Raw genomic sequence first — 57,671 nt, forward strand, 5'->3', positions numbered from 1 at the left:
AAACCGGTCATTCAGCTTTTCGAAAAACAACCAAAGCTTGCTCCCTTAGCAGCCATTCAGATATGCTTAAGCCATGCTAGATGTGATTGTATTAGCCAAAACCCGCTGGCACTTACGCAAGGCCATAAGGACAGTCAATCAACACTTTCATCAATTAAAAGTGGAGCAAGCGCCGGATAAAACCCTTATAGGTAAAATCAGCCGGGGCTGGGATTTTCTCGGTTATCATTTTGATGGCAAACAATTAACCGTCGCAGCAAAGACGGTAGAAAAACACGTTTTACACTACAGGCAGCTTTATGAGCAACTAAGAATAAAAAAAGCCACCTCGATCGAGATGGCTTCTGTCTTAGGTCAGTATGTGAAACGTTGACAGCGGTGGGTCAAGGCTGGCATTGCAGCATGGGTTACCCCACAAAAACATAGAGCGTACCATCCTACATGATCAAATGTCCGAGATAAAGATATGTGTCTAACGTGACCGGTTAACTATTTCATCGGTTAACGTGCTACGGCACATATTATATATGCCGGAAAACCAATCACTGTATTCCATCCTTTCCATTTCGGTCCACTGCCCATCGAAAGCGCCGCCAGTCCACGGTCTCCATACACTTGCAACTTCTACTCCGTCCACAAAACCAACCCTATAGCTAATTTCAGATGTGCTGAGAGACAGCAAACCCGGTTCACCTGCTACCGGTAAAGTAGATACTTCGCCCTGGACATTCTGTAACTCCTCTGCTGTCCACATTGGGCATATGGCCGGTTCCGGTAAGGCACATCGATTACCGATTGTATTTATACTTACCGCACCAGTTGCGTATAAATTCCCACATTTGACATCGCTCGTGGCGCCATTTACCGAGCCATTCACATACGTCTCACCACTAAACGATGACCCTGCTCCAAGATTGAGCGAACCGCCCAATATCCATGTGACAGTCGCATCGCCCTCCAGCTCAATATTTGCCCCAGCCCCGATGGTCATTGCCTCGCTGGTGATGACCGTGGCGTTGCCAAGTATGGTCAGCGTGGTATTCGCCTTCAAGTTTATCGCACTGAAGCGCCACGTCGACCCACCGACCCCAGTTCCAAGAGTGGTATCCCATGTGTTCGTCAATGAGATGGCCTCGTTGACGTCAACTGGATTAGCGTCGAATTTCGCGTTAATGGTATCTATAGCGACGTTCATATCTGCGGCAATCACTATAACTCCGTCGTCGGTGTATCCACCATTCTCAGGGGATACGACCATCGAACCCGCCCCTTCGGTAACAACCGCATCTATGGGTGTGGAGTAATAAGTTGCACCGGCGCCCAACGTGATGGCTGCGCCAGCGATGATATCGCCGACGGCACCTCCGGCACCGACGACCACTGCGGCGCCCGCGTCAACGTCTTGAGCGTAGGCGTTAGCCCCAACACCTGCGGCAGCACCAGCATAGATTTGCTTAACTCTTGACGAGGCACCTGTAGTAACAGCAGCGCCAGCATAAATGTCATTGACGGTTGTAAAGGCACCGATAACAACGGCCGCCTGTCCAGCGATATGTCCGCCAACATTGGGGGCTGTCACATAATCGGGTTGCGCTGCTATATTCACCGCACCTCCTGAAATCACAGAATACGTGAGCATTTGGTCAGGGGTCATGACTGCAGTTTGTGCATTGGCTAAACCAGCGACAGACAAAGCCAAAGCGGTTAAGCATGTTTTTAACACTCTATTTTTCATTATCTACTTCCATTTAATGTTATGTGATAACCCCATTGAGGGCTGACCAAGGTGTGAGGTAATAACTACCTATTAATGAACGCCTCATGATATGAAGTGAATGAGCGTTGTTTTTCTGAATAAGCAACAGCCTATACCTTCATATTAGGTACGATATATTGATACTGAGCCTCTTGAGGCAATACGCAATAATAATACCAACAATAATTACTCATTATAATACAACGTGTTAGCTGAATGCCAACATTGCCAATATATGAAAATGTAAAAAAACCAGACTCATCCATTTGGATTAAATTGTCATGTCGATTGCGCGTGCCATCCAAGGGCACTGCCATCACTTGATTTGCCGTGGTTTGCTAATAAGGCGGTGAAAGGGTGGCGTTTGATGGGATGTCAGCAATGATGTTGACTGCCCGGTATTTGCTCGGTTGAGTCAGATATCATTTTACTGTTAGCGGCTGCAATGAGCGATCACTTGCCAGTCGCGTTTCATTCAGTCATATGGCTGCAATTCGCTCTAACAAGACATTAATTTTTTCAATTCGTTATGTCAATTAAGCGCACCAATAAGACCTAAATGACAAAAGAAAGGAACCACAACATGTAGTGGTTGGTCGGGCTAAGTCAGGGCAATCGCATTAAAATATTTGTAGCAGTTTCAGCAAGTAATCATTATCCCAACCTGCCATTTGCCGCTTAATCTTAATACCTACCTTATTATCATTATCTGACGTTAATAAATTCAAAGATATGTGGCGTAATATTGCCATGTTTTGATCTGCATATCCTTGACGAATTCGACAATGATCTTCGTCAAATGCCATATCTAATCTCCAGTGAAGATTATTCTCTACACCCCAATGAGCACGTACATAGTGAGCAAATTTCTCTGCATCGTTATGCTTAACGCTACTAATAAAGTATCGCGTTTCTTCTGACCATTCGTTCGCAAGAAATCTTCTTGATTTGACGCTAACAATACTGGCAAGGTGTGGGTGAGTATGATGCTCAGTAAGCCAGTCAATTCGGTTGCAGGAAGTCACTGTTCTTTCTTCAATACGGCCATGCCCTGAATCAATACTCTTATAAGTATTTAACGTGCCCTCATAACTTTTAGGGGTATTTTCAAAGAATAAAATCACATCATCATGTAGGGTGCTTTGATTTCCTTTCAGTGCGGTTAAATAATCAGCGCCTTTACTCACGATCAGTTCAGCCGATTTCTTTTGTGTGTTTAATGCATCGGTTGTGATGATACTGCCTGTGATGTCTAAGTTTTTGAGTAGGGAAGGTAAGGCGGTTATTTCATTCGATTTTTCATCAACTTTCACTTGTCCAAGTGCCAGCTGATTATCATGTGACCATGCGCTAACCATATAAATAGCTGATTTATTAGATGACTTATCATGAGTGCGTCGAAGGCATTTACCGTCAATAGCGATCACATCGCCCGTGACATTTTTTACTATCTCTTTGATCCAGCTAGAAAAACAGGTTTGAAATTGCTCAGGATCAATTAAGGAAAAAATACGTCCCAAAGTATCATGAGACGGAATACCATTTTCTAGGGATAAATATTGTTCAAACCAAGTGCGTTTAATGTTGGCAAATTTTTCAATGGCAACCCAGCCATCACAGCCACAGATAACGGCACATAGGGTAATAAAAAAGATGTCATCTAATTTATGTAATTGTTTTCTTAGAAGACGAGGATCTTCAATGTCTTTGAAATGTTCGATAAGTGTGGGCTTGTATTTGGTCATATTACGTCGCGTAAAGCGAAGTAATAGATCAAATTAGGGGATCTGTGTCAAGCCATTTTTAATGCGATTGCCCTGGGTGATAACCCAGGGCAATCGCATTAAAATATTTGTAGCAGTTTCAGCAAGTAATCATTATCCCAACCTGCCATTTGCCGCTTAATCTTAATACCTACCTTATTATCATTATCTGACGTTAATAAATTCAAAGATATGTGGCGTAATATTGCCATGTTTTGATCTGCATATCCTTGACGAATTCGACAATGATCTTCGTCAAATGCCATATCTAATCTCCAGTGAAGATTATTCTCTACACCCCAATGAGCACGTACATAGTGAGCAAATTTCTCTGCATCGTTATGCTTAACGCTACTAATAAAGTATCGCGTTTCTTCTGACCATTCGTTCGCAAGAAATCTTCTTGATTTGACGCTAACAATACTGGCAAGGTGTGGGTGAGTATGATGCTCAGTAAGCCAGTCAATTCGGTTGCAGGAAGTCACTGTTCTTTCTTCAATACGGCCATGCCCTGAATCAATACTCTTATAAGTATTTAACGTGCCCTCATAACTTTTAGGGGTATTTTCAAAGAATAAAATCACATCATCATGTAGGGTGCTTTGATTTCCTTTCAGTGCGGTTAAATAATCAGCGCCTTTACTCACGATCAGTTCAGCCGATTTCTTTTGTGTGTTTAATGCATCGGTTGTGATGATACTGCCTGTGATGTCTAAGTTTTTGAGTAGGGAAGGTAAGGCGGTTATTTCATTCGATTTTTCATCAACTTTCACTTGTCCAAGTGCCAGCTGATTATCATGTGACCATGCGCTAACCATATAAATAGCTGATTTATTAGATGACTTATCATGAGTGCGTCGAAGGCATTTACCGTCAATAGCGATCACATCGCCCGTGACATTTTTTACTATCTCTTTGATCCAGCTAGAAAAACAGGTTTGAAATTGCTCAGGATCAATTAAGGAAAAAATACGTCCCAAAGTATCATGAGACGGAATACCATTTTCTAGGGATAAATATTGTTCAAACCAAGTGCGTTTAATGTTGGCAAATTTTTCAATGGCAACCCAGCCATCACAGCCACAGATAACGGCACATAGGGTAATAAAAAAGATGTCATCTAATTTATGTAATTGTTTTCTTAGAAGACGAGGATCTTCAATGTCTTTGAAATGTTCGATAAGTGTGGGCTTGTATTTGGTCATATTACGTCGCGTAAAGCGAAGTAATAGATCAAATTAGGGGATCTGTGTCAAGCCATTTTTAATGCGATTGCCCTGCGGGCTAAGTGGATAGCCCTTGTATTTATATAGTTATTTAGTTATATTTCACAAGGAAGTGAGTGATGAACTCTGCTTTTCTAACATACATTTCAGAATTAATGACTGAATTAACAAGGCAGACATTGTAAGAGGACAAAAGAATCGGCATCGCCGATAACTGCTTTGGTGGCTCCGCCACTGCTTTACCCGCCTTTAAAGTTTCAGCAAAAAATGGCTTATTCTTGGGTAAAATGACATGGGTGAAACTGGTTTTTTTAGAAGCACGGCTTCGCCCAGTTGAACAGCTCGACAAGGAAGTCGAGATTGGGTGCCTATTATCATGGACGTATGATTGACTAATTTAAAGCGTTTGCATCGGGTAGAAAAAGAGCATTCGAAACAACCCTAAGAATAAGCCATTTTTTGCGGTTAAAAACTTTAGAAGCGAGCGGCGTTTTACAAAGTACATCCTTATACTTTGCCCTTCGGGCCATCTTGCAGATGTTCAAAATGGTTCCCTACCATTTTGTCTGGATACTCTTTTTTGCTGTTGACCATATTTACGGGATAAATATGGAACAGCCTTAGCTGGCCTGAAAGGTAAAGTGCATGGATTCACTTTATAAAAAGAGTATCTGGCTCGAAGGGATTCGAGACAAAACCATCAAGCGGACGCCGCGCGGGACGATGGCGCGAAGCGTGCTTTTGTTTTTTATTAGCCAGTGTGCGAAGCACATGCTCTAAAAGGCAAAAAACTATGCTATATAGACAAAAAACTTCGTAACTCATCCTGCCTAGCCAACCCATCCTGCATCCCTAAATCAATTAACTCTCGGCAAAACTCTTTTTCAAACAATAAATAACTCAACAAACTAGAGTCAGCCTTATCGTGTAGCCCCATCAAACGTAACAAAATCTTAATCCCCGACGGCATGCGGTGAAAATGTTTGGCAGCCATGTCGTTAAAATTACGAGTGGGGCTGATCACCAAGGTATCGATGGTTTTTAGCTTGGTTTGTTGCTGTTGTTTGTGGGTCATATGGGCGATGGTTTCGTTTATTCGCGTAAGACGCTCAAGATCGGATTTTAAGGTGTCAGAAAAAATAGTGTCAAGTAAATGACCCGCTATAGCGATGCTACTGGGGTATCGATTCATGTCGGCAAATCGAGATTTTTTCTCTGGTTGCTCCACACCAATGATCAGTATTTTTTCTGCCCCTAAATGAATGGCCGGACTCAGTGGCGATAATTGGTGAATAGAGCCATCACCAAGAAACTCCCCCATCATTTTTACTGGGGGAAAGAGCATTGGGATCGCTGATGATGCAATCAAATGTTCTGAATTTAAAGTACAAGGTATACCTCGCCTTTGTTCACGTTGCCAAGGCTTTATATCGCTTTGCCCTTGGTAGAAACTGATGGAGTCATGGCTTGTATAGCTAGAGGCATTAATGGTGATAGCGCGTAAATGGCCGCTGGAAATATTTCTATCAATACGATGAAAGTCCAAGTGACTTCTGATCAAACGCCTCAAAGGCTGGTTGTTTAATAAACTAGAGGGGTGTCTTTGATTTTGCTCGGATTGGAAGCTACTCAGATAATTACCGACTAAATGTTTAAAGACGTCTCGAATTCCACTGTCGTAGACTTGGCGGGTATGAAAATTTTTCCATACCCATTCTAATTTCCTTAGACCAAGGTGGTAACAAGATGCATAGCAGGCTAATCCTGTTGCATTAATTGCACCGGCTGAATTGCCGCAGACTATGGGGAAAGGTAAACCTTGGTTGCGGGGTAAGAAGGTGGCAATCGCTTTAAGTACGCCTAATTGATAAGCCGCTCTTGCGCCACCCCCTGATAACAACAACGCATATTGATTACGTTCTGACAAAAAGATGTTTCCCTATAATGTAAAGGTCAAACCTTCGGCGGCGGCAAAAAGTTCTAGGTCTGCGCCGCCAATTTCGATTATCTCTTTGCAATGACTCTCAATTTTGGCGATTTCAATATCTGTGCGAATGTGGTCGTGGCTATATAATGCCATACGTTTTGCTCGACTGCCCATGGCCAGTTTTACAGCTTCTTCTGCTACTGAGTGTCCCCAGCCTAACTTGGCGGGCATATCTGCAATCATGTATTGTGCATCATGAATAATCAAATCTGCATCACGGCTAAACTCTACCCAGTCTAAATAGTCGGTATTTTTTTTGTACGGAGGATAGAGTTCGTTGTCGGTGATGTAGGCAACTTTTTTGCCATCGGCTTCTATGCAAAACGAGCTACCGCTGCCAGGGTGGTTCATCGCTAATCGACTGATTTTAGCTTCTCCAATTTTCCAATGGGAGACATCTTTTGGCTGAGGCATAATTTGAATGTTCGATGGTAATGTTTTGTAATCTACCGGGAAGTAGCTGCCACTCATTTGTTCTAGAATGGCATGGTCTGCGTCGAAAGTTATCTGACCTGGTGTAATAAAGATATTACGTTGGGGTTGATAAATGGGGGCAAAAAAAGGAAAACCTTGGATATGATCCCAGTGATTGTGGGTGAGTAACAAATGAATATCGTTAGTTTGTTTAATCAGCTTTTGACCAAGATTTTTTATGCCTGTGCCTGCATCTAAAATAATATCAGTGCCGTCTTCTAAACAAACGTGCACACAAGCGGTATTGCCACCATATTTGATAAACTCAGGGCCAGGAGCAGGGCAGGAGCCTCGTACACCAAAAAAGGTCACTTGCATTTATGATCTCATTAATAAGCTGTTTGCGTCCATGGGCTGCAACATTACCACTAAAGCTAAACTGAATTAAGTATAAACTTATTAATAAAGGTATGTATGTAAGTTTATAAGGATTTGTTTTATATAATAAAAAAGCGCCTTTAGGCGCTTTTTTGAAGGTGTTAGTCACTTATAAGTTAGCAACAAACTGTGCCAATTGATCGATCTCAATTAATTGCTTTTCACCACTGCGACGATTTTTATACTCTACTTTATTTTCATCAAGGTTACGCTCACCTATGACAATAGTGTGTGGTATACCGATAAGCTCCATATCGTTGAACATCACGCCAGGGCGTTCTTTTCTGTCATCAAATAACACTTCAACGTCGGCATCTTTTAATTGTGTATACAAAGACTCGGCAATGTCCTTAATGCGTTGTGATTTGTGCATATTCATCGGGATAAGGGCGATTTTAAATGGTGCGATGGCTTCTGGCCAGATGATCCCATATTTATCATGGTTTTGTTCAATTGCCGCAGCGACTATGCGTGATACACCTATGCCGTAACAACCCATGCTAAGTATTTTGTGTTTGCCGTTTTCGTCGAGCACACCGCAGTTCATCGCTTGTGAGTATTTATCGCCGAGTTGGAAAATGTGGCCTACTTCGATACCACGCTTTATCTCTAGAGTGCCTTTGCCGTCGGGCGAAACATCACCTGCTATCACATTGCGAATATCCGCGACTTCAAACTCGCCTGCGTCTGTTGACCAGTTTACGCCTGTATAATGGAAGTCAGTCTCGTTAGCACCACAAACAAAGTCTGCTAAATGGGCAGCACTCTCATCCACTATCACTGGAATGGTTAGGCCTACTGGCCCAAGTGAACCTATGGTGCAGTTCAGTGTGTCTTCTATTTGTTGTTCACTGGCCATGGTAAGGGGAGCAAATACGCCCGCTAGTTTTTCTGCTTTGACTTTGTTAAATTGGTGATCACCCCTTAACACCAAGGCAACTAATCCATGTTTGCTTTTTTTGTCTGGCTCAGCCAATACAATTAATGTTTTAACTGATTGCTCAGCAGGCACTTTTAAAAATGCTGAAACAGCCTCGATGGTCTTTTTCCCTGGCGTAGCCACTTTTTCTAAGTTTTGTGTACCTTGAGGGCAGTTGCCTGTGGGCGCTAAAGCACTGGCCATTTCAATGTTCGCCGCATAATCGGAGCCATTACTAAAGGCGATATCATCTTCGCCTGATTCTGCTAACACATGAAATTCATGTGACGCACTGCCCCCAATGGAGCCATTGTCGGCTATTACCGGACGGTAATCTAAACCAATACGTTCAAAAATGTTGCAGTAGGCTTGGTACATATTTTGGTAGGTTGTTTCTAAGCAGCTTTGATCAAGGTGAAATGAATAGGCGTCTTTCATGGTGAATTCTCGGCTACGCATAATGCCAAATCTAGGGCGAATTTCGTCTCTGAATTTGGTTTGTACCTGATATAAGTTAATGGGTAGTTGTTTGTAGCTGTTGACTTCGTTTTTGACCAATGAGGTGATCACTTCTTCATGAGTGGGGCCCAGTACAAAGTCACGAGACTGTCGGTCTTTTATGCGCAGTAATTCAGGTCCGTACTCTTCCCATCGGCCTGATTCTTGCCATAAATCAGCAGGTTGAACCACAGGCATTAATATTTCTATGGAGCCCGCTTTGTTCATTTCGTCACGCACTATCGCGGCTACTTTATTTAATACACGTAAACCTGTGGGTAGCCAAGTATATAAACCTGCAGCTAACTTTCTGACCATGCCTGCACGTAACATTAACTGGTGACTAATGACTTCTGCGTCGGCTGGGGTTTCTTTTTGCGTGGATAATAAATATTGGCTAGTGCGCATGAAGGATAAAATCTCTGGTTTTGAAGGAAAAAACGGCGCTTATTCTAACAGTAATCTTGGTTAAAGCCATTATTGTGTATGGGTATAAAATTAAATTATTTGGATTGCCAAGACTACATTTTGCTGATTAATCACTTGCCATTGAATGTTGAAGTCATACAAGGTCATGGCATAGGTTTTATCTGGATGAGTCACTTTGTGGTAGGCGGGACGAGGATCTTGGCTGAGCACTTCTCGAATAAGTGAACCTAGTGCAGGATAACGGGGTTCAAGTTGCTTCAATTGCGAATTGGCTTGTTCGGTAAAAGTGACGGTCATCAATTCAGGACTATGTTGCGCTATGCCTCCTGATGCTTGGGGAATACTATCTGCGTAAGGTACATAAGGTTTTATATCTACAATAGGCGTGCCGTCTAATAAATCCATACCCTTAACGGTAAGGATAAGCTGGTTGTTTTGATAACTCACTGCCCCAAACTCAACCACAGACATGCCTATACCGTTGGGTCTAAAAGTACTGCGTGTGGCAAATACGCCTAGCTTCTGGTTACCGCCTAGGCGGGGAGGGCGTACTAAGGGAGAATGGCCTTTATCCGCAGTTTGGTGAAAATGAAACAGAAGCCATAGATGACTAAATTGCTCAATGCCTCGAAGATAGTTGGGATCGTTAAACCCCTCAAAAAAAGTAATGTTCCCTTCGGCACTTTTAGCTAAGCCAGGTTGACGAGGTATGGCAAATTTTTCTTTGTAAGGTGTACTAATTTTACCAATAGGCTGGGTATCAATGGTCATAAACGAATAGTGCGTTGCTGCGAAAGAAGATTGAGTGATTGCATGGTTGCTGAAAATTACGGGTTATTCAACCGATAATTTATAACCAAACTAAAACAAGCATAAGGGCCTAATAGCATTCTGTTATGTCATTGGATACCATGCCTTTATATTGATTGATACGGTTACCCAATAGTGTTTGAAATAAAAATTACTGATAAAAATTTGATGTCCCATTTGTTTTTAAGTGACTTGGTTTGCCAACAGGGATTAAGAGACTTTACTTTGACTGATGGTACATTGTGCAGTGTGACTGCTTTGGCGGGTGCTCAAACACCAGCCTCTGTCTCCACTTCATTTACGGATCAAACAAACCTCAGTAAATTAGTGGTATTTACAGAAGGCCTTGAGTTGCAACAATTAACGCAAGTGACTCAAGCGTTAGCCGATTACCTAGACATAGTCTTTTATCGAGTGATTAAAGTTGAAGGTGTCAGTGGGTTTGCTATTTGTGGGTACGTTGCCCTGAAGACCCAATGTCTTTTAAATAAACAATTAGAAAATGTAGCTACCCGTTTTAGTGTGGAGTTATGTTTGGTGGATAAAACCCCCTCATTGTCCGAACCGGGTTTGTTATTGATGGATATGGACAGCACTGTTATCGCCGTTGAATGTATTGATGAACTGGCTGAACTGGCGGGTGTTGGTGAACAAGTATCGGCAGTTACTGTACTTGCCATGCAAGGTAAATTGGACTTTGCACAGAGCTTACGTACCCGAGTTGCTTGTTTAGCGGACGCTAATGAATCCATTTTACAACAAGTGCGAGACGCTTTACCTCTTATGCCCGGTGTGGCGAATTTGGTTAAGATATTAAAATCCTATGATTGGAAAGTTGCAATTGCCTCAGGTGGATTTAGTTACTTTGCTGATTATCTGCAAGTCAGGCTCAACCTTGATGCTGCCGTGGCCAATGATTTGACGATACAGGACAAAAAACTGACGGGCACAGTGCAAGGGGATATTGTGGATGCCAATGTCAAAGCGCAAACCCTTAAAAGCCTAGCCGAACAATGGTCTATTTCACCTAGTCAAACTATTGCTATGGGCGATGGGGCGAATGACTTGGTCATGATGAACGCCGCAGCTTTGGGCGTAGCATTACATGCAAAACCTATAGTGCGTCAACAAGCGGATATTGCTATTCGCCGAGGTGATTTAGACACTTTGTTATGGGTGTTGGAAGCGGGCAGACCTAACTAAAGATATTATTAGTGATTATCCGCTGTGTTTAAAGCCTAGCCTCTGGCTATATTTACATTAGGCTTTAAGCAGTTGCTCAATCCCTACTTGTTTTATTTTATGGGTCGGGGGAGATTTGTGGTTCAGCTGTATTGCACTTTCAGCAAACTCAAAACGTCTTAATACTTCGTCAGTCACATCAATAATATCGCCCATTGCCGATACATTCCAAAGTTGTTCTTCCAATACTTTGGCTTTGTGCACAGCGTACACACTCACGTAGTTGAGCTCTGATTGCATGGTCTCAAAGTCGGGTCTGCCGGTGCGTGCTAGAAACACTTTTACAGCAATAAATTGTCCATTTTGTAAAGCCTGAGTAATAAACTGCCTGCGTTGTTCTGGTTGCGTGAACTGTTCGGTAAAGTAGCTGTAGATCGCGTCGCCGATCACTTCTTTGCTGGGATCAAAGGCAATCAACAATTCGCGCATTTCGGGGCGATCATTCGGTTTTATTTTTGCTAAAGTGTGGCTAATAAAATCGTGATGTATCTTGGCATTTCGATAAAGGGGGTATAAGTTGAATTGGCCAGGCTTAGCTTGGAAATGTAATAGCTGAGATAACCTGTTGTTGTCTGAAGAGGTTGCCACCGCATCGGGTACATAATCAACACCGTCTTTGCGTAAGAAGTATGCCACGTTAACCACGTTCTGAGCATATATGTTGCGTAGAGCTTCACCTATGCCTGCGACTTCTTCTTCGTCACGGTAGGCTCTGAGTTTTGAACGGTTTGATTTGATCAATGCTTCAAAAAAACGTCTGGCGGTATTGCTTTGTTCGGTGACAAAGTTTTGTAAATGCACCACATGACCGACTTTAGATACATTTCTAACCACATAAGGTAAGTCTGACAACTCGAACTTTGAAGTGACCGATTGCAGTTGTGGAAAACTCAGAGTGATTTTGGCTGTATCGTTTTGATGAAAAAATTTATCTAATTCTATTCTCAATCCTTGAGTTGAAATATCTTCAGTGTGCCCTTCAAGTACTACATCATCAATGCTGACTTGCACTGCAGTGCGCAGTAAAAAACGCGTCTCTCTGCGCTGATTAAAATACTTGAAACGATAAACAGTCACTAAAGCGGGTGGCTTATTTCGTGGATGACCAAATACTTTGAGTTCTGACAACTGCTCACGCTTTATTTTTAATGATTGATAATGCTCAGTACTGACATCGTCAGTTACATTGGTGAGTAAGGCGATATGGTTAATATTTTTCAATCGCGACATCAAACGTGGAGAGGGCTTTTGGTTTTGTCTTTTGACTTTGTCGTTAATCGAGTTGCCAATAGACAATGGGCGATAACTTTGTTCAGGGTCTACAGGGGTAAGCTGTAACTTGTAAATTCGCCAACTGGCTTTTCGCGACCCATAACCTAAAAATAAATGTTTCAAGTCAGGTTTGGCATCTAATTCAGCATGAGTGGCCGAGTAAAAATAGACCTTTTCATTCTTAATATGATTAAACACAAAAATGAACATTTCTTGCTGGCCTTTCGCAAGTGCAAGCCCCTTTTTTATACGTTCCTCAGTTAACAAATAACCAATTTTCAAGTCTTGAAATTCATTAGCCCAATACTGAATTTCTTCCCTGTTACAGTCGTTGGCTAAGGCATACTTGGGAATATATTGATTTTCTACTTGTTCAATAAATACCGGGATTGAAGCAAAATTAGGAATGTAATACTGCTCGTAAGTTTTGTTTTGAATAGCGGTGATTGTATTGTCTAAATTGACTTTGTAGCGACGTTTATTACCATGAATAAAACGTTCAAAAAATTTATCAAAAGAAGGGAAAGGAATATCAAACTGACGTTTAAGATTTAGCCTTTGGTCGTCTTTTGTGCGTTCAATGCTGCTAATAATATAGGCTACGCCTTGACGCTTATCGAGCAGATATTCTTTCTCTAAACCACGAAATTGCACAGTAAGACGTTCTTCAGGTTTGAACAAGTGTTCTTTGCTGGCTTTCACTTTTAGCCCCTTTACGGAGACATCGATAGTGGTGGCTTGAATACTTTTATTCATTTCGGAAAACATTTCTATGTTTACCGAAAAATTCATTCTTTCTTCATCTCTCTGGGCAAAGGTTCCAAATTTAATCAGTGGAGCTTGGAAACTTTCAGCTTTAGGTTTGACTTCTACTGTTTTGTTTTGTTTGGTTTTCGACTCTTTTTGTTCTTTTTTATACCTAACCCGAAAGTTATTTTCAGTATTCGTAACCGCTTCATAAACACCAATGGTGTATTCGCCAAAAATACGGACTTGGCGTTCAAAGGTTTCGATGGCAAGTTCATCTAAATAATGCTGTTTGCCTTGATGCTCATACAGCCTGCATTTACCATCCACTAAACCCCGTAAGTCAATCAAACGGATACATGGGCGAGCTAGGCGCATCAATTCCATTTTTAACAAAAAACGTTTTTGCTTTGAAATTGCTGAAGCAACCTGATTCAATATCTGATTAAACTCAGGCTCGTTGATCATAGGCTTAAGTTCTTCAATGATGTCGTGGTATTCTTCTAAATCTTGGCTCATGAATTCAGGGTAAACTCATTATTAATGTTATGGGGCTTAGCAATTGATGTAATACTTATCGGCAATATCGCTAAAACTATGATTTTAAGGACATATTGCCCTGACATAACATACGACAATCACCTAGTGAATATCAATTCAAAATTCAAAACAATAAAAGATAATTATCGATATGGCTAAACGCAAAACTGCTTATGTATGCTCTGATTGTGGGGCTGAATATCCTCGTTGGCAAGGACAATGTAACGATTGTAACACTTGGAACACTATCACAGAATTTGTAGTCTCTTCTGCTATCAGCCCAAGTGGCCGGAATACAGGTGGCTATTCAGGTCAAACTAAAGCCAAAATTGAGTCCTTAGCAAGCATCGATTTGCAAGCACTACCTAGATTTGAATCTGGTTATAAAGAGCTGGATCGGGTTTTGGGTGGAGGCATTGTACCGGGGTCAGCTATATTGATAGGCGGCTCCCCGGGTGCAGGTAAAAGTACATTGTTATTGCAGGTCATGTGTCAAATGGCCAGTAACAAAAACGCACTATATGTTACGGGTGAAGAATCTTTGCAACAAGTTGCTATGCGGGCACAACGCCTTGGCTTGGCCAAAGACAAACTAAAATTGCTGGCCGAAACCAATATTGAAGTGATTTGTGATCTCGCTTTACAGCATAAGCCTGAACTCATGGTGATTGACTCCATTCAAGTGATGCAAGTACCTGATGTGCACTCGGCTCCAGGCAGTGTTTCACAAGTGCGCGAAAGTGCCGCTTATTTAACACGGTTTGCTAAACAGCATCATATCGCTATGTTTTTAGTCGGTCATGTGACCAAAGATGGCAGTTTGGCAGGCCCCAAAGTGTTAGAACATTGTATTGATTGTTCAATGATGCTTGAAGGTGAAAGTGATAGCAGATACCGCACTCTAAGGAGTCAAAAAAACCGGTTTGGCGCTGTGAATGAGCTAGGTGTTTTTGCCATGACCGAAAAAGGTTTAAGAGAAGTGAAGAATCCCTCAGCTATTTTTCTGAGTCGAGACGATCAGCAATCTCCCGGTAGCATCGTCATGGTGGTGTGGGAGGGGACTCGGCCACTGTTAGTGGAAATTCAAGCTTTAGTGGATTATTCACAAATGGCTAACCCAAGACGGGTTGCCATAGGGCTGGACCAAAACCGTTTGGCAATGTTATTGGCGGTGTTACACCGACATGGCAATGTACAAATGAACGATCAAGATGTGTTTGCGAATGTCGTAGGTGGGGTAAAAGTGAATGAAACCAGCGCTGATTTAGCCTTGTTGTTATCCATAGTATCTAGTTTTCAAAATAAAGTCTTAGACAAAGAACTGATCGCATTTGGGGAAGTCGGCCTCGCGGGTGAAATTAGACCTGTACCTAACGGCTCAGAAAGAATTAGCGAAGCGGTTAAACATGGATTTAAACGCGCTATCGTCCCTAAAGCTAATGTGCCGAAACAGCCTGTGGCAGGTATCGATATTGTTGGGGTGTCGAGATTATCAGAAGCTCTTGAAGCTATATGATTATTTATTGAAGCTCATTATAGGTCGTAATATAACCACACCATTGTCTGGCATTGACTCTGGGCTTGTGGCTTTCAAAAGGGGGCGTTTCAAATCAAAAATCTTATTGCAACTTCATCATATTGGTTTACCCGATCCCAAGTTCGGCGAATGGCTCGCTACACCGGTGGGGTTATTAATACAGGTCGCCCCTTTTCCTATTATCGTAAAGTCTTTTTTAATAATCATAGCAAAAGTTCTATCTTGGCAAATTTGCAAGGCAAGAAATTGCTAGATATTGGGTGTGGATATACCCCTTATTCTGCGGATTCTATGTTTAGGGCTTGTTTTGATGGGGGTATTGAGTTTTATGGCATTGATCCCATTATTGAAGAAAATATCACGTTCAAAGCGCGTGACTCGATTTTTACACGCTTAACGGGTGGCTCTGGACGATTTGACTCCAATGCGCCGGGAGTGGAACGGGCGATTTCTGCCATGGCAGATGACCTGCCATTTGGCGATAATGAAGTTGACACGATCTTGAGCTGTTGGTTGATCTTTATTTGGATTAACAAAGAACAGGAGTTGTTAAAAATATTTACAGAGTTTCATCGAATTCTTAAAGTCGGCGGTAATATAAATCTTTACCCCTTACCAGATTGGAATAGTTTTCGATTCAAAAACCGAGAGTTGAAATCGTTACTAAATAAGTTTGACTTCACCCAGCAGTTTATCTTTGAGCCTTTTAATTTCCAGTACCCGCCTACAAACCGATTAACATTCACAAAAAATTGTTAGTCGATAAATATATACCCTAATCTGTGAGGGAAACTAAAGACGTCACGCCTATACGTTTTTCCTTATTGCGCAGAAAACAGCCGGCTAAATTAGGATAATTCCGTAGATAATCCATGCTATTCAATCAAATATTTAGAATTATTTGACAACATTTACAATGGGTATACATGTCAATGCTTCCTAACTGGATACAAGGTGTCATTAAAAAAAAGCCAGTTAGAATTAAATTCTATCTGGCTTTGGTTTTTTCGAAGTAAATCAACTCATGGTAAAACTATGAGTTGAACTTAGTCTTTCTATTGCGAATATGTAACATTGATAACAGCAATAAGCTTAACCAAGCCATTGAACCACCACTTTCGTTATTTTCCACTACAACATTGTAAGTTGTGGTCACCGTAGATAAACCGTCAGATACAGTCAACTGGAATCTAATCGGTATGTCATCACTTACCTGAGGAGCTCGAAAACTCAAGGTGGCTGCTGAAGTGTCAAAAGAGATCAACTCAGATGTCAACTGCACCCATTGGTAGGTTAATTGATCGTTGTCAAAATCACTAGATCCAGACGCATCAATAGTCACCATAGCACCTTCACTCACAACGGCATCACCTGTGATATTAATTTCAGGTGGGGTATTTGGCATACAGATTGAGCCAAATATGGTATCTACCCACTCAGGATAATCGATAAACGGATTTCGATTGCCTTGATACTCGTAGACTACATCATTGCGTTGAGTTTCTGCTGCAGAGACTACATCAATTAAATGCCAATCATACAAAGTACATAATTTACCAAATTCAGGTGAGCCGGTATCTGTGCCAATATTGTCAACTAAGATTAAATCAGGGGTATCTTCGGTTGAAGCACCTGCATAACGTACGTCCATATAGAACATCATACGCGCTACGTCACCTTTTACCTCATCACGAGGTTCAAACGTACGATTGGCTGAATCTACAGAGTTAAGTGGAGATTCCGCTACTGGGATACCACCTGCCTCAAAGTCATAGTTACTGCGGGTAGAATTCACTGATGCATCTGCAGGACGTAAATGGTGAGCATCGGTATAGCCAAGTTGAGATTGATTTGGGAAACCATGACTTTTTGACCAAACATGTTCACGGTTCCACGCATCAGGATCTGAAGATTGGGCACCACTGCCATTTGAAAACTTAGGCAGGGAATCACCTCTATAAAGCGTGATAATATTATCTGAATTATCTGGATCTTCATCTGAAAAGGTCAATACACTCCATACTTCACCATAACTAAGTTGTGTGTGATTAGTAGAGATAATAGTATTCACTTCATTTCTAAGATCAGCGGGGTCAGCGGCAAGCGCGACTGCATAATAATCAGAAGCGATAAAGGTTGTCGCATCGGCTATTTTAGTTATATCTGGGCAATTCAAGCAAAGACCTGTTTGTGGCACGATTCCTTCGCCTTCAAGTGGAAGAGGTTCGTTACCAGTACAAGCCGTTTCACCAGGGCAACCTAAGCCGTCAGACGTATCTTTATCAAACACTACCCATTCGTTAGGTGTGTTAGGAAAGACATCGTCAACGATAATATCACCAGTAGTAACCGTACTTAGGCGCCGAAGAGTCTTATTCGCCGTGCTAAAATTCGCATCATTAGGATCAGTCCACTCACTTCCTGGATCTTCACCAATGCGGCCTAAACTATCAACAATGGTGCCATTGACCGTTAATACCAAAGCATCATCACCATTAATGAAAGTGACATTTGAGGCAATTCCTTGAGGCGCTAATTTTTTAAATACTTCGTCTGCACCGCTGTTGAAGATAACGATACTAGAATTAGGTACCAAAATGCCGATCAAGTTTTCGCTATTACTAGCATCGGTATTGCCATTATTAAAGGCTTCTAGTCGATAACCTGCGGTAAATAAATCTACGCTTTCAGTACCAAGGTTAGATATTTCAAACGCTTTATTGTTGCTACCACCTTCAATATATTCAGTAATTAATACGTTTGCGTTAACCGGGTTGCCGCCGCCAGTATTATCATTTGTACATACACCTTCACCAGGACAACCTAAGCCATCAGAGGTGTCTTGATCAAATGTTAGCCATTCGTTGCTTGCGCCACCAGGAAAACCATCGTCAATAACAGTATCACCAGTCGTTACCGAACTTAGACGGCGAAGTGTTTTATTCGCTGTGCTGAAATCAGCATCATTTGCATCAGTCCAAGCACTACCTGGATCTTCGCCAACACGACCAAAACTATCTACTACAATGCCTGCTTTAGTGAGTACAAGTGCATCATCACCGTTGAAAAAAGTAACCTGTGAAGAAATCCCATTAGGGGCATCAAAAACAAATTCTGGATCTGCACTAGCGTTGTATATGACTAAAGAAGCATTCGGCGCTAACGTGCCAATTAATAACTCGGTATTGCCTTCATCAACACTGCCATTGCTATAAAGTGCAAGTTTGTACTCGCCAGCACCCAGGTCAACATCTGTTGAACCTAAGTTAGTGATTTCAACTGCTTTATTGCTACTGCCTCCTTCAATATATTCGGTAATTAATACTATTTGGGCAACAGGGTCTCCGCCGCCAGTATTATCATCTGAACAGGCAACTTCACCTGCGCAACCTAAGCCATCAGCTGTGTCTCGATCAAACGTTAACCATTCGTTGCTTGCACCAGGAAAAGCATCGTCAACAACAGTATCACCAGTCGTTACAGAACTTAGACGGCGCAGTGTTTTATTTGCTGTGCTGAAATCAGCGTCATTTGCATCAGTCCAAGCACTGCCTGGATCTTCGCCAACGCGGCCAAAACTATCCACCACTACGTCTGCTTTTGTGAGAACAATTGCATCATCACCATTAAAGAAAGTCACGGTTGAGGCAACCCCATTAGGGGCATCAAAAATAAATTCAGGATCAGCACCTGAGTTGTAAATCACCAAAGAAGCATTTGGCGCTAACGTGCCAGTCAACAACTCTGTATTGCCTTCATCAACACTACCATTACTATAAAGTGCAAGTTTGTATGCGCCAGCACCCAAATCAACGTCTGTTGAACTTATGTTGGTGATTTCAATTGCTTTATTACTACCGCCACCTTCAATATATTCAGTAATTAAGATGGATGCTGCAGCAGGGTCGCCGCCAGTATTATCATTTGAACACAGCGTTTCACCGCTACAACCCAAACCATCTGCGGTGTTTGAATCAAACGTCAGCCATTCGATGCTGGTGCCAGGAAAAGCATCGTCAGAAATAGCATCACCAGTTGTTACAGAGCTTAAACGACGTAGTGTTTTATTCGCTGTGCTGAAATCAGCATCATTTGCATCAGTCCACGCACTGCCTGGGTCTTCACCAACGCGGCCAAAACTATCCACCACAACGTCTGCTTTAGTGAGTAGAATTGCATCATCACCGTTAAAGAAAGTTACGGTTGAGGCAATCCCATTAGGGGCATCAAAAATAAATTCAGGATCAGCTCCTGAGTTGTAAATAACCAAAGAGGCGTTAGGCGATAATGTGCCAGTCAACAATTCGGTATTACCTTCATCAACACTGCCATTGCTATACAGAGCAAGTTTGTACTCGTCAGCAGCCAAGTCAACCGCAGCAGACCCCAGGTTGGAAATTTCAATCGCTTTGTTACTACTACTGCCTTCAACATATTCAGTTATAACAACATTTGCCATTGCCGTTGCAGACAAGAGGCAAGACAATGCTGTGGTCAACATGGCCTTTTTAAATATTTGTTTCATTTTATATATCCGTTATTCGTATTTGAATTTTATTATCAATCACATTGCTACAACGCAAAAAAATGCGCCTGTAGCAATTAAAAAGAATGATTTGGAATGAATGACTTAGAATGAGTAGCGTACGCCCATCTTGATGCGCCAAGCTGAGGCAAAATCAACCTGGGAATAATTACGCGTATCATAGCCTCTAAAAACCTCGTCAATTTGATATTGACCTTCGCTAGACAGTCCACCTAAGTCGTACAAATTAACCGAAGAAAAGCTAAGTCGACGCTCAAGGCCCCAGTCTTTATTAAGCAAATTACCTAAATTAGAAATGGTAAAATAGAGGGTGCCTTTGTGGCCTTTAGCAAAACCAGGGATCTCCTGCTGAATACTTAAATCGGCAGTCGTTACCCAAGGTTGACGACCTGTATTACGATCTAAAATACAACCACAAGCATTAACACCAGCACGGTCTAGTACGGTAGATAATTCATCCCAGCTAATTGAGTTATCCCAATCAATATTGGGATCATCGGCACCACTTGGAATATAAGGGAGGTAAGCTGAATTGGTATAGAATTCTTCTGTGTCGCCAAAGTCTTCATCTCTAAACATGCCCATAGCCCAACTAAATGGACGACCTGAACGACGTTCTAAGAATAAGTTAATGCGTGTGGTATAACCTTCAAACACTTCAGTGTTGTAACCAAGATTTAACTTAAAGCTATGTTCAATTTGGTAATGGCCAGTATCTGCAAATGCTTGATTGCGGTTAACGCCCACAAGGTGTTTGTAGTTACTTTGGTTTCGAGAAGAAGAGCCAACTTGGTTTTCCGTCACATCTTGATTGGCATAGTTCATGCTGACACTCATGCCATTATCCCAATCTTTTGCCAACGAAGTAGTAAAGATAATGCTGCGACCATCGTCATCTGAATTCGTCATCATAATGTCGAAATTTTCGGCCGCATCACCTTCATAAATACTTTGTTGGATCAGGCGAATACCATCAGCCGCGTAATTTAGACTACCATTCTCGTCTAGTGGGTTTAGCGCTGTATTGTACCAAACCGCTTCATTTTGCTTTTTGATGTATAGCAGTTCAGTGGTCCAAGAGAAGTTTTCGCCTAACATCGGAATATCAAAGATATAGTCAATCGCTAACTGGGCGCGCCAATCAGAAGGCAGTTTGAAGTTGGGATCGGTGTAATTTGTGCTACCTGAACCAGCCTCAAGGGAGTCTTGTATTGCTTGTGGTACGGAGGTGAAATCGGCTGGGGCCGTAGTATTAGCAAAATAATTGTTGATAACACTTTCGTTTGCTTCCACTAATGTTATGCCATCTTTAGTGAATGGTCCGTTGTACCAAACATTAGGCACTTTGTTTGAGAAACGCCCTAAACCACCACGTACCTTAACGTCCTCGTTTACAAACCATTTGAAGCTAATTCTGGGCAAGATAATACTTAAACCATCAAGATTCTCTTGATTTCTAAAACCATAGGTTTCAAGGAAATTAGCGTTAAGGGTGGGTTTATCTTCTGAACTTAAACTTTCATAACGAAGACCTGCGGTAACCTCGACGTTATCGAACAGTTCAAAGTTATCTTCAATATAAAAAGCCGACGTATAACGAACTGTGTCGTAAGCAGTATCCTGAGCATTATTAGTATAAGCATTGGCATAGCTAAAATCATAATTGCCTCGGAAATTTCCTACTTCCCGATTTTCAAATCCTACAAGGCTATCAAACTCCCAAGAACCCAAAGAATTTTCTGCAAACAAGTTATATAAACGTAAACGCTGGAGTTCGAAACCAAAACTTATGTCATGCTCTCCATAGAGATAGTTAGCATCTAAATGAATGGTTAGATTTTCATTTTCAGACGCGTTGGCGTGACGGAAGACGTCAGTACCAAATTCATAAGATGGGCCACGAAAAAACTCTTCTACTATTACACTACCAAAATCGCTATTGGTAATGGAATTAGCTTTAACATCTTTAAAGGAAATACCAAATTCAGTACTGAATTCATCTGACCAACTAGAATAAAATTTTGCAGCAACATTATTCATTTGAGTATCATAAACATAACGGCTAGAGGCTAGACTAACGGTATTACCACCTAGCCCAAAATTGCGCTCATCTTTATCGTCTTGCCATTGATAAGTAAGATCCATACGATGTAAATCGCTTATATTCCAGCTTATCTTTAGCAAACCACGATCATTAGTATCTTCTGGATCACCGCCAAGAGAGTCGCTTAAACCATAAACAGTATCGAGTATTCTTAAGACCTCGTTGTAATTGTCTTCTGAGGTATTATATTCATTTGCTGCTCCACTGCCTTCAAATCCGTAATCTAAATCAAGGTCACTTTTCCATTGATCATAATCAAGAAAGAAGAATAATTTATCTTTAATTATCGGTCCGCCGATAGAAAGACCTATTGTACTTTGGCTGTTAGAAGAATCGACAGAATTCAATTCATAGGTTCTAAACCCATCATCATCAAGGACAGGATTACTACCATCAAAAATCTGTGAAGGTCTTTCAACTTTGCCGGAAAGGTCAGGATCAGTAAATTCATAAAAAGCACTGCCTTTAAATTCATTGGTTCCTGATTTTGTTACCGCATTAATGGCTCCGCCTGAGAAACCCGTTTTTCGTACCGAAAATGGTGCGGCTGCTACCGAAATTTGCGCTATGGAACTTAAACTAATAGGTGAACGTTCTGTAGGATAACCACCAAAATTCAAACCAAAATCATCATTTTGACCGATACCGTCAACAGTAATGTTGTTAGTGCGTGGGTTGCCTCCAGCGATTGTCATGTCACCGCTGCCATTGATATTAACCAAGGGATTTAGACGAGCGATATCTTTAATATCGTTGTCAAAGCTAGGAAGTCGGTTAATCATATCTTCGCCAAATACGCTAGCCGCACCGTTGGTTTCGAATATTCGGCCGGCAGTTACTTGAATACGTTCAAGGTTGCTGTCTTCTAACTGGACACTAAAACGGTAAGTATCACCGAGTTGTAAAAAAATATTGTCTGAGTCAGTATCACGATAAACATCGGAATCAATGGACACCATATAAGGACCACCAACTCGCAAGCCTGTTGCTAAAAAAGTACCCGCTTCATTAGTACGAAACTCTCTGGTAGTACCAGATGGTTGGTGAATAATTACAACTTTGGTGTTTGTGGCGGCCTGCCCCTCTGGAGTGATAATTTTGCCGCGCATCGCTGAGGATGTTTCGTTAGCCGAAGCAATATTACTGGCACCTAGTGCTGCAGTCATTGCCAAGCATAACGCAGTGCGTTTCAACATGGTTTTCATGTGTGTTTCCCTAATTGTTATCAAATCAGGTGAGATAAAAACAAGTCCGTTTATTTAATTATTCACCCGTTAATTATTATGTTTGTAGGTAAAAATGGATCATCTAGTGAGCATTCACGAATAAAAATCTGAGATAGTATAAGGAGGTGAAAATAAACATACAATGTGCATTTTCGTTAAGATTTTGTGCGTAAATTCAGTTGGTTATAAAGTGAGCGTTAGTGGCTTGAAAACCCGCATGTTGTATTTTTATTGAGCAAAACCTGACCATTTGGTCTATGCAAATAATTTATTGATATATAAGCTTTTTGATCCGGTAAAATAATGAGTCGGTATTGTTGAAAAAGCAGCGGAACAGTGTTTTTTGACGTGTTTACTCTGAATGCTATAAAGAAATTTCGTTTGAATTACTGACTGCGAACATTCGAAAATGGCATATAAGCACCCAAAAATATAAGTACCTAAGTAACAATACCTAAATAATTTCCGCTTTTGTTTAACCATATTCTAAGAGTTGTTAAGCGTTGTAAGAAAATAAAAAGGCGCTGAATGCGCCTTTTTATTAGTGGTTAATATTAGTGGTTAATCGTTATTTACTAATTTTTTTATACTTCAACCTATGAGGTTCAACCACATCTGTTCCATAGGTCGCTTTTAACCATGCGGCATATTCGGTGTAGTTACCTTCATAGAAATTGATTTTTCCTTCGTCACGATAGTCCATTATGTGAGTGGCTATTCTGTCTAAAAACCACCTATCATGAGAAATAACCATCACACAGCCCGGGAACTCCAAAATGGCGTTTTCCAGGGCGCGTAACGTTTCAACATCCAAGTCATTGGTGGGCTCATCCAGAAGCAAAACGTTGCCGCCGGCTTTTAATAATTTAGCGAGATGCACACGGTTGCGTTCACCACCCGACAAGTTTTTCATAAACTTTTGTTGGTCTGAACCTTTAAAATTAAAACGTCCACAGTATGCGCGACTGTTTAGTTCAAAGTTTCCAATGCGGATAATCTCTGAATCATCAGAGATTTCTTTATAAACCGTATTGTCACCGTTCGTTTGGTCGCGGAACTGATCGACGCTGGCTAAGTGTACTGATTCACCCACATCAATTTTACCGGCATCGGGTTGCTCGTCACCACTGAGCATTTTGAATAAGGTGGATTTACCCGCTCCGTTAGGGCCGACTATGCCAACAATGGCACCTTTGGGTATTTTGAAAGTGAGGTCATCAATTAATAATCGATCACCATAGGATTTTTTGAGGCCCGTTACTTCAATGACTTTGTCCCCTAAACGTTCACCGGGTGGGATAAATAACTCGTTGGTTTCATTGCGTTTTTGGTAATCGCCGGTATTGAGTTCTTCAAACCTAGCCATACGCGATTTGCTTTTTGATTGGCGACCTTTTGCGTTTGATCGCACCCACTCTAGCTCAGTTTTGATGGATTTTTGTCTGGCGCTCTCGGTTTTTTCTTCTTTCTCAAGACGTGCATCTTTTTGTTCTAACCAAGATGAATAGTTACCTTCCCAAGGTATACCTTGGCCACGGTCAAGCTCGAGTATCCACCCAGCTACATTATCAAGGAAGTACCTATCATGAGTAATCGCGACCACTGTGCCTTCATAATCATGTAAGAAACGTTCTAACCAAGCCACTGACTCTGCATCCAAGTGGTTAGTAGGTTCGTCGAGTAATAACATTTCAGGTTTTTCGAGTAGCAATTTACACAGTGCAACGCGGCGTCGCTCACCCCCTGACAGTTTGCTAACGTCGGCATCCCAAGGTGGTAGGCGTAAGGCATCGGCTGCGCGTTCTAAGGCGTTTTCGAGATTATGCCCATCTTTACTTTGGATGATGGCTTCTAGCTCACCTTGTTCTTTCGCTAAGGCATCAAAGTCCGCGTTTTCTTCTGCATAGGCTGCATAAACTTCATCGATACGTTTTAGAGCATGTGCTACATCTGCCACTGCTTCTTCTACGTTACCGCGCACATCTTTGCTTTCGTCCAATTGAGGTTCTTGGGGTAGATAGCCAATTTTTAATCCGGTTTGAGGGATCGCCTCACCTTCAATTTCAGTGTCTATGCCAGCCATGATTTTTAGTAAAGTGGATTTACCTGAACCGTTTAAACCCAATACACCGATTTTTGCACCGGGGAAAAAACTAAGGGAAATATTCTTTAAGATATGTTTGCCGGGTGGAACCACTTTACCGACACGAAGCATGCTGTAAACGTATTGAGCCATAACTGTCTTTATTGAGTTAATTTGTGAGTAGTGTAAGTCAGTGCAAGGGCAGGGTAAAAGGTATTGTGATTTTTAGTGTGGCTTTTTATGAATAATGGATGTGATTTAGCGTCAGCTATCGTAGTATTTTATTCTCTTTGACTGTTAATAAGGTAAAACATGCGTGGCTTTAATTGGGGCGTCATAGGTCCTGGAAATATTGCTAATACATTTGCAAAAGCAATCAAGTCGTCTAAAAAAGGTAAAATTTTGGCAGTAGCCAGTCGTTCAACAGAGCGAGCAGCCGAGTTTGCGAACACCTATCAAATTGAAAAAACCTACTCAGATTACGGGAAAATGCTGGCTGATCCCGAGATCGATATTATTTATATTGCTACCCCTCACAACTTTCACTATCAACAAGCAAAAATGTGCTTAGAAGCGGGTAAACACGTGTTAGTCGAGAAACCTTGCACCGTAAATGCCAAACAAATGCAAACGTTAGTTGAATTAGCTCAACGCAAAAATTTACTGTTGCAGGAGGCCTTGTGGAGCCGTTTTATGCCTTGTTTATCAAAACTTAGGCAGCTATTAAATGAAGGCATAATAGGGGATATTCAATATATTCAGTCAGAAATTGGTTTTGCATTTCAAAATAGAGAAAAAAGTCGTTTGCTAAAGGCTGAGCTTGCTGGTGGGTCACTACTGGATTTAGGTATTTATAGTATTACCGTCAGTCAGTTTTTACTTCAGGAACACCCTGATAAAGTTGACGCTATGGGGCAATTAACTGATCAAAACGTAGACGGACATGTATTAGCAAATATGCATTATGCATCTGGCCGTTATGCGCAATTTACTTGTTCTATGTTATCTCAAACCAGCAATACGATGCGGATAGTGGGAACAGAAGGTTACGTAAATTTACCCGCCTGTTTTTGGGATACTGATACTGCTTCTATTTATCGCGATAACAAGTTAATTCAAAGTATTGACATTCCTCATCCGGTTAACGGGTTTGAATATCAAATTGAAAAAAGCATGGAGTGCATCGAACAAAATAGGCAGTGCAGTGATTTGATGTCACATCGCGACAGCATAGGAGTACTTAATGTGATGGATAATATCCGCAAGCAAATTGGGGTGCACTTTCCGGGTTCGATTGAAGCGCTGTAATTAATAGGATCATTGTGTATAAAAAAGCGTGCAAAAAGCGTTACAACTTTTGGTTGTTTGTCATACCACATTGCCACTATACAAATTGTTTAAAATAACTAAACTATGCGCTGTTTATTTAGGGTGTGTTAACCCTAATTTTAATTACCCCATAGTTGAGGAAAAGTGATGCTAACACGTGATATGAATATTGCTGATTTTGACCCGGAATTGTTCCAAGCAATTCAAGATGAAAACCAACGTCAGGAGCATCACATTGAGCTGATCGCTTCTGAAAACTATTGCAGCCCACGTGTTTTAGAAGCTCAAGGTTCCCAGTTAACTAATAAATATGCAGAAGGCTATCCACATAAACGTTATTACGGTGGTTGTGAATATGTAGATATTGCTGAAGATTTAGCCATTGAACGGGCTAAACAATTGTTTGGTTGCGATTATGCCAATGTACAGCCACATGCAGGTTCACAAGCTAACGCTGCTGTATTTATGGCATTGATCAATGCCGGAGATACAGTATTAGGAATGAGTTTGGCCCACGGTGGTCATTTGACTCACGGTTCACACGTTAATTTCTCGGGTAAAACCTATAACGCGGTGCAGTATGGTTTGCATCCTGATACCGGCGAAATTGATATGGCGGAAGTGGAAGCATTGGCGATTGAACACAAACCTAAAATGATTATCGCTGGTTTCTCTGCTTATTCAGGCATAGTTGATTGGCAGAAATTCCGTGAAATTGCAGATAAAGTAGGGGCATATTTGTTAGTGGATATGGCTCACGTTGCTGGTTTGGTTGCGGCAGGTGTTTATCCTAGTCCTCTTCCTCATGCTCATGTTGTCACCACTACTACCCATAAAACTTTGGCTGGTCCTCGCGGCGGGTTGATTTTATCGGCTTGTGGTGATGAAGCTATTTATAAAAAGCTCAACAGTTCGGTATTCCCTGGCAATCAAGGTGGGCCTTTGTGTCATGTCATCGCTGCTAAAGCGGTTGCCTTTAAAGAAGCGCTACAACCTGAGTTTAAAGTTTATCAGCAGCAAGTGGTTCTGAACGCTAAAGCTATGGTTGCTGTGATACAAGAGCGTGGGCACAAAGTTGTTTCAGGTGGCACCGAAAACCATTTGTTCTTATTAGACTTAATTGGCAAAGAATACACAGGTAAAGATGCGGATGCTGCGTTAGGTAACGCTAATATCACTGTTAATAAAAACTCAGTGCCAAATGATCCTCGTTCACCTTTTGTCACCAGTGGATTACGTCTTGGCTCACCCGCTATTACACGCCGTGGTTTTAAAGAACAGCAAGCCAAACAAGTCGCCAATTGGATTTGTGATGTATTAGATAACATCAATGATGAATCTGTGATTGCACGTGTTAAAGGTGAAGTAGTTACATTGTGTGAGCAATTCCCTGTTTATGCCTAAGCGATTGCTAGATTGATATAAAAAAGCCGACGAAAGTCGGCTTTTTTATTGCTTTTTATTGCTTATAGTATGACTGGCCGTGGAATTTTGTTAATTTAGTCTTATTCACTATCCAAATTTGAAATCATTTATGTTTTGCCCATTTTGTTCTGTACAAGAAACTAAAGTCATCGATTCCCGTCTTGTGGCTGATGGCAGCCAAGTGAGACGCAGAAGAGAGTGCACGGTATGTAAAGAACGTTTTACGACATTTGAGATGGCAGAATTGGTGATGCCTCGGATAGTCAAGCGTGATGGCTCTCGTGAGCCTTTTAATGAAGACAAGTTGCGGGCTGGTTTGCAGCGCGCCTTAGAAAAACGCCCAGTCAGTACCGAACAAGTAGAGCAGTGTATTAGTCGTCTGAAATCTTCGCTGCGAGCCACAGGTGAGCGCGAGGTCAGTAGTGAATTTCTCGGTAATTTGATAATGGATGCATTGAAAGAACTCGATAAAATTGCTTATGTGCGTTTTGCGTCTGTGTATCGTTCGTTTGAAGATATTCGAGAATTTGGAGAAGAGATCGCGCGGTTGGGCGACTGAATTCTGCTCTGGTAATTGTCTTCTTTACACTCTTGTATGTGTATGTATGTATTTATTTATTGGTAACCCATGACTCAATTTTCTAAAACAGATCATCAGATGATGGCTCGTGCTATTCAATTAGCTAAACGCGGCGAATATACTACTGCTCCTAATCCTAATGTGGGTTGTGTTATCAGTAATAGCCAAGGTGTCATTCTGGGGGAAGGCTGGCACAAAAAGGCGGGAACGCCCCATGCAGAAGTACATGCATTAGAACAAGCGGGTATTTCTTCAAAAGGAGCCTCAGCCAAAGGAGCAACTGCCTATGTGACGCTAGAGCCTTGCAGTCATTATGGCAGAACACCACCTTGCGCAGATGCATTAATCGAGGCAGGTGTTACTAGGGTAGTGGCGGCTATGGTTGATCCTAATCCACTGGTATCTGGGAATGGTTTAATAAAGCTACAAGAAGCTGGGATAAAAACTGAGCATGGTTTATTACAAGCCTCAGCTGAACAGCTTAACCGTGGCTTTATAAAACGTATGCGTACTGGTAAACCTTGGGTCACAGTTAAACTGGCGGCAAGTTTGGATGGTAAAACTGCGTTAGCAAACGGTTTAAGTCAATGGATCACTGGCCCACTGGCAAGGCAGGATGTGCAAAGGCATCGCGCCAGAAGCTGCGCTATTTTATCGGGTTCTGGCACAGTAATAGCCGATAACCCTATGTTAAACGTGCGTTATGCTGAACTTAACTTAGCTGCTGATGTGTTAGCGCAAACAGACTTACGTCAACCTTTGCGGGTGCTATTGGATGGGCGTAATCAGTTGCCGCCATCGTTAAGTTGCCTGCAGTCTTTTGAAAACAACCTTGCGGGTAATGTTTTGCTTGTTAATGGTCAGCCCAGTGATCATCAATTTGCACCCCATGTGAGTCAATGGCAAGCACCTTTTAACGGCAATAAGTTAGACTTAGTTAAAGTGATTGCCAAGTTAGGTGAGATGCAGCTAAATCACATTTGGGTTGAAGCGGGTGCTAAACTTGCGGGTGCATTACTGCAAAATAAACTGATTGATGAATTGATTTTGTATCAAGCGCCCAAGTTAATAGGGAACGCAGGGCAAAACCTGTTTGATACTATGACAATTGAAGTTATGGATGAGGTGGCTGACCTCACTTGGGCCGATATTCGGCAAGTGGGCGACGATATAAAAATGACTGCGCTTTTTAATCATTAAACCATCGGACTCATCATTAAAGTATTATCTTACCCATGAATCACGTTATTGAGAGATTATGTTTACTGGAATTATAGAAGACGTGGGACTGATTGAAGCTTTGATACCTTCAGGTGCAGACATAAGGTTGTCGATTAAAACTGACAAACTGGATATGAGTGATGTGTCCTTTGGTGATAGTATTGCAAATAACGGTGTGTGTTTAACCGTCGTCGCCATGTCGAAACATGGCTTTAGCGCTGACGTTTCACACGAGACTATTAAACGCACCGGCTTTGCCAACTATCAAGCGGGTAGTAAGGTTAATCTTGAAAAAGCATTACAAGCTACTAGTCGTTTAGGTGGGCATATTGTCAGTGGTCATGTGGACGGTGTGGGTGACGTATTATCTATTACACCTGTTGGCCGTTACATAGAAATATGGGTCAAAGCGCCTGACGAGTTAGCCAAATATTTAGCTGAGAAAGGCTCGATTACGGTTGATGGTGTAAGCCTAACTGTCAATCAAGTGAATGGCGCTAAATTTTTATTAACTCTTATTCCACATAGCTTGAAGGAAACCATTATTGGGCTTTATCAAGTCGGTACTAAGGTTAATTTAGAAGTAGATATTATCGCCCGTTATCTTGAAAGATTGATGTTAGGTGACAAAGCATCAGATGATTCAAGTGATAATCATAAAAAAGATATCAGCATGGCGTTTTTAGCAGAAAACGGCTATTTGAAGTAAAGTAGGGTCACCCAAATGTGTTGGTCCCAAGGGCGAGAATGATGCCCTCAATAAAATTTAAAAGAAGACAATAAACTATGGCATTAAATAGCAGTGAAGAGATAATCGAAGATATCCGCCAAGGTAAAATGGTTATCTTAATGGACGATGAAGATAGGGAAAACGAAGGCGACATCATTATGGCCGCCGAACATGTTACCCCCGAAGCTATTAATTTTATGGTAACCCACGCTCGCGGTTTAGTGTGTTTGCCTATGACTGCCGAGCGCTGCCGAGCGCTTAAATTGCCCTTGATGGTAGATGATAATAGCGCCCAATTTTCAACTAATTTTACTGTGTCTATTGAAGCCGCAGACGGTGTTACCACAGGTATATCGGCTTCAGACAGAGCCAAAACTGTTTTGGCGGCAGTAGCAAAAAATGCCCAGCCTAGCAACATAGTGCAACCGGGGCATATATTCCCATTAATTGGTAAAGAGGGTGGTGTATTAAACCGCGCAGGGCATACTGAAGCGGGTATCGACTTGGCACGATTAGCAGGTTGCGAACCTGCATCGGTCATTGTTGAAATACTCAACGAAGACGGCAGTATGGCCAGACGCCCAGAGCTAGAAATCTTCGCCGCCAAACATGATATGAAAATTGGCACTATTGCCGATTTAATCGAATACCGAAATTTGAACGAAACTACTATTCAACAAGTCGCTAAGTGTAAACTTCCCACTGAGTATGGAGAGTTTGATTTAATTACCTACAAAGATGTGATTGATAACCAAGTACATTTTGCTATGTGTAAAGGTGAAATTAACAGCGAAATCCCTGCTTTGGTAAGAGTTCACTTACTCAATAGTTTTAGTGATTTATTAGGTTCTCAGCGGGCTATTTCCAGAAGCATGGGTCTGCCGCAAGCCATTAAATATATTGCTGATAATGGTGGTATTTTAGTGTTACTAGGTAAAGATGAAGACTTGCTGACTCAGGTCAAACAATTTGAAGCCGAAGATAAGGGCGAGAAACCCGCGAATGCCCCATGGACTGGCTCATCTAGAACGATTGGTATAGGCAGTCAAATCTTAGCCAGTTTAGGTGTTAAAAAAATGCGTTTGATGAGCAAACCCAAAAAGTACCATGCCTTGTCTGGTTATGGTTTAGAAGTGGTTGAATACGTCGAAATATAAGAAATAAAATTCACAATATTTCCCATTAAGGATGTGCTAAACTGCGCGCCGATTTTTCCAGTAAGGTTTATAGATGAATATTATTGAAGGTAACATTCGCGCGACAGGCAAAAAGTTTGCACTCGTGGTTTCTCGGTTCAACAGTTTTGTAGTTGAAAGCTTAGTAGACGGTGCGCTAGATGCCCTAGAAAGACATGGTGAAGTCAACGAACAAGATATTACTTTGGTTCGCGTGCCTGGTGCTTACGAGCTTCCCATTGCAGCTAAAAAACTGGCTGAACAAAACAAGTACGATGCCATTATTGCTTTGGGCGCAGTTATCCGTGGAGGCACACCTCACTTTGAGTTTGTCGCTGGAGAATGTAATAAAGGCCTTGCACAGGTATCTCTAGAATACGGTATTCCCATTTCTTTTGGCGTGATCACCACTGATAGCATAGAACAAGCTATCGAACGTTCTGGTACTAAAGCCGGTAACAAAGGCGCAGAAGCAGCCATTAGCGCGCTAGAAATGGTCAATGTGTTAGCAAATATTGAAGAGGCTAAATAGGTGAAACCTAAAGCCCGACGTCTAGCCAGAGAGCTTGCGGTACAAGCTGTTTATTCTTGGCAAATGAGTAAAAACCCGGTTGAGCAAATCGAGCTAAGTATAGTCACCAGTAATGAAATGCAGAAAGTCGATACTGAATACTTTTTGGAATTATTGCGAGCAGTGGTAAAAGACTGTGCTGACTTAGATAAAAAAATCAAACCTTACCTTGGGCGCCTGCCTGAAGAGCTAGATCCAGTAGAAAAAGCCATTCTCAGAATCGCCACTTACGAACTAGTTGGCAGAATTGATGTCCCTTATAAGGTTGTTATCAATGAAGCCATAGAGTTGGCTAAATCTTTTGGCGCAGAAGAAAGCCATAAATTCGTTAATGGCGTGCTGGATAAAGCGATTAAAACTCTGCGTAAAGACGAGTTGTCTTAACTTTTTCAAATAGGCTTAACCTTGAAAATAGGCTTAACCATGAAAATAGTTTAAGTCCAACTTTTCTGTCACCTCATGTAACTAAAATTAGTATTAATGAAAGAATTTAATGTAATTGAAGACTTTTTCAAAGCAAAAAGTATTCAACGTAAAGACGTGATAATTGGTATTGGTGATGATGGCGCTGTTACGCGTATCCCACAAGGTCAAGCCTTAGTCACTACTACCGACACTTTGCTAAGTGGTGTGCATTTCTTAGCAGACACGCCTGCCCATGCTATAGCGCAAAAAGCCATGGCTGTTAATCTAAGCGATTTGGCGGCCATGGGCGCAGAACCTGCCTGGATAAGTTTATCTTTGAGTCTGCCTACAGTTGATGTCAATTGGTTGCAGGCTTTTTCTAATGGTTTGCAAGAACATGCTGAATATTACAACGTGCAACTTATTGGCGGCGATACAGTTCAGGGGCCTTTAGCGATAACTATTACGGCACAAGGGTTTGTGCCTTTTGATCAAGCTTTGACCAGAAGTAAGGCTAAACCAGGTGATTCAGTATACGTTACTGGCAGTCTAGGGGATGCTGGATTAGGTTTACATATAGCGCAAAAAAAGTGTGTGGTAAACAATCAGTTTCACCAAGAATTTTTGCTTAATCGTTTAAATTATCCCACACCTAGGTTATTGGTCGGCACTAGTCTTAGGCGTATTGCCAGTGCTTGTATTGATATCTCCGATGGTTTGGTGTCTGATATCAAACATATTCTCAATGCGTCGCAGTGTGGTGCAACAATACATGTTGATAAATTGCCAATGTCACAAGCCTTAATAGAATCGGTCTCTAGTAGTGAAGCTATTGATTATGCCTTAAGTGCAGGCGATGATTACGAGTTATTATTCACTGTGAGTGAAGAACAAAAAGGCCAATTGGAGACAACCTTAGCCAATGCTAACGTGCATGCGACCTACATTGGTCAATTGAACGGCAATGCAGGTAAGTTAGATTTGCGCCAAGCAGATAAGCCATTCGAATATAACACCAAAGGTTACGAACACTTCTAATCGCTACATCCTAAGGGAGACGCTGTAATGGACAAACAAATACGTAGTCGTGTTAGTTTACTTAATCCTGTGCACTTTTTGGCGTTTGGGTTTGGTAGTGGTTTAGCGGCAAAAATGCCTGGTACATTTGGTACCTTGGCAGCACTGCCTTTAGTTGTGCTGTTATCTCATTATGCTAGTTTTTCTGTTTACTTGATTGTCACGATACTGGTCAGTATTGTGGGGATCTGGATCTGCGGGAAAACCGCCCAAGACATGGGCGTGCATGACGATTCTTCTATTGTGTGGGATGAGGTCGCGGGGATGCTGATTACTATGCTCGCCGTTCCTTTAAGCTGGCAAACATTGCTGGTTGGTTTTGTGCTATTTCGCTTTTTTGATATTCTTAAACCTTGGCCAATTAGTTATTTAGATAAACACGTACATGGCGGTTTTGGCATTATGATTGATGATGTGTTGGCAGGGGTATTCGCCTTAGGTGTTTTACATCTCGGTTTGTTTTTAATTTAATTGTTTATCACTATCCGCTAATTTCTAGGCTTTTTAGCCTTTGCTCACTAAACAGATTGCCTAAATAAACTTCCTGCCCATAAAATTATTACAAGAGACAAGTATAATACTCAGCCAGCTTTATAATGTATGTTGAGCAAGATAGATATGTACCTATAGAAAATTTTTGTTTGATTGGGATCTAGATGCTGGAAATAATGACAACAACTGGATTTATTTGGCGTTTCGTACTAGGCAACCGCTGCAGCAAATTAAATTTGATGCAGCAGAAATGTTACGACACGGCATGGCACAAAACTTTATTACATCCGATCTATATATCGCTGATATTCAGCTCGGAACAGAAATTATGAGTGGTACTGGTCAAGTTTGGCTCAATCATAACCAAGTAGATGTGGTTTCGAGTAACCATTAGGCACTAGGATAAACGCAGATGATTAGGTTTTTATTATGTATGTATTTGAGCATAATGTCCTCACAGAGTTTTGCTTTTGAGCAAGATGTACAACGTTTTGCTCTAGTGATAGGCAATAAAAATTATGAGACTGCACCCTTAAAAAATTCGGCTAATGACGCAAACGCAATAGCAGATAGTTTAACGGATATGGGGTTTCGGGTCAGTTTGCTTACAGATAGTAACTTGTCAGATTTAACGACTCAGGTGCAACAGTTTTATGCACAAGTAAAAACAGATGAGCATGCCAATAAACTCGCGCTGATTTATTACGCAGGACATGCCATTCAGGTTAATCATCACAACTACATTGTTCCGCTAGGCATGCAGTTTGAAAGTTACCCAGAATTTATTTCTGGTCTCTACAAAATCGATAGATTGTTTATTGAAATTAACAAATCAAAGAATTTGCAGAATATTATTATTTTGGATGCTTGTCGTAATAACCCTTTTGAAAATAATGCAGTTGCAGATGGCGGCAAGATGTCGAGTGGCTTGGCACCGATTAAAGCGCCGTCTAATACTATGATTGCCTTTGCTACAGAGCCTGGTGGTGTCGCCGCTGATGGTAAACGTAAAAATGGGGTGTATACCAAACATTTACTAAGACATATCGCTAAACAAATTAGTGTTGAAGAAGTATTTAAGAAAGTCAGAACAGGGGTGGCGAAAGAAACACGAAATAAACAGATACCTTGGGAGCATTCCTCTTTGCTTAATGAAGTGTTTTTTAGCCCGCCGAAAAATCGGGATATACCCGATTTGCTGGTTTTTTAAAAAACGTAAGCAAGGCCAACGTGCAAGGTGGTGAATGTTTCGTCAATATTCTTAAACCGTTCACCATCAACAACAATATCTTGTTGGTAATCATTGATCTTAAAACGCGTTTGAAATAACAGATTGCTAGACAGTGGCATGGTCCAACTTAACCCATAACTGAAACCTTTAGTCTCTCCCTTAACCTGTCCGGTTAAATCGTCAAACTCTGTTAATTCTTCTTCCTCTTCCTCATCAGTATTGGCAGAAAAACTGTTAGTGGCATCTAGAGATGCGTAAGCCAAAGACACACTTAAGCTACCGGCTTTTTCAAATTGCCAACTGTAACTTGCCCCAATAAATGGGCCTTTTTGGGAGTAGCTTTCATTAGTCAGCTCTAGAGTGCCTGCCTCGTCTTCGTCTCCCCCTACTTCGTCTTCGTCGATTTCTTCATTAAAGTCCCGTGGAACAAATGACATTTCAGTTTTGCCATATTTGAATCCAGCAAATAGTGACCAGTTTTTAGTCACTCTGTAACCCAAGGTTAAATCCAAGTCTTTTCGTGATGCTTCTCCTATATCTTCTTCCTCAGCAATATCCGCATTAGCTAATGTGCTACTGGCGTTCAATGCAAGTTGCCAGTTGCCCATAGTTAGAGCAATAGGGATATTAGCACTGGGAAATGAAATATCATGGTCGAGTTTTTCTGGAAATGAAAAATCGCTATAACCAAGGGATAAACCGGTTACAACCCGAATGTTGTCAAAATCTTCTTGGGCAATGGTAGTGTGTGAAGTTAATAACAATGGAAGACATTGAATAGCGCAGGTTGTTTTTATAGACATAATTATCCTTAATTTTTATCTGTATGTTATTACATCAATTAAATATAATTACTAGTATAGTACTAAAATAAATCACAACGATTGCAGAGACTTATGGAAAAATCATCAATAAATAGAGCGGGTCGAATATTTGTTTTATTCACTTTTTGTCTGTTATTTTTCAATGGGTGCAAAAGCACAACAGACGAAGACGTTGCCGCCAATTGTAGAACACAAGCCAATGAAAGCTGTGGATCTGAAGAGGATAATGGTGATGATCGTGGTTATAACCCTTGCCTAGTCAACAAAAATTTGCCCGTTTGTAAAAAATGACTGATCAAGAAATAAGGCTTCAGCTAGCAGAAATAGCCGGAACCTGGGTGGCGGCGTTGGCTGTGGTGATCGGTGGCTTGTTTGGTATTTATCAGTATTTGGAACATAAGTCTGCTGTACGTGTTGACCGTTCGATGGCATTTGTAGAGAGGTATCATGGTAATAGTATGTTGGTAGATGCTAGGTTAAAAATTACCCAATCTATGGCCAATCGCACTGCTCAACTTAATGAAATTTTGCAAGACCCTTCTTTAAAAGCCAAAGACTTACAAGCAAAATACGATAATGAAATACTAACTTTGATTGCTGAAGACAAGTTAAACGGTGCGTTGGAGCAACTTTTTACTTTTTATGAGCAAATAATTTTGTGCCGAGAATTGGATTTATGTGAAGAAAAAGTTGCGGGCCAATTTTTTGATACCGATGCACAAGGCTTTGTAAACACCTACTACCCTTATATTTGTAACGTTCGTAAAGAATGGCATAACCCAGAGCAATATAAAAAGGTTACGCAATTTTATAGCCCTAAACTGAGCTGCGAATTTTAGTCTCCTCCTAGTTATTTAACATGTGTGTCCTGATAATTATGAGGCCTGTTAATATTGATATTTAAAGCATGTGCCTTGCGGCACACTGGCATCCATGCCATTTTTCAAACGAATCCCTTCGTTCAACCTACTTTTTTGCTGCAGCTAAAAAAAGTAGGCAAAAAAAGCCGCTCGATGGCAATGCTCTTCTTCCAATTATTAGGCAAATTTCGCAGGTCGTTTGCACTTGCTCCCGGCAATGGCAAACTCAATTTGCGTCCCTGCAAATTGCCCTACTAAATTCACCTAATCATTGGCGAGCTTTGAGTCGAGGGTAAATCAAGAGCATCGGCGTTGCCGACTAATAAGGTAAATGGCTGCGCCATTGATTTATGTCACAGGAAATTATGATGGGTGTCCCCATGAAATTCAGCCAGGCTCTGTTGCTTACTTGGTAAGCGCTTAATAAACCGACGTACTTTCCAAGTATAAATATCCTTGTCATAATCTAACAGTTCACAGTAAGCGCTATTGAACGTGCGGGGGTAGCCAACTGGGTTTTGAATTTTTGAAATTCCATGGCAGGAGGTCTTCGATCTTTTCAACCGTGTCAGCATAGGGTAACGCCTTGAACACGGCATTGAGATAAGCGTAAGGTTCAAGCTCATGAATTTTGGCTGACTCAATCAGGCTATAATGGATTGCACTGGCATTAGCGCCTGCTGGGGTATCGGCAAATAACCAGGCGCGCCTACCAACAGCAAAGGGACGAATGGCATTTTCAGCCAGAATATTGCTGAGCCTCAGCCGACCATCCGTACTGTAAACCATTAGCTTTTCCCACTGATTATGTAAATAGGTCATCGCCTTGCCCGTCAATCCTCCTTTGTCGACTCTGGGGCGATTGAGCTCCAGCCATGTTTTCAGCTCGCTGAGTATGGGCACACTTCTTTGTTGCCTGGCCTGATAAATTTCATCCGCGCTTAGCAATTTGATTTGACGCTCTACCACGTACAACTTATTGATAAGGCTCAGTGCCATATCCGCTTTGGTTACCTTGCCTTTCATTGCCCTGGGTTGCCCATCTTTGGCTTCACGGAATTTTCGTCGTGCATGATCCCAGCAACCCACCGAGATTAACTGATTTTGTCTGCATACCTCGTTATAACTGGCACAGCCATCGGTTTGCAGGTAGCCATGGGTAAACCCATCAAGCAGGCGCAAGGGTACCTCCCTGCCACGGGAGGGATCGTATTCAAACAAGACACTTCGTTGCTGCGGTAACCCGCCCAGGGTTACCCACATCCATTTATGTGAAGTGGGCGAACGATCTGGCTCTTTCAATACTTGAATGCGGGTTTCATCCGCACAAATCAGTGGGCCCGAATGTTGATGCTCCCTGAGTAGGTTAATTAAAGGTTGGGCTTGTTTCGACAGGGCAATCACCCAGTTGGCCAGTGTGGCCCTTGATATTTCACCGCCATAACGTTTGATGATGTTTTCAAGTCGATAAAGCGGCATGCCATCGGCGTATTTTGAAATAATGATATAGGTCATCAGGTTGACGCTCCCCATGGCCTTGGGGACAGGATGTTTGATAAGCTGGGCGGCTTTCACCGTGCGGCCATCATCTTGTGTTTTGAAGGTCGCTTTTTCCTGCATGTATTCCAATACACGTACCTGAGCGGGAATGATATCCAGCTCTTCCCTGACTTTGACAAAGAAGGTGTCAATGGCACCCACTTTTTCTTCATCACTCAAATAAGCGAACACCTGAAGGCGGGGCAATTTGTCGGACAGTGGCTTGCGACCGGTTTTGGCCTTTGGCTCGTTGCCTGTAGGTAAAGGTGAGTCGACAGGCTCAGGCTCAGCCACCGCTTCTACTTCATTAAACAGGTGACCTTGCTGTGGTGGTGTTTGCTCAGAGCTGGCGCCAAAACGTTTTGAGTTGGCCAACCGCAAGTACTCTTCAAGCATCGCTATTCGTTTCTTTTGCTCGGCAATGACATCCGTTTTCTGTTCGATGACATCGTCTTTTTCAGACAGCAATGCGGTCATCTGGCTCATCGCATCCAGATGTAATTTTGCTTTATTTTCAGTGTCTTGCGGCGCTAATTTCATGCCGTAAAGTATACCAAATTAGCGCATTGATTACCTTAAAAAACGGCCTCATAATGCAACTTTTTATGACCTTTCATGGCACTGATATCATAGCCATCAAGCAGCCAATTAATTTGCTGCCCGGTCAGTGTTATCACCTTATCATCACGCTTTGGCCACTTGAACTTTTCCTCTGACAGGCTTTTGTAATACAACACAAAACCATTATCTTCCCAGAACAGACACTTGATTTTATTACGCCGTTTATTGGTGAATGCATAAAGGTGACCGGCAAAGGGGTCGTGCCCCAACTCACATTCAATGATGGCAGATAATCCCAAGTGTGCCTTGCGAAAATCAATCGGCTGTTGGTAAAGAAAAACCTGAGTGAGCTCCACACCTGGACGCATCACTTTGCTCACGACAACAACTCGGCTAATTGTTTAACCACTGACACGTTACTTGCCGTGATACCTATCAGACGAACACCATTGGTAAAGTGCAATGAGAGTGGATCATGATGTTGCGGCTCAGGTAATCGCTGCACACTGACAAAACCGGAGGGTTTGTGGTTAATGGGTACCAGTGCGGTTGAGTATTTGCGTTTGTGGTAGCTGAAGTTGTGTGGACACAGGTCGTGATCTCGACAATAGGCAGCTTGGGTTAAACCTGAGTCACGCCACTGAGTCACATGCTCACGCCACAGCGGAGCTTCCTGCTTTAAATTTGATGTTGCGGTCACTTTGTTTTCCTCATACGTTTGTAATGAGGAAATTATGCAGCAGATTGCCCGTCGGAATAAGGACGTAGGTTTATTAAGCGCTTACCTTACTTGCGCATTTCTTTCGTTAATTTGGGGCTAATAACAACGTTTTATGAATGAGCAGGCATATGGATATGAGCATCGTCTGATACTCGGATTTAGATTTGCTTGATGGGGTAATTTACGCTTGTTTGAGTAAAACTCTTGCCTTACCCATCCCTCGAAGTCGTTTATGAGAGGTGTGGATTTTGAATGCTTGCATCATTAACTCTGCCCCTGCGGCATAACAGAAGTGTTTTTCAAATTCGGTGCTGAGCGTGAGCCATTGTTCGGCGGACAAACCGAGTCGCTGCAAAATTGGACATTGGCTGTTCTCAATATACCCCGTCTTGTCTTCACGAATGCAACGGCCGGTGAGGTCCACAAGCTCACAGTAGTCTTTGAGATGGTAGGCAATGCCTTTGGGCATATTTTGCCTGTGACCACCCACAAATGGCAGCAGTGACTTGGGCTGGCGTTGTTTGTTCTTCACTGCTAGTGTACGTTTTTTGATGCTGGTATGGGCCGAAGTTTCCGGGGTTTTCTCCATTTTCGCACGAATGGGATTTAAGTCCACATAGGCCATGCAGGCCAATACCGCACTTTCATCTAGTAAGGCTTGAGACTTAAACCGCCCTTCCCAGAATCGGCCTGTACAGTTATCTTCTTTATTCGCTTCCCGGGCAATGTATTCATTTAAGTCCCGCATCAGCCAACTGATGTCATAAAGCCGCAGCCGATACTGAGCAACGGTTTCATTGAAACTAATCGACTCACTGGGGCTTAATTCATCACCCCGTACATATTTTTGGGTCAGTAAGGTGCCGTTGTGCAACTTGTGATACCGCCTTAACACCTCATCAACATCCCAGCTAAGAGCCTCATCTTTATCCACATGGACCACTACATGTACGTGGTTACTCATCACCGCATAGGAGCAGATATCAATGGCAAACAGGGTCGACAAGAACAACAATCGCTTCTCCACCCAACCACGGCGGTGCTCATAACTTTGCCCCGAATAACTGTCCACACCGCACAAGAAGGAACGGCGCACACAGCGCGTAACGCAATGGTAATAGGGAGTATCAACTAAACTGACTTGGTTTCTGCGGGGCTGGGGCATAGCACACCTACCTGATTAGAAAATGAACGAGCTAAACAAAGTGTAGTTCAGCTTATATCAAAAAGTTAGGACCTAGCGTTAATGTAATTTTGGATGTCTATGTAAGTATATCTATGTAAGTATAATACGACCAATAATTTTTATGATAGCAAAGTGGGACGCTACACTAAATTGCAGATTGCCTTTTAAAGAGCCAACTTGTTACTTTAAGCATAATCAAAGAAAGTAAAGAAATGCCTAAACAGAGAACTGCAAAAAAGAAATAAACTGCCCCTGTATTTTTTTTCTTGTCTATGAATTTATCATAAGTCCCAAATTGATATTCTTTTAACTTTAGAAAAACCGTTTCGATTGGCTCGCCACAAACTTGATCAACAAACATGATTTCTGCATCTATTGACTTTGTAAATTTTAGAGCTTCTTCAGTTTGAATGAAATCCTCTATATCAACTTCATATTCAAATTGACAATTTGAATCTCTAGAACTAAAAATCAACTTACTATCCAAAAGTTTTAATCCATGAATAGCCTCTTGCTTCTTATTAAAATTCAATAAATCACTTGCATAAAAGTTTTTTCCAGCCCAAAAAAGGCTGACTGTACCAAGGATCAATGTAAGTAAAATTAAAACTCTCCAAAACCATAGATATTCTTTATACACTATAATTTATCCTCCAATTCTTTTTTAGCCCCAACTACACTAACTCCAAAGGCATCAGCCACTAATTTTTTAGCAGGCGAAAGTGTTAATATAGAACCTGGACTCGCAGCCAGAAAACCATCAACAGCTCCTGCACCTGTTTTTAATGCTACTTTATTCATATCAATATCTACTTTTTCTCCCTTACTTACATCGGTTAAGGAATCTCCTATTGCTTGACCAGAACCTGACGAAATGGCCCCTGTCACAGTACCAGCAGCTAACTTACCAGCAGTAGCCAATGAACTACTTACGGTTGTTTTTACTACTGTGAGTGCTAATGCTTTAGTTGCAAGTGCGGTAGTACCGCCTGTAAATAACCCAGTCAAAGCTCCCCCAAGCCCAGCCACTATCTGTGTGTTACCAGAAGCGCCCATGTCACCAGCCGCTTGATATGCTGTATATCCCCCTGATAAAAAACCAATTAATGGTAAAAGAAATAAGAATTCACCATTAGGGTCTGTATATTTATACGGATTGTTATTCACATACAAATAACGGTTAAACGACATTACAGGATTTTTAGCAGTGTACCCAACAGGATCATTCGAATAAAACCGCCCAATCACTGGATCATAGTATCGTGCCTGCATATAGGTCAGACCAATATCATTATCGTGTTTATGGCCGGTATAACCAATCTCATTGTCACCACTTTCAGCATTGGTCTTGCCCCATTCCAAACCAAAAGGAGCATAGCGTAGGCGTTTCGTAACTGCTCCACTGCTGTTTGATTTAGCGGCTGTAGTCCCCATTAAGTCAGGGTGAATAAAGGTTTGGGGGCCTGCGCCTTGATGTGCCACTAACTGGCTACCCATGTAATAGTTTGCGCGGTTTGCCCCATTGATCCTTTCATACACTAACTTACCTGCCAAGCTGTACATAGAGTAACGGGTTCCTGCACCGTCAACAGTTTTTACTCGTTTGTTGCGACCATCATATAAATACGAGTTGTCATCGGCCTCTTCCATTTGGTTAGCGAGATTATAACTAAACGTATGATAACCACTATCAGTGACATTACCACGGCCGTCATAGCTAAAATCATAACTGCGCATACCGCTGGTTGATTGTAAACGCTTAGCAGGATCATAGTCATAGTGGATGGTACCGACTATGGAATCAAACTTTGTGATATTGCCCATGGTGTCATAATTCATATCACCAATCAGTGTTTGGTTGGCTTTACGGACATTATCTATTCTATCAAGACCGTCATAGGTAAAACGTAAATCATAGGTATTTGATTGTTTATCATCCCAAAACTTGACATTGCCGTTGGCATCAAAGGTGTATTGGTTGTATACAGCATTGGCACTGCCACACACACTGCGCTGGGTATCAGGTAATCCTGATGTGCGCAGACTCATGGTGTTAACACAGCCATTTCGCTGCTGATAAGAATTGTATTGACCGTTGGGATGAAAACTTATGTTACTGGCAAATACCCCTATATGTTTGGGCTGGCCGAATGCATTAGGTATGTACGATAAATTTCCGCCAGTGGGATAGATCAAATTTGCCTCATTGCCAAGAGCATCATAAGTATGACTAATCATCCAATCTAGGCTATCAACGCGTAAGCGCTCAGTTTCTGGCATATTCAAGTCATTATAGGTGTAATTTTGTGTTACACCGCCAAAGATTAATTGAGTGAGATTGTTATTTTTATCGTACCCAAACTCCTTACTCGCGGTGCCATCACCAAAGTCAATGCGTTTGAGATTACCTAAATTGTCATAGGCAGAGGTGACTTTATCCTGTGCGTCTACGTTAATGTCGCAGGCCGTGTTAGAGGTGCTGACTGAACTACCGGTTGCCTGCCATGATAATTTCCCTAGCGCGTCATACTGGTAAGCCGTTCTGCCCACATCATTTCTGTTGACTTTACACAATTGCTGATAGCTATCATAAACACGGTATTCGGTCTGACCCCCCTGGCTTACCGATGTGAGATTGCCATAAATATTATACGCTAAGGTGCTGGTGACGTTTTGTGGTGAGGCAACTGTTGTAGCCATGTTTTGCTCAGGGGTGCCATAAGCAAGAAAAGTAGTGGTGGTAACCTGGCCTCTATTATTATTAACCTGCACTCGGTTGTTAGCTAAGTAGCTATAACTGATATTACCAGAAGTAGTGTTGTCGTCTACAACCTTTGGTCTACCTAAGCCATCATAAGTGATTGTATTGCCATAAGGGGTATTGTTTAAACTATGGGGTTTACTTTGATAAACAGGCCGATTAAACGCATCAAACTTCATTCTGGTATAACGCTTGGTGGTACCTTCATTGGCCGTATCCCATTCTTTAGTCATGCGAGCTCTAAGCAAGCTATCATGGTAAGTAACCTTACGATAATTGCCTTTACTGATGGTCTGTTTGAGCATTCCTGCTTCAACGTAGGTGTACCCTTCAGCTCCAGAGGTTGTCGTATAACTAACATTCGTATTGTGCCAATAAGGATCGCATGGATCAATCAATGTCATACGACCTAATTCATCATAATCATAGTTAATACAATTACCCATAAAATCAGTCTGCTTGGTCACCCTGCCATTATTGTCGACCACTTTATAGGCATATTGACTGTTTACGCTCAGACTCTTAGGCGTTCGAATAGTCTGGGCGATACCGCGTTTATAATTTGAATATTCTGCCCAGCGGCTTGTGCCGTTATAACGAATAATCCTTGGCAAACCTGCACTGGCACCACTTGTGTGATAATACTGAAAATATTTAAACCACCGCCCAAAGGTGTATTGATATTTTGGTAACGATTTATAACTGCCCGTGGCACTGTAGTAGCTTGTTCTGCTCGTTTCAGTATACGCACTCCCGTTACTTGATACTTGCCTATAACTGGGCTGACCAATTAACCAATTAGTCGTATCGTTATAGTAATACTGTTTGGTGTAACGTTTTTTATTCGAAAAATTGTTAGTTTCTACTGTAATTTGCGGGAATCCGTATGAATCATAGTTACAGTTAACATCACAGGTTGAAGTGAAATAATTTATTGTATAAACATCACTTTTTCTGGCGTCTTTTTTTGATTTTAAAAACATCCTATATTCTGTTTGATTACTATTGATAGGATCATCATTGGGATATTCATGATGACGTGTTCTACTCCAATCATTGCCCACGTAATCACCTTTTTGATATTCAAACTCTTTTCTGTCTAACAACTCAGTCGGGGCCTGCCCAATGATATCTTGTACTAACACGACACCTTGGTTGTGTGAACCAAATTTTCGATATGTATAAAAAATGGATTTTTTTGTCCCATCATCTATCGTTGTAGTTCGAAAATCTTTTGGACTTGTTGCAACAATGGATGGAAATCCAGTCGATGGTTGTGACGGTGCATTTTCTGTTGGGTAACGAGTTTGGAGAAGGTGGCCATTAAAAAAACCACCTATATTTTGTGAGTATGCATACGTGTATGCTCTATCCTCAATGCCAGGTCCAGCGACACTCTTTTCAACTAAAGCATAAGAAGCTGAACAGGGTACGTTTCCTACCAAACCATCGTTAGTATTACGGTCACGAAAGGCACCAGGCTTGACCTGACTATCATAAAAATAAGTTTTTCTAGCCTTATATGCTACGGCTATGTCTGTTGGGGCGGTAACATTGTATGTTAAGTCAGCGCTATTAGCATTGAAAGAACATCCAGGTTTACTAAATGTTGGTATTTGTGTATTAGGATCTATTTTTTCGTAGAAAAAATGATAACCAAAATTTTGCGCTTGGCTGTCAGGGTTGAATTTCATCCAATTAAAACCTGAATAAGTCCATTTTTTGCCTTCTGGTAAATCAACTTCTGACAAACTATTACTATTGTAGTAATAGTGCCATTCTCGATTGTTTGCCGTTACTTTAGAAACTCTATATTTGGTACCTGAAGAGCTACTATAAGTAATATTGATTGTTCTACCGTCGCTGGAAACAATGCTTTTAAGACCTTTTGAGTCGTAATTATAGACAACATTGTTTCCAAATCGATCGTGAATTTTCGTGACATATATAAGTTTAGTTTTTGCCTCTAAAGTACTGCCGGGTATAATTTTTCCATTACTATACGACTTAACATAGTTAAACTCATAGGTTAAGCCATCAGGACCAGCCACTTTGAACCCTTCTTCACCATTAGGGTTGGTAATACATTGAGTAACTTTGTAGTTACTTTTAGTGATTTGGTTAGCGCCATTAGTCAAAAACCTTTCATGTGTTTTACCAGGAATGTGCAGTAATTTTGTAAGCGCTTAATAAACCTACGTCCTTATTCCGACGGGCAATCTGCTGCATAATTTCCTCATTACAAACGTATGAGGAAAACAAAGTGACCGCAACATCAAATTTAAAGCAGGAAGCTCCGCTGTGGCGTGAGCATGTGACTCAGTGGCGTGACTCAGGTTTAACCCAAGCTGCCTATTGTCGAGATCACGACCTGTGTCCACACAACTTCAGCTACCACAAACGCAAATACTCAACCGCACTGGTACCCATTAACCACAAACCCTCCGGTTTTGTCAGTGTGCAGCGATTACCTGAGCCGCAACATCATGATCCACTCTCATTGCACTTTACCAATGGTGTTCGTCTGATAGGTATCACGGCAAGTAACGTGTCAGTGGTTAAACAATTAGCCGAGTTGTTGTCGTGAGCAAAGTGATGCGTCCAGGTGTGGAGCTCACTCAGGTTTTTCTTTACCAACAGCCGATTGATTTTCGCAAGGCACACTTGGGATTATCTGCCATCATTGAATGTGAGTTGGGGCACGACCCCTTTGCCGGTCACCTTTATGCATTCACCAATAAACGGCGTAATAAAATCAAGTGTCTGTTCTGGGAAGATAATGGTTTTGTGTTGTATTACAAAAGCCTGTCAGAGGAAAAGTTCAAGTGGCCAAAGCGTGATGATAAGGTGATAACACTGACCGGGCAGCAAATTAATTGGCTGCTTGATGGCTATGATATCAGTGCCATGAAAGGTCATAAAAAGTTGCATTATGAGGCCGTTTTTTAAGGTAATCAATGCGCTAATTTGGTATACTTTACGGCATGAAATTAGCGCCGCAAGACACTGAAAATAAAGCAAAATTACATCTGGATGCGATGAGCCAGATGACCGCATTGCTGTCTGAAAAAGACGATGTCATCGAACAGAAAACGGATGTCATTGCCGAGCAAAAGAAACGAATAGCGATGCTTGAAGAGTACTTGCGGTTGGCCAACTCAAAACGTTTTGGCGCCAGCTCTGAGCAAACACCACCACAGCAAGGTCACCTGTTTAATGAAGTAGAAGCGGTGGCTGAGCCTGAGCCTGTCGACTCACCTTTACCTACAGGCAACGAGCCAAAGGCCAAAACCGGTCGCAAGCCACTGTCCGACAAATTGCCCCGCCTTCAGGTGTTCGCTTATTTGAGTGATGAAGAAAAAGTGGGTGCCATTGACACCTTCTTTGTCAAAGTCAGGGAAGAGCTGGATATCATTCCCGCTCAGGTACGTGTATTGGAATACATGCAGGAAAAAGCGACCTTCAAAACACAAGATGATGGCCGCACGGTGAAAGCCGCCCAGCTTATCAAACATCCTGTCCCCAAGGCCATGGGGAGCGTCAACCTGATGACCTATATCATTATTTCAAAATACGCCGATGGCATGCCGCTTTATCGACTTGAAAACATCATCAAACGTTATGGCGGTGAAATATCAAGGGCCACACTGGCCAACTGGGTGATTGCCCTGTCGAAACAAGCCCAACCTTTAATTAACCTACTCAGGGAGCATCAACATTCGGGCCCACTGATTTGTGCGGATGAAACCCGCATTCAAGTATTGAAAGAGCCAGATCGTTCGCCCACTTCACATAAATGGATGTGGGTAACCCTGGGCGGGTTACCGCAGCAACGAAGTGTCTTGTTTGAATACGATCCCTCCCGTGGCAGGGAGGTACCCTTGCGCCTGCTTGATGGGTTTACCCATGGCTACCTGCAAACCGATGGCTGTGCCAGTTATAACGAGGTATGCAGACAAAATCAGTTAATCTCGGTGGGTTGCTGGGATCATGCACGACGAAAATTCCGTGAAGCCAAAGATGGGCAACCCAGGGCAATGAAAGGCAAGGTAACCAAAGCGGATATGGCACTGAGCCTTATCAATAAGTTGTACGTGGTAGAGCGTCAAATCAAATTGCTAAGCGCGGATGAAATTTATCAGGCCAGGCAACAAAGAAGTGTGCCCATACTCAGCGAGCTGAAAACATGGCTGGAGCTCAATCGCCCCAGAGTCGACAAAGGAGGATTGACGGGCAAGGCGATGACCTATTTACATAATCAGTGGGAAAAGCTAATGGTTTACAGTACGGATGGTCGGCTGAGGCTCAGCAATATTCTGGCTGAAAATGCCATTCGTCCCTTTGCTGTTGGTAGGCGCGCCTGGTTATTTGCCGATACCCCAGCAGGCGCTAATGCCAGTGCAATCCATTATAGCCTGATTGAGTCAGCCAAAATTCATGAGCTTGAACCTTACGCTTATCTCAATGCCGTGTTCAAGGCGTTACCCTATGCTGACACGGTTGAAAAGATCGAAGACCTCCTGCCATGGAATTTCAAAAATTCAAAACCCAGTTGGCTACCCCCGCACGTTCAATAGCGCTTACTGTGAACTGTTAGATTATGACAAGGATATTTATACTTGGAAAGTACGTCGGTTTATTAAGCGCTTACGTAATTTTCCAGTCCAATAGGTACTTGAATAAACGAGGTCTTCTCTGTCATCAACTACCGTCTCTGCGCTGCCTGAACAATTGAAGCCACCATGCCAATCATGAATACCCCATTGTATTTTCGGTGATTCAGAAATACTGCCTCTAACAGACATAAACTTACCTTGGATGAAAGGAATATTTATATCCCAATCACCTAGTGCTTGGGCATGATAATCACCGTCTGGTACCCATCGTGAGAATTGGACAGGTATATTAAAGTTGCCAGGGATACTTACATCGGTATTATTTAAACTGATTTGGCCTGTACTAGGCACATATCTATCACCTTCAGGTGAACTAATATCTAAAACAGCATTCGCATAACTTGACTGAGCAGAAATCAATTCGGAATCCAAGGTTAAATAACTACTAGGATTATTAGGATCATCATCCATGTAGACTGAGTGAGAATATTGAATACAAGACATACAAGTCAACAAAATCAGTATAATGTTCTTGTAAATTCGACGAATATTATTCAAATATGTGTTTTTTAAAAGTTGAACGCTAAGAAAGATGAAAGATGAAAGATGAAAGATGAAAGATGAAAGATGAAAGATGAAAGATGAAAGGGATTTAGGTTGAAAGGACATGTTAATTCCATTTTATTTGGGTGAATCCTATCCGCACGACTGTACTTATACTTTGCGGAAACATCAAATTTATTTTATCGAAACGTTTTAAGCGTTGATTTTATTTGATGTGCCGGGTGACTAAAATAGTTCGATGCAATCCAAGATACTGTCTTGAGGATCAAGCCCAAATCTGATTAATGTTGATAATTTACATCAAACGGCTTTCCTGATTTCAATACGCCGAAAGCCAGTACCAGTAATTTTCGCATCACCGCGATTAAAGCTACTTTTTTAGGCTTACCTTTGGTTAAAAGTTTATTATAAAAAGCGAGCATTAATGGGTTATATCTGACGGCAACCATGGCTGGCATATACAATGATTTTCGTAATCTAGTACTGCCCGTCTTTGACAAGCTGGAACGGTTAAGACTGGTCCCAGATTGATCAATGCTTGGGTTGAGCCCGGCATAACTACTTATCTGTTTTGAGTTTTCAAATAAAGAAATATCACCTATGTACGCTAGCAATGCCCACGCTGTTTTGTCCCCAATACCATTAATACTAACGAGTAACTTAAGCTGAACTGTTAGCTGCTCATCCTGCTTAATAATCATGGTTATTTCTTTTTTAATGACTACTATTTGTTTATCAATAAAAGTCAGCATGGACCCAATGGAGCGTGCTGCGGCCTTATCTAAACTGACACCCGAACGATTGTTCTCCTGGCTTTTCATCTTACTTAACTGATCTAGGCGTGTGACAAGAAACTGTACCCGTTCAAATGCTGCAGACCTTGGTATGAAAAGGCTCTTGACAATCCCTCCTCTATTAAATAAGTACTGACAATAACGAGCAATGCTCATCGCATCGGCTTTATCTGTCTTATTTCTCGCCATTTCCATCTTAGCAAACGCATGGGTTTGGAGTGGATTGGCAACGATAACCTTTTGGTTGGTTTGATATAAATGCTTAGCTAATGCCAAACCATAAATCCCCGTTGCTTCTAAACAGAAATAGGCGGTTTTTTTAAATGACTTTATCCATTGTGAGAGTTTTAAAAAACCTGACTGCTTGTTCTCAAATTGACGACTCTGGTACTTGCCATCAATTAACACGGCCACATCAAAACTTAATTTAGAAATATCAATACCCACAAATATCATGAAGAAGTCCTTACGTTGAGATACACTGATTTCGATTTGATAGTTAACGTCAACTGCATTCTTGTCGCTATACTTGCTACAGCTTCAGACTGTGCACAAGATACTGTTCGCATTTTAAGACGTTAATGGTGAGGGGTAGGCACTAATCTGACCCACAGAATGGTAAGCACTAAGAGCAATTGCAGTGTCTCTACCCCTCTATCCAATCACCTTGGATAGTGTAAAACATAGCTTATGTTTTGCACGGGTTTAAGATACAAGGTCTTGTATTTTGCATATGTGACGTGGTCAACCTAATACGACGTGGTCTAATATATACGACCACCCTAGTTAAGACATAATAGCTTTAACTGGAGGTAGATAATGTGATGTAGCAAAACTTGATTAGTTTACTTTGAATGAATTGATATCGCTCCTTTTTATCACCTAAAACGGTAAAAACTGCGGTTTGGTTACCTTGAATAAAACTATCAAGGGCTTCAACTTTTTCAACAGTAAAAGAGTAACCAGAAAATGCCGCACGCTACTAAAGTTTTTAACCGCACAAAAAGGCTTATTTTAGGGTCGCTACAAATGTGTCCATTCAACTTTCGCTCAAATGGCATCCCGCGCGGCGTCCGCTTGCCATTTGCCCCTAAAACAAGCCTTTTTGTGCAGAAACATTGTAAGCGGCTAATCAACCCACGTATCAAACAGTCGTAATACTGCGCTTATAGTTCCACGGCAATAACGCTTCAAAATCTTCCACCGTTTCCGCATAGGGTATCGCTTTGAATATAGTATTGAGATATGCGTATGGCTCAATGCCATGTAACCGAGCGGTTTCAATCAAGCTGTAATGTGCGGCACTGGCGTTTGCGCCAGCAGGTGTGTCGGCGAATAACCATGCACGCCTCCCAACGGCAAAAGGGCGAATGGCGTTTTCAGCCATAATGTTACTGATGCGAAGCTGCCCATCTGTGCAATACACAGTGAGTTTATCCCACTGATTATGCAAGTAGGTCATGGCCTTGCCAGTTAAACTGTCGGTGGCCACGCGCGGTTTGTTTGCCGTGAGCCATGCCTGCAGTGTGTTTAATATCGGCATGCTCTTAGCTTGGCGAACGGCCAGTCTTTTCTCATTGCTAGCATGTTTGATGGTGCGCTCAATCCCATAGAGCTTGTTAATCAGGCTCAAGGCCATGTCGGCTTTGCTGGCTTTTATTTTTTTCCCTTTAGGTTGTGATTGCTGTGCCTCGATGAATTTGCGGCGAGCGTGATCCATACAGCCTAATTGAATGAGCTGGTTTTTGCGGCACACTTCGTTGTAACCTGCATAACCGTCGGTTTGCAGGTAGCCATGAGTAAATCCATGTAGCAAGCGCATAGGCACATGGCGAGCACGCGATGGGTCATAGTCAAACAGCACGCTTTGTTGGTCGGCTTTACCGCCGAGTGTCACCCACATAAATTTATCGCCCGTGGGCGCAAGCCCTGGCTCTTTTAATACCTGAATGCGGGTTTCATCCGCCATAATGAGTGAGCCGGCATGCTGAGTCTCCCTTAATAAGTTAATTAAGGGTTGGATTTGTTTGCCTAGCGCAATGACATAGTTGGCGAGTGTTGTTCTTGATATGCTGCCCCCGTATCGTTCGATAATCCCCTCTAATCGATAAAGCGGCATGCCATCGGCGTATTTAGCAATAATGATGTAGGTCATTAAGTTGATACTGCCCATGGCTTTGGGTACAGGGTGTTTAATGACCTCAGCCGCTTTCATGGTGGTTGTGCCTTGTTCGTCTTTAAACACCGCCTTTTCCTGCATGTACTCTAGTACCTGTACTTTGGCAGGGATAATATCTAGCTCTTCTCTGACTTTCACAAAGAAGGTATTGATTGCGCCTTCTTTTTCAGTATCTGACAAATACGCAAACACTTGGGTGCGTGGTAGGTTTTTAGCAAAGGGTTTGCGACCGGTTTTGGCTTTAGGCTCGCTTGTGGTCGGTAACTCAGGCTCAGTTTGTTCTGGCTCACTGGTCGCTTCGGCTTCGTTGAACAAGTTACCTTGCTCTGGCGGGGTTTGTTCAGAGCTGCTGCCAAAGCGTTTGCTATTAGATAAGCGTAAATACTCTTCGAGTAACTCAACGCGCTTTTTAAGTGAATCGATGACATCAGACTTCTTTTCGATGATGTCACTTTGCTCTGCAATCAGTGTTTCTTTTTCCCCAATCACCCCGTCTTTTTCAGACAGCATAGCTTGCAACCTTGACATGGTATCGGTGTCGCTAAAAGCCTTGTTTTTATGGGTGTTGGGCGGTAATTTCATGCCCGATATTATACTAAACTTGAGGCTAAAAAGCCCTAAAAAACACTGTCGAAATGCAACTTTTTATGGCCCTTCATGGCACTAATATCAAGACCATCAAGTAGCCAGTTTATTTGCTGGCCGTTGAGTGTTATCACCTCCTTTTCACACCTCGGCCAAATGAATCTATCTTCCTCTAGGCTTTTGTAATACAGCACGAAACCATTGTTTTCCCAGAACAGACATTTGATTTTAGTGCGCCGTTTATTGGTGAACACATACAAGTGACCCGAAAAAGGGTTGTGACCCAACTCACATTCGACAATGGCGCTAATGCCTCGAAATGACTTACGGAAGTCAATTGCCTGCGGATATAGATAAATATGCGTAAGCGACATGCACGGGCGCATCGCACTTGTCATGACAATGCCGCCGTTAGCTGTTTCACCACATCGATATTATTGGGCGCAATACCCGATAACGACAGGCCATTGGCGAAGTGCAGCGTTAATAATTCTGGCTTGGGTAAATACTCTGGAATAGGCAATGCAATGAAACCCGTTTTGACCGGTGCTGTTTCTTGCGTTTCTAATCTACGCTTATGGTGACTTAGTCGCTGCGGGTTTAGTTGATGCTTTTTACAATACTGCGTTTGTGTTAATGCTGAATCCTTCCATTGGCTTACGTGTTGCTGCCAAAAGATGATGGGTTGTTTTGACATGTCATTTCCTCACTTGATTTCAGTGACGAAATTATGCACCAGCGGTAATGGTAAAATAAGACCGTGGGTTTATTTGGCGCTTACGAAACATTAAATGCGGTAACTATGGCGGCGACTTGCGATATTGGAGTTAATAGGGAAAATAGTTTTTTAATTGTGCCTGTCCCAATAGAGTTCAGTCCCAATAGAGTTCACTACTAAATTGAAGTAATAGTTGGCGAGATTTGAGTCTAGGGTAAGTCAAAAGCATTGGCGTTGCCGACTAATAAGGTAAATGGCTACGCCATTAATTTATGCATCAGGAAATTACGTTGGGTGTCCCATTAGAGTGTTCCTATAGCTTGATTATTTAAAATCCGAAGGGCTTTATTCATTACGTGAAGGTTGGATTGTCCCTGTGCGGATCTACATGCAGGGTGTTGTGGGCTGAGGTTAGAGACCTCCGGCTACCCGATTAGGTGAGCTAAGTGACTCTATAGCAACAGATTCCGACTCCTTCATAACCAGCCTAAGGGAATCCGCAATTTCTTTCGCCCCTAAAGTGTACTCTTGGAGCTTCTCCTTTCTAATTACCTTGATACAACAAGCTACTTCAGATGGCATATGTGCAGAGAACAGAAAGTCACTCTCTTGAACCTCCACTAGATCTATTTCACCATCAGAATTTAAAGTACATTCAAAAATAGGGGTGTCCACTACAATTACAGGCAATGCAAACGCAAATCTTTTCAATTGTGAAGCTGTCCTTTCACGTGTCAAACCCGCACATGCCTTTAATACTGAGATAGCTGCTGAATAGGCGCGATCCGTTTTTCCGCCTAGAGCTTGGCGAAAACTATAACCACATCTTCCGGGCTTGTTTAATAGACCTTTAAAAACTTCATTATTTCGCCATTTTGAAAAAATCTCTGACTTTGCATCTTCAGAGGAAACAGCAAAAGAATGAATTCTATTAAAATTTGAAAGCGTATCATTTGCCATAAGCACAACCCATGGCTTATCGGATGATTTACATTCGACTACGAAATAGATATCAACTACTCCTAACCAATCAGGGTCTTGAGCTAACACATCAATTTCACGCCCTTTTTGTTCTTCTGGGTCAAGATGAGTGGCTGATTGGCGCACGTCAAAACCTGCACTACGAAAAGCTTTAGCTGTCTCCATTTCGAGCGGAAAGCCAGTTTTATTTATCCATGAAAGTACTTTCTCTTGCACGATATTCTACCTTTCACCTAACAGTATATTTACTAGACCAAATGTTAAATCTGCTTTTGGAATAATCGGAATAATTGTTCTGACTCTTAATTTTATTTATCTTTTCATATAGTTAATGATTTGCAAAGAGGTAAATTTATTGGCTTAACTTGGAGCCATCACGACACTGGATAAACACAGGATATTATATTTCCTCTATTTGTAATTACTTCTATTAAAACAATAAGATAAAGAAATTAATTTGCTTTAAGTAACTTCATAATCGGGGTTGTCGACTAACAAAGCTAAATGGTTACGCCATTAATTTATTCCATTGGAAATTACGATAGGTGTGCCCATGAAATTTTTTGTACGCTTTTCCTCGGTGCTCTCTGTGGTAAGTAGCTTTTATCTTTTACTTTTGGCTACCCGCTATCCACTGCCTTTTTATTTATAAAAACCTTCGATTCTACCCAATATTCCCGCTGCATCTAAACCTAGTTCAACATACATTTCTTGTTGTGTACCTTGCATGATAAATTCGTCAGGTAGGCCTAGTTGCAACAACTTACTGGTGTGTTTAGAAGACATTAAGTATTCAGCGACTGCACTGCCTGCGCCGCCTATGATAGCGCCATCTTCAATGCTTACAAACAAATCGTGGGTTGCTGCGAGTTGGTTAATTATTTCGGTATCTAAGGGTTTAACAAAACGCATATCAATGATGGTTGCATTGATTTTTTCTGCCGCTTCTTGGGCGTAGGGCAATAAAATACCAAAGTTAAGAATAGCGACTTTTTCACCGGTTCTTATGGTGCGACTTTTACCTAATTCTAAGGCTATCATTTCTTTTTCAGGTGATACGCCTGTTGAAGAACCCCGTGGGTATCTTACGGCTGCTGGTTTTTGCAGTTTATGGCCAGTATACAACATCTGACGACATTCGTTTTCATCGGCCGGTACCATGATCACCATATTGGGGATACAGCGCAAAAATGGAATATCAAAAGCACCTTGGTGAGTAGGGCCATCAGCTCCTACTAGCCCAGCACGGTCTATGGCAAATAAAACCGGTAGGTTTTGGATTGCCACATCATGAATAAGCTGGTCATAGGCACGTTGCAAGAATGTGGAATAAATAGCCACTACCGCATTCAGCCCTTCTTTGGCTAGACCAGCAGCAAAGGTGACTGCGTGTTGTTCAGCAATCGCCACATCAAAATATTGTGATGGATATTGCTGGGAAAATTTGACCATACCAGAACCCTCACGCATAGCGGGTGTGACGGCCATTAATTTAGGATCTTGTGCGGCCATATCACATAACCAATCACCAAATATGGCTGAAAAAGTTGGGTTGCTGGGCGCTGCTTTAGGGAGTGCTTGATCTTTTGGATTGAACTTAGGTACGGCATGAAACTTAATGGGGTCTTGTTCGGCTGACTCGTACCCTTTGCCTTTTTTGGTCACAACATGGAGTATTTGAGGACCTTTGATGTTGCGCATATTACGTAGCGTATCTACTACGCCATTCACATCATGGCCGTCTATTGGCCCTATATATTTAAAGCCCAATTCTTCAAAAATAGTACCGGGAACCACCATGCCTTTGATATGTTCTTCAGCACGGCTGGCAAATTCCTTTATAGGCGGGACATTGCTGAGTAATTTTTTACCACCATCACGGATAGAATTAAAAAAGTTACCCGTTAGTAATCTGGCTAAGTGACTATTTAGCGCGCCGACATTTTCGGATATGGACATTTCATTGTCATTTAACACCACTAACAAGTCTTTGCTGATATCACCGCCATGGTTCAGCGCTTCAAAGGCCATGCCTGCGGTCATCGCACCATCACCAATTACCGCCACAACTTTACGGCCTAAGGCTTCTTTTTCTGCAGCAACGGCCATGCCCAATGCAGCGCTGATTGAGGTAGAAGAATGGCCTACAGCAAAGGTGTCATACTCACTTTCTGGTGGCCATGGGAAAGGATGTAAGCCACCTTTCTTACGTATGGTTGGCATGCGCTCACGGCGCCCGGTCAAGATTTTGTGGGCATAGGCTTGATGGCCCACATCCCATAACAGGCGGTCAAAAGGGGTGTTGTACACATAATGCAAAGCAACTGTCAGCTCCACCGTGCCTAATCCCGATGCAAAATGTCCACTGCTTTGGCTCACGCTAGTCAATAAATATTGACGTAATTCAACACTTAGCTGTTGCAGTTTATCTTGTGATAATTCTCTTAACTGTTCTGGTGTGTCAGCTTGAGCGAGGATAGGGTAGTGAGCAATATCTAGGGTCATTAAATGGGTATCAACTATTTAAATTTCATTTTATTCAAGCACACTTACCATTTCATTTAGTAAGCACGATGGATAACAAAGTTAGTAAAAGATACCAACATATGGGTATTGTAAGGCAAAGCGTGCAAAGCTTGAAGCGCTTGTTGATGTAGATCATCGAGATAAGTTTGTGCTTGCTCTAATCCTAACATAGCTGGGTAGGTGCTTTTGTTCTGTGCCTGGTCAGAACCTTGTGGCTTGCCAAGCACTGCTGAGTCACTGATTACATCTAAAATATCGTCCTGAACTTGAAAGGCTAACCCTATAATTTTGGCAAAATTCATTAAATATTGCTGACTTGTTGGGGTAATATCAGCAGCTAATGCTATGACCATTTCAACACAAGCACTCAGTAGCGCACCGGTTTTTTTGCTATGTAGGTCTTCTAATCTCTGTTGAGTGATAGATTGATCAGTCGCTTCCAAGTCCATCGCTTGACCACCACACATGCCATTATAACCAGCC

46 protein-coding genes (1 of these 46 running past the window's edge) are annotated in these 57,671 nt (G+C 41.9%); 20 read left to right on the forward strand and 26 right to left on the reverse strand.

Features of this window, described 5'->3' with window-relative positions; genetic code table 11:
- Positions 1-73: 73 nt before the first annotated feature.
- Positions 74-373, forward strand: a complete 300-nt coding sequence (locus CXF95_RS25425; protein WP_101201286.1) for a hypothetical protein — start codon at positions 74-76, stop codon at positions 371-373.
- A 99-nt stretch (positions 374-472) separates the two neighbouring features.
- Here the strand turns inward: CXF95_RS25425 and CXF95_RS25430 are convergent, their stop codons facing one another.
- The 7 genes from CXF95_RS25430 to tsaA all read right to left on the reverse strand — a co-directional run bounded on the left by CXF95_RS25430 (position 473) and on the right by tsaA (position 10,201).
- Entirely contained in the window at positions 473-1,735 is a 1,263-nt protein-coding gene (locus tag CXF95_RS25430; RefSeq protein ID WP_101201287.1) for a hypothetical protein, read from the reverse strand.
- A gap of 641 nt (positions 1,736-2,376) precedes the next feature.
- Positions 2,377-3,501 carry an ISAs1 family transposase gene (locus CXF95_RS25440; RefSeq protein WP_101197148.1) on the reverse strand — a complete coding sequence of 375 codons (1,125 nt, stop codon included), beginning with the start codon at positions 3,499-3,501 and terminating at the stop codon, positions 2,377-2,379.
- Between the two features lie 98 nt (positions 3,502-3,599).
- On the reverse strand, positions 3,600-4,724 hold the full coding sequence (locus tag CXF95_RS25445; RefSeq protein WP_101197148.1) for an ISAs1 family transposase: 1,125 nt from the start codon (positions 4,722-4,724) through the stop codon (positions 3,600-3,602).
- Positions 4,725-5,541: 817 nt separating this feature from the next.
- Complete coding sequence (locus CXF95_RS25450) at positions 5,542-6,672, reverse strand: patatin-like phospholipase family protein (RefSeq protein ID WP_101201289.1); 1,131 nt, start codon at positions 6,670-6,672, stop codon at positions 5,542-5,544.
- A 12-nt stretch (positions 6,673-6,684) separates the two neighbouring features.
- Positions 6,685-7,524, reverse strand: coding sequence for an MBL fold metallo-hydrolase (locus CXF95_RS25455; RefSeq protein ID WP_101201290.1), 840 nt, complete (start codon positions 7,522-7,524; stop codon positions 6,685-6,687).
- A 169-nt stretch (positions 7,525-7,693) separates the two neighbouring features.
- Positions 7,694-9,409, reverse strand: coding sequence for a proline--tRNA ligase (locus tag CXF95_RS25460; protein WP_101201291.1), 1,716 nt, complete (start codon positions 9,407-9,409; stop codon positions 7,694-7,696).
- Between the two features lie 90 nt (positions 9,410-9,499).
- Entirely contained in the window at positions 9,500-10,201 is a 702-nt protein-coding gene (gene tsaA / locus CXF95_RS25465; protein WP_101201292.1) for a tRNA (N6-threonylcarbamoyladenosine(37)-N6)-methyltransferase TrmO, read from the reverse strand.
- 174 nt (positions 10,202-10,375) lie between these two features.
- Here tsaA and serB point away from each other — a divergent pair, with 174 nt between their 5' ends.
- Positions 10,376-11,443: a phosphoserine phosphatase SerB gene (serB, locus tag CXF95_RS25470; protein WP_101201293.1), complete on the forward strand. Its 1,068-nt coding sequence runs from the start codon at positions 10,376-10,378 to the stop codon at positions 11,441-11,443.
- 57 nt (positions 11,444-11,500) lie between these two features.
- Here the strand turns inward: serB and CXF95_RS25475 are convergent, their stop codons facing one another.
- Entirely contained in the window at positions 11,501-14,020 is a 2,520-nt protein-coding gene (locus CXF95_RS25475) for a PilZ domain-containing protein (RefSeq protein ID WP_101201294.1), read from the reverse strand.
- 172 nt (positions 14,021-14,192) lie between these two features.
- On the opposite strand from CXF95_RS25475, the gene radA reads away from it, so the two are divergent.
- Positions 14,193-15,557 carry a DNA repair protein RadA gene (gene radA / locus CXF95_RS25480; RefSeq protein ID WP_101201295.1) on the forward strand — a complete coding sequence of 455 codons (1,365 nt, stop codon included), beginning with the start codon at positions 14,193-14,195 and terminating at the stop codon, positions 15,555-15,557.
- A gap of 150 nt (positions 15,558-15,707) precedes the next feature.
- Complete coding sequence (locus tag CXF95_RS25485; protein ID WP_101201296.1) at positions 15,708-16,337, forward strand: class I SAM-dependent methyltransferase; 630 nt, start codon at positions 15,708-15,710, stop codon at positions 16,335-16,337.
- A gap of 274 nt (positions 16,338-16,611) precedes the next feature.
- Here CXF95_RS25485 and CXF95_RS25490 read toward each other — a convergent pair whose 3' ends face one another.
- The 3 genes from CXF95_RS25490 to ettA form a co-directional block, all read right to left on the reverse strand.
- Positions 16,612-20,103 (reverse strand): lamin tail domain-containing protein, encoded by a 3,492-nt coding sequence (locus tag CXF95_RS25490; protein ID WP_101201297.1) that lies wholly within the window; start codon positions 20,101-20,103, stop codon positions 16,612-16,614.
- A 105-nt stretch (positions 20,104-20,208) separates the two neighbouring features.
- Positions 20,209-23,433 (reverse strand): TonB-dependent receptor domain-containing protein, encoded by a 3,225-nt coding sequence (locus CXF95_RS25495; RefSeq protein ID WP_101201298.1) that lies wholly within the window; start codon positions 23,431-23,433, stop codon positions 20,209-20,211.
- 589 nt (positions 23,434-24,022) lie between these two features.
- Entirely contained in the window at positions 24,023-25,690 is a 1,668-nt protein-coding gene (gene ettA, locus CXF95_RS25500) for an energy-dependent translational throttle protein EttA (protein WP_101201299.1), read from the reverse strand.
- Between the two features lie 159 nt (positions 25,691-25,849).
- Between ettA and CXF95_RS25505 the strand changes: the two genes are divergently transcribed.
- The 12 genes from CXF95_RS25505 (at position 25,850) to CXF95_RS25560 (ending at position 35,752) form a co-directional block, all read left to right on the forward strand.
- Positions 25,850-26,845, forward strand: coding sequence for a Gfo/Idh/MocA family protein (locus tag CXF95_RS25505; protein WP_101201300.1), 996 nt, complete (start codon positions 25,850-25,852; stop codon positions 26,843-26,845).
- A gap of 168 nt (positions 26,846-27,013) precedes the next feature.
- A complete protein-coding gene (gene glyA, locus CXF95_RS25510) occupies positions 27,014-28,270 on the forward strand; it encodes a serine hydroxymethyltransferase (protein ID WP_101201301.1) in 1,257 nt (418 codons plus the stop codon).
- 130 nt (positions 28,271-28,400) lie between these two features.
- Positions 28,401-28,850 (forward strand): transcriptional regulator NrdR, encoded by a 450-nt coding sequence (gene nrdR, locus CXF95_RS25515; RefSeq protein ID WP_101201302.1) that lies wholly within the window; start codon positions 28,401-28,403, stop codon positions 28,848-28,850.
- A gap of 69 nt (positions 28,851-28,919) precedes the next feature.
- Positions 28,920-30,071 carry a bifunctional diaminohydroxyphosphoribosylaminopyrimidine deaminase/5-amino-6-(5-phosphoribosylamino)uracil reductase RibD gene (gene ribD, locus CXF95_RS25520; protein ID WP_101201303.1) on the forward strand — a complete coding sequence of 384 codons (1,152 nt, stop codon included), beginning with the start codon at positions 28,920-28,922 and terminating at the stop codon, positions 30,069-30,071.
- Between the two features lie 58 nt (positions 30,072-30,129).
- A complete protein-coding gene (locus CXF95_RS25525; protein WP_101201304.1) occupies positions 30,130-30,801 on the forward strand; it encodes a riboflavin synthase in 672 nt (223 codons plus the stop codon).
- A gap of 77 nt (positions 30,802-30,878) precedes the next feature.
- Complete coding sequence (gene ribBA, locus CXF95_RS25530; RefSeq protein ID WP_101201305.1) at positions 30,879-31,979, forward strand: bifunctional 3,4-dihydroxy-2-butanone-4-phosphate synthase/GTP cyclohydrolase II; 1,101 nt, start codon at positions 30,879-30,881, stop codon at positions 31,977-31,979.
- 73 nt (positions 31,980-32,052) lie between these two features.
- Entirely contained in the window at positions 32,053-32,529 is a 477-nt protein-coding gene (gene ribE / locus CXF95_RS25535; RefSeq protein ID WP_101201306.1) for a 6,7-dimethyl-8-ribityllumazine synthase, read from the forward strand.
- Positions 32,530-32,952, forward strand: coding sequence for a transcription antitermination factor NusB (gene nusB / locus CXF95_RS25540; RefSeq protein WP_101201307.1), 423 nt, complete (start codon positions 32,530-32,532; stop codon positions 32,950-32,952). It begins immediately after the preceding gene.
- Between the two features lie 96 nt (positions 32,953-33,048).
- Positions 33,049-34,011 (forward strand): thiamine-phosphate kinase, encoded by a 963-nt coding sequence (gene thiL / locus CXF95_RS25545; protein ID WP_101201308.1) that lies wholly within the window; start codon positions 33,049-33,051, stop codon positions 34,009-34,011.
- A 27-nt stretch (positions 34,012-34,038) separates the two neighbouring features.
- Positions 34,039-34,521 carry a phosphatidylglycerophosphatase A gene (locus CXF95_RS25550; protein ID WP_101201309.1) on the forward strand — a complete coding sequence of 161 codons (483 nt, stop codon included), beginning with the start codon at positions 34,039-34,041 and terminating at the stop codon, positions 34,519-34,521.
- A gap of 166 nt (positions 34,522-34,687) precedes the next feature.
- Positions 34,688-34,936: a hypothetical protein gene (locus CXF95_RS25555; RefSeq protein ID WP_232788043.1), complete on the forward strand. Its 249-nt coding sequence runs from the start codon at positions 34,688-34,690 to the stop codon at positions 34,934-34,936.
- Positions 34,937-34,954: 18 nt separating this feature from the next.
- A complete protein-coding gene (locus tag CXF95_RS25560; RefSeq protein ID WP_101201311.1) occupies positions 34,955-35,752 on the forward strand; it encodes a caspase family protein in 798 nt (265 codons plus the stop codon).
- Here the strand turns inward: CXF95_RS25560 and CXF95_RS25565 are convergent.
- Entirely contained in the window at positions 35,749-36,576 is an 828-nt protein-coding gene (locus CXF95_RS25565) for a hypothetical protein (RefSeq protein ID WP_101201312.1), read from the reverse strand. The genes CXF95_RS25560 and CXF95_RS25565 overlap by 4 nt on opposite strands.
- 308 nt (positions 36,577-36,884) lie before the next feature.
- Between CXF95_RS25565 and CXF95_RS25575 the strand changes: the two genes are divergently transcribed.
- On the forward strand, positions 36,885-37,436 hold the full coding sequence (locus tag CXF95_RS25575) for a hypothetical protein (protein WP_232788044.1): 552 nt from the start codon (positions 36,885-36,887) through the stop codon (positions 37,434-37,436).
- Between the two features lie 507 nt (positions 37,437-37,943).
- On the opposite strand, the gene CXF95_RS25585 is transcribed toward CXF95_RS25575, so the two are convergent.
- The 6 genes from CXF95_RS25585 to CXF95_RS25610 all read right to left on the reverse strand — a co-directional run bounded on the left by CXF95_RS25585 (position 37,944) and on the right by CXF95_RS25610 (position 46,363).
- A complete protein-coding gene (locus tag CXF95_RS25585) occupies positions 37,944-39,536 on the reverse strand; it encodes an IS66 family transposase (protein WP_198556450.1) in 1,593 nt (530 codons plus the stop codon).
- A gap of 35 nt (positions 39,537-39,571) precedes the next feature.
- Positions 39,572-39,937, reverse strand: coding sequence for an IS66 family insertion sequence element accessory protein TnpB (gene tnpB, locus CXF95_RS25590; RefSeq protein WP_101197177.1), 366 nt, complete (start codon positions 39,935-39,937; stop codon positions 39,572-39,574).
- Positions 39,934-40,257 carry a hypothetical protein gene (locus CXF95_RS30940; RefSeq protein WP_232787551.1) on the reverse strand — a complete coding sequence of 108 codons (324 nt, stop codon included), beginning with the start codon at positions 40,255-40,257 and terminating at the stop codon, positions 39,934-39,936. The genes tnpB (CXF95_RS25590) and CXF95_RS30940 overlap by 4 nt, the downstream gene beginning before the upstream one ends.
- Before the next feature lie 202 nt (positions 40,258-40,459).
- Positions 40,460-41,443: a transposase gene (locus CXF95_RS25600; RefSeq protein WP_101201315.1), complete on the reverse strand. Its 984-nt coding sequence runs from the start codon at positions 41,441-41,443 to the stop codon at positions 40,460-40,462.
- A gap of 166 nt (positions 41,444-41,609) precedes the next feature.
- Complete coding sequence (locus CXF95_RS25605) at positions 41,610-42,104, reverse strand: hypothetical protein (RefSeq protein WP_101201316.1); 495 nt, start codon at positions 42,102-42,104, stop codon at positions 41,610-41,612.
- Entirely contained in the window at positions 42,104-46,363 is a 4,260-nt protein-coding gene (locus tag CXF95_RS25610; RefSeq protein ID WP_101201317.1) for an RHS repeat domain-containing protein, read from the reverse strand. The genes CXF95_RS25605 and CXF95_RS25610 overlap by 1 nt, the downstream gene beginning before the upstream one ends.
- A 125-nt stretch (positions 46,364-46,488) precedes the next feature.
- Here CXF95_RS25610 and CXF95_RS30945 point away from each other — a divergent pair, with 125 nt between their 5' ends.
- From CXF95_RS30945 to CXF95_RS25625, 3 genes are read left to right on the forward strand one after another with little or no spacing between them, the layout of a single operon-like run.
- Positions 46,489-46,812 (forward strand): hypothetical protein, encoded by a 324-nt coding sequence (locus CXF95_RS30945; RefSeq protein ID WP_232787551.1) that lies wholly within the window; start codon positions 46,489-46,491, stop codon positions 46,810-46,812.
- Positions 46,809-47,174: an IS66 family insertion sequence element accessory protein TnpB gene (tnpB, locus tag CXF95_RS25620; RefSeq protein WP_101197177.1), complete on the forward strand. Its 366-nt coding sequence runs from the start codon at positions 46,809-46,811 to the stop codon at positions 47,172-47,174. The genes CXF95_RS30945 and tnpB (CXF95_RS25620) overlap by 4 nt, the downstream gene beginning before the upstream one ends.
- Before the next feature lie 35 nt (positions 47,175-47,209).
- Positions 47,210-48,802, forward strand: a complete 1,593-nt coding sequence (locus CXF95_RS25625) for an IS66 family transposase (RefSeq protein WP_198556450.1) — start codon at positions 47,210-47,212, stop codon at positions 48,800-48,802.
- A 36-nt stretch (positions 48,803-48,838) separates the two neighbouring features.
- On the opposite strand, the gene CXF95_RS25630 is transcribed toward CXF95_RS25625, so the two are convergent.
- The 8 genes from CXF95_RS25630 to ispA form a co-directional block, all read right to left on the reverse strand.
- Entirely contained in the window at positions 48,839-49,345 is a 507-nt protein-coding gene (locus tag CXF95_RS25630; protein ID WP_157828244.1) for a hypothetical protein, read from the reverse strand.
- Between the two features lie 341 nt (positions 49,346-49,686).
- Positions 49,687-50,655: a transposase gene (locus CXF95_RS25635; RefSeq protein WP_101201319.1), complete on the reverse strand. Its 969-nt coding sequence runs from the start codon at positions 50,653-50,655 to the stop codon at positions 49,687-49,689.
- Positions 50,656-51,343: 688 nt separating this feature from the next.
- Positions 51,344-52,960, reverse strand: coding sequence for an IS66 family transposase (locus tag CXF95_RS25640; RefSeq protein ID WP_101197785.1), 1,617 nt, complete (start codon positions 52,958-52,960; stop codon positions 51,344-51,346).
- Positions 52,961-52,995: 35 nt separating this feature from the next.
- On the reverse strand, positions 52,996-53,361 hold the full coding sequence (gene tnpB / locus CXF95_RS25645; RefSeq protein WP_101197784.1) for an IS66 family insertion sequence element accessory protein TnpB: 366 nt from the start codon (positions 53,359-53,361) through the stop codon (positions 52,996-52,998).
- Positions 53,358-53,660: a hypothetical protein gene (locus CXF95_RS25650; protein ID WP_101197783.1), complete on the reverse strand. Its 303-nt coding sequence runs from the start codon at positions 53,658-53,660 to the stop codon at positions 53,358-53,360. The genes tnpB (CXF95_RS25645) and CXF95_RS25650 overlap by 4 nt, the downstream gene beginning before the upstream one ends.
- A gap of 432 nt (positions 53,661-54,092) precedes the next feature.
- Positions 54,093-54,878 carry a hypothetical protein gene (locus CXF95_RS25655; RefSeq protein WP_101201320.1) on the reverse strand — a complete coding sequence of 262 codons (786 nt, stop codon included), beginning with the start codon at positions 54,876-54,878 and terminating at the stop codon, positions 54,093-54,095.
- Positions 54,879-55,304: 426 nt separating this feature from the next.
- A complete protein-coding gene (gene dxs / locus CXF95_RS25660) occupies positions 55,305-57,167 on the reverse strand; it encodes a 1-deoxy-D-xylulose-5-phosphate synthase (protein WP_101201321.1) in 1,863 nt (620 codons plus the stop codon).
- A gap of 56 nt (positions 57,168-57,223) precedes the next feature.
- Positions 57,224-57,671, reverse strand: partial view of a (2E,6E)-farnesyl diphosphate synthase gene (ispA, locus tag CXF95_RS25665; protein ID WP_101201322.1) — the 3' portion only. Its footprint extends 443 nt past the window's final position; the window shows 448 of its 891 coding nt (coding positions 444-891); its start codon lies beyond the right edge, outside the window; its stop codon occupies positions 57,224-57,226.

Origin of the sequence: Paraglaciecola sp. MB-3u-78 (genome assembly GCF_002835935.1) — a bacterium.
GTDB lineage: Bacteria > Pseudomonadota > Gammaproteobacteria > Enterobacterales > Alteromonadaceae > Paraglaciecola.

Bases quoted from the DNA above. Each gene is read 5' to 3' on its own strand.
- CXF95_RS25425 (WP_101201286.1), top strand. From the start codon at position 74: ATGCTAGATGTGATTGTATTAGCCAAAACCCGCTGGCACTTACGCAAG.
- CXF95_RS25430 (WP_101201287.1), bottom strand. From the start codon at position 1,735: ATGAAAAATAGAGTGTTAAAAACATGCTTAACCGCTTTGGCTTTGTCT.
- CXF95_RS25440 (WP_101197148.1), bottom strand. From the start codon at position 3,501: ATGACCAAATACAAGCCCACACTTATCGAACATTTCAAAGACATTGAA.
- CXF95_RS25445 (WP_101197148.1), bottom strand. From the start codon at position 4,724: ATGACCAAATACAAGCCCACACTTATCGAACATTTCAAAGACATTGAA.
- CXF95_RS25455 (WP_101201290.1), bottom strand. From the start codon at position 7,524: ATGCAAGTGACCTTTTTTGGTGTACGAGGCTCCTGCCCTGCTCCTGGC.
- CXF95_RS25460 (WP_101201291.1), bottom strand. From the start codon at position 9,409: ATGCGCACTAGCCAATATTTATTATCCACGCAAAAAGAAACCCCAGCC.
- tsaA (WP_101201292.1), bottom strand. From the start codon at position 10,201: ATGACCATTGATACCCAGCCTATTGGTAAAATTAGTACACCTTACAAA.
- CXF95_RS25475 (WP_101201294.1), bottom strand. From the start codon at position 14,020: ATGAGCCAAGATTTAGAAGAATACCACGACATCATTGAAGAACTTAAG.
- radA (WP_101201295.1), top strand. From the start codon at position 14,193: ATGGCTAAACGCAAAACTGCTTATGTATGCTCTGATTGTGGGGCTGAA.
- CXF95_RS25485 (WP_101201296.1), top strand. From the start codon at position 15,708: ATGGCTCGCTACACCGGTGGGGTTATTAATACAGGTCGCCCCTTTTCC.
- CXF95_RS25490 (WP_101201297.1), bottom strand. From the start codon at position 20,103: ATGAAACAAATATTTAAAAAGGCCATGTTGACCACAGCATTGTCTTGC.
- CXF95_RS25495 (WP_101201298.1), bottom strand. From the start codon at position 23,433: ATGAAAACCATGTTGAAACGCACTGCGTTATGCTTGGCAATGACTGCA.
- ettA (WP_101201299.1), bottom strand. From the start codon at position 25,690: ATGGCTCAATACGTTTACAGCATGCTTCGTGTCGGTAAAGTGGTTCCA.
- CXF95_RS25505 (WP_101201300.1), top strand. From the start codon at position 25,850: ATGCGTGGCTTTAATTGGGGCGTCATAGGTCCTGGAAATATTGCTAAT.
- glyA (WP_101201301.1), top strand. From the start codon at position 27,014: ATGCTAACACGTGATATGAATATTGCTGATTTTGACCCGGAATTGTTC.
- nrdR (WP_101201302.1), top strand. From the start codon at position 28,401: ATGTTTTGCCCATTTTGTTCTGTACAAGAAACTAAAGTCATCGATTCC.
- ribD (WP_101201303.1), top strand. From the start codon at position 28,920: ATGACTCAATTTTCTAAAACAGATCATCAGATGATGGCTCGTGCTATT.
- CXF95_RS25525 (WP_101201304.1), top strand. From the start codon at position 30,130: ATGTTTACTGGAATTATAGAAGACGTGGGACTGATTGAAGCTTTGATA.
- ribBA (WP_101201305.1), top strand. From the start codon at position 30,879: ATGGCATTAAATAGCAGTGAAGAGATAATCGAAGATATCCGCCAAGGT.
- ribE (WP_101201306.1), top strand. From the start codon at position 32,053: ATGAATATTATTGAAGGTAACATTCGCGCGACAGGCAAAAAGTTTGCA.
- thiL (WP_101201308.1), top strand. From the start codon at position 33,049: ATGAAAGAATTTAATGTAATTGAAGACTTTTTCAAAGCAAAAAGTATT.
- CXF95_RS25550 (WP_101201309.1), top strand. From the start codon at position 34,039: ATGGACAAACAAATACGTAGTCGTGTTAGTTTACTTAATCCTGTGCAC.
- CXF95_RS25560 (WP_101201311.1), top strand. From the start codon at position 34,955: ATGATTAGGTTTTTATTATGTATGTATTTGAGCATAATGTCCTCACAG.
- CXF95_RS25565 (WP_101201312.1), bottom strand. From the start codon at position 36,576: ATGTCTATAAAAACAACCTGCGCTATTCAATGTCTTCCATTGTTATTA.
- CXF95_RS25575 (WP_232788044.1), top strand. From the start codon at position 36,885: ATGACTGATCAAGAAATAAGGCTTCAGCTAGCAGAAATAGCCGGAACC.
- CXF95_RS25585 (WP_198556450.1), bottom strand. From the start codon at position 39,536: ATGAAATTAGCGCCGCAAGACACTGAAAATAAAGCAAAATTACATCTG.
- CXF95_RS25600 (WP_101201315.1), bottom strand. From the start codon at position 41,443: ATGCCCCAGCCCCGCAGAAACCAAGTCAGTTTAGTTGATACTCCCTAT.
- CXF95_RS25625 (WP_198556450.1), top strand. From the start codon at position 47,210: ATGAAATTAGCGCCGCAAGACACTGAAAATAAAGCAAAATTACATCTG.
- CXF95_RS25630 (WP_157828244.1), bottom strand. From the start codon at position 49,345: ATGTCTTGTATTCAATATTCTCACTCAGTCTACATGGATGATGATCCT.
- CXF95_RS25635 (WP_101201319.1), bottom strand. From the start codon at position 50,655: ATGATATTTGTGGGTATTGATATTTCTAAATTAAGTTTTGATGTGGCC.
- CXF95_RS25640 (WP_101197785.1), bottom strand. From the start codon at position 52,960: ATGAAATTACCGCCCAACACCCATAAAAACAAGGCTTTTAGCGACACC.
- tnpB (WP_101197784.1), bottom strand. From the start codon at position 53,361: ATGACAAGTGCGATGCGCCCGTGCATGTCGCTTACGCATATTTATCTA.
- CXF95_RS25650 (WP_101197783.1), bottom strand. From the start codon at position 53,660: ATGTCAAAACAACCCATCATCTTTTGGCAGCAACACGTAAGCCAATGG.
- dxs (WP_101201321.1), bottom strand. From the start codon at position 57,167: ATGACCCTAGATATTGCTCACTACCCTATCCTCGCTCAAGCTGACACA.